This window comes from Photorhabdus heterorhabditis, from assembly GCF_018448905.1.
GTDB lineage: Bacteria > Pseudomonadota > Gammaproteobacteria > Enterobacterales > Enterobacteriaceae > Photorhabdus > Photorhabdus heterorhabditis.
This window is the reverse complement of record NZ_RCWA01000024.1, coordinates 1-54,623: the sequence shown is the minus strand read 5'-3', so window position 1 is coordinate 54,623 and position 54,623 is coordinate 1. Positions and strand designations below refer to the sequence as shown.

Sequence of the window (54,623 nt, the reverse complement as noted above, 5' to 3'; positions counted from 1 at the left end):
TATCATTTCCTGTAAGGCTTAATTGTGGCAAATAATATCACCTATACGTGATCAAAGAAAAATCTGTCAGCGTATAATGCAATAAATACTCATTAATCGGCAAATATGCTGCGGGAAAAGATTTCTTTCATCAAAGCATTCAGTATAATGCACACACTATGACAAAGAAAAAAGCACACAAACCCGGTTCGGCAACCATTGCCATGAATAGACGAGCCCGTCACGAATACTTCATTGAAGAAGAATTTGAGGCTGGTCTCTCGTTACAAGGATGGGAAGTCAAATCACTGCGCGCTGGTAAAGCTAATATCAGCGACAGTTACGTTTTACTCAAAGATGGCGACGCTTATCTTTTTGGTGCCACCATCACTCCGTTAAATGTAGCTTCTTCCCATGTCGTCTGTGATCCAATGCGTTCACGCAAACTCTTACTCAATCAGCGCGAACTTGATTCATTATACGGTCGAGTCAATCGCGAAGGTTATACCGTTGTTGCCTTATCTCTCTATTGGAAAAATGCCTGGTGCAAAATCAAAATTGGCGTAGCAAAAGGCAAAAAGGCACACGACAAACGTTCAGACATTAAAGAACGCGAATGGAAATTAGACAAAGCACGTATTATGAAGAATGCTGGGCGATAAATTCTGGCATTATAGTTTAGTATTCTGATATACTTGCTTTTAAGACACTTGGGGCTGATTCTGGATTCGACGGGATTCGCGAAACCCAAGGTGCATGCCGAGGGGCGGTTGGCCTCGTAAAAAGCCGCAAAAAAATAGTCGCAAACGACGAAAAATACGAACTAGCAGCTTAATAACCTGCGTAGCTCCCTCTCTCCCTAGCCTCCGCTCTTAGGACGGGGATCAAGAGAGGTCAAACCCAAAAGAGATCGCGTGGATGCCTTGCCTGGGGTTGAAGCGTTAAATCTAATCAGGCTAGTTTGTTAGTGGCGTGTCTGTCCGCAGCTGGCAAGTGAATGTAAAGATTAGACTAAGCATGTAGTACCGAGGATGTAGGAATTTCGGACGCGGGTTCAACTCCCGCCAGCTCCACCAATTTAGTAGGGACAGTGATAGGACAATAGCTTTAAAAACAGTGAGTTAGCAAAGTTGATTGGACACTGACCGGACAATGAAGGGACACAAAAGGATACGCAAAGGAGCCGCGGAGCTTTTGGAAAAACCAACCATAATTAGGTTGGTTTTTTTATGTCTGTAGCACAGCAACTACCTCTATTTTATAATTCATAGTGCAAAATAAAATGCCTCACCAGATCTCTGCCTCATAGGGCATTATTCATAAATCCAGCACTTGATACCGTCAGTTTTTGACGCATGCATGTAACCCAACTTCATATAACAATCACCTTAGTGATAGGTATTTCTGGTGTGGCATATCCTATGCTCATGGAGTTCGGCTTGTGCCACTTAAGCGGTCATTTTATTTACCAATGTCACCCTATCGGCGAAATGGCTATACTATGATGTGTCGATAAACAGTTTATATTTGTGGAGTAATTTTGAAACGTATACCGCCAGAATTGTTTAAGTCTGAAATGAAACGAAAAGGCTGGACGCGCCGCGAGCTGGCTATACGGTGGGGCAAATCAGAAACATGGATCAGCAAAATAGTGAATAATATAGAACGGGATCAACACTGGAATGACGCCCTCAATGGACTGCCTGACAACGAAAAGCCCAGGTAAACTATAGGTCACATTTTTATTGCAGAAAAATGACCTATAGTTCATAATTCAACATTGAGAAACTATTTCCACTGACGCAGAGCTACCGGGCGGGCACCCGATAACCCTGCTTACCACAACTAACTATATAAGGTAGTTAATTATGGCTAAACGCGATAATAAAACAATTCGCCGAATTTCCCAAGCTGAACGTTTTGGCAAGGTAGCTAAAAACGGCATTTCTTTAAAAGGAAAATGGTTACAGGAGGCAGGATTTACCTTCGGAATGCCACTAAAAATCCGGGTGATGCCGGACTGTATTGTTATTACAGCCCAGAACACCCAGGAACTCTGGCAATGCCTGGAAGGACTGAGCATTGAGCCATTTAACCCCAGTGCTGCTATTGATTGGATTAAGTATTATCCTGGTGGGTTGATGATTACCTAATAGACTAAAACATAAATGGACTACACCTTTAAATGTTGGATGGTTATCCAACATTTTGAGGACGATTCAGTCAGAGTAGTGCAAAAAAGCCATATTTGATTAGACTTATCTAAACGTTCAATTGGCCCTGATTCCATTATTCTAAGGGTTTTTCGGGCCAGTTAATATCTGACGTTGAATTAACATCAATGCGGTTCAATAATACTCTATATTTTTTTAACTCTGCTAACAGCGATTTTTCCTCATCTCTCGACATCCCCAAATCTACAGCATCTTGTAACGGAGCGATCTGTTTACTTACAGTGAACATAAGTTGCTGTTTCTTATGTTCTGCTTGTTGTTGCTGTTCCCGTCTAAGCTTTATTTTATCACTTTCTGATATTATCCACTTTTCACTATCCCATTTGTGATAAACAGACGGTGCTTGCTTTGTAAGAATTGGATAACCCTCTTTATCACTGACGATAGCAAACCCGCGTGATTGACCGTCAAGCAATTCATTGTGTTTTTCTACTGTTATTTCAACACACTCTTCATGAGCTTCATTATAAAAAACACATTCTTTTCTGGAGAAATAGACCATTTATACCCCCCAAAATAATATATGTACAACTTTGCCTGGATTCTCATCATTGTTGGGAGTACCTGCTTGATATTCAAATGTCGATAGTGTTGCATTACGTACTAATGTGTGGCCAGTTGATGTATTGATACTCGACATACTTGCAGCATAGCCAAAAAGCTTATTTTTAAAAGAAATTGGATAATTTACCTTTATCCATGATTGTTGAGCTGATAGGACTTTAACCCATTGAATAATTACCCCCGTATCTCCACATTGCCACCAACCATTTTCGGATTTCATAGCTGTATTTTGTAATGCAAGAGTACCACTTCTCTCAGGCGTTAATATATTATAACGCCGCTGATTCTTGGGATCGTCAGAATAGATATGCAACAATTTCCCTTCAGAACCGTTAATTCCCAATATATATCCATCTTTCGATTTGAAACGCAATTTAGGAAAAGGAGTTTTACTGTCAATCAGTAAATTACCAACGGTTGCGGTTTTATTGCTAGAAATGCGTAAGAAAGTATTATCGCTCTCAGATTTAGCATAACTTCCCACATCCCCAGCATTCAGACTAATATCCCCGGTCAACGGCTTCCCGTTAATTTTCCGGCTATTCGGCACCGCCCCTTTAGCCAACACCACCATTTCCGATAAACCGATATTTTTTACAAATTCAGTTTTATTGAAGATGTCTGCCCCATTTTGATTTTTAGCGAGCTTATTATTGGCATTATCATTCACATCAGAAACAAGTTTCTGAGTTGCTGCAAGGGTATTACTGTTACCTGTCTTGTCTGTAAGTTGGGTGATGCCTTTTTCTATAAGTGTGGCGTCAGGAATAAAATCTTGAGTTGCAATCTCTCCCAGTCCTAAATTATTACGCGCTGTCGCTTTGTTATTAATATCAGATAAGTTATTAGCTTTCTGTAGAAATAACCCATTAGGATCTGCTAGTAGATTTTTCCAACCGGAAACTGATGTACTATCCGGATCTGTATTGTTATCTTCTACCCCATTCCACCAAATTTTACTTCCATCAGAACTGGCAACAATGGCCCCTTTAGGATAACCATCAATGGCAGCACTAAAATCAGCATTATATGAATACAAACCACCAGACATTGAATAACGTATTGCGGTAGTAATATCATTCAATATCCCGTTCATATCCTTGCCAGATGGAGGAATTCCACCAGCAGATATTGCTGTCATCGTTAACGGGGGAAAACCGCTCGGATACGTAGCTACTCCTTTTGCCAAGCTGCTTTCAGTTGATTTTGTTGCAATCTCGTTATAGTCTCCGGCGCTCGCAAACGGAACAGCAATAAGATTAGGTTTTTCAGTTGATTTCATTTGTTGGTATCCTTTGAACGATTGCGACACTGACACCAACCGGGTAAGGCAGTACTCCCGATGTTTGAACAATTGCTAATTCTGCTGTTGATAGCTGAAATTCAAATACATAACTCATCTTCATATTTCCATCGTCAGTGATATATGCACGTCCTCTATCACTAAACATATAAACAAGCATTCTGTTGATGTTTGGTATAGTGCAGTCAGATATATTTGACATGGCTTTCATCATAATTAGCTTTCGGTACATCTGATCTGATAGCTCAATAGTTTTTGTTTTTGACTCCCCGGAATAAAATGGTGCTTGGTCAAATGGATTTGGATCTGTCGTTGTCGGAACATTCAGTAAAGCTTCACCAAAACCTATATATTTTACATTTTCATTAACAGTAAGCCGCCTGCTGACATTCACTATTTTTCCCCACACATCCAGTCCGTAAGTATTTGCTGTGTCAATGTTCCAAATCAGATCGTAAAATGTATTAATAAATTCAGCAGAGGAAACAGCAGCATTGAAGCTTAGAATAAGTGAGTTGAGTTTTGGACTAGCGGCATACTGAGCAAGAATAGTTGCTCCCACATTTTCCATTTATGAACCTACTAATTTCACAGATATATTATCAACGTCAAGCGTTGGGATTTCATCAATACCAAAACTAATTGATGTTGAATAAGTAATACCGTCACGGCTAAGCGTAATATTGTAAATATCAACACTCGATGTATCTATGTTATAAATGCCTGAATAATATCTACCAGCAAATAATGTAGATGCTATTCTTGCTCGCGTTCCACCGTCTTCTCCGTTAAATGCTTGCGCTATAGCTGACTTAACCTGTGTTTCAATATCAGCAGGAAGGTAATCGCTATTCGCAAGTGAGACGTCAACATAGACACGAATGGGCGCGGGTATCACATATTTAATTTCATATTCGGGGTAAGGCTGAACATAGTTTTCATCATCCACAATTGTGTGAGTTGTATTTCCGTTCGTAGGAATACCTGGAGGCTTTTTCTTCCAGATTGCTCTAGCGACATCCTCAGTTTTTCCTCCATACACAGCACTATAAATAGAGTTCGGCGCTATTCTGTATTTTGATACCCCGACCGTTTTTACTACCGAAGTATCATTTGAAATAACGTATGCGTCTGCCACGCCATTTACTTCTAATACTGCGGCATAAATGGCATGTAATGAGTTTGTCGCATTTTTAGCAACAGATTGTTTACGACGATACTCAAAATTAGCGCGGGTTTCCTCATCTGCGCCAGGTACGCCAGCATTCGCATTACTGATACCAGACCAGCCGGGTGCCGAGCTATAAATCGTGTTCAAGTCATCAATTTTGCATGCTAACGGCCCTGTTGTTGAGTTTTGGAAAACAACATCAACAGAGCCACTGTCAGGGATCTTAGCCTCTGTTATTGAATGATAAAGATACCCTTTTTTATCTTGAGCAATACTACCAATTGGAATAACTGTATTAACTAACCCAGTGCATGTTGCTGTTACCGTTGTTCCCGATGCTGGAATTCGATCTAAAAAATAAATTCGTCCGATAGCATCTTGAAAACGTCCGGTTGCATAATCCGGGTTAATTTGATTGACAATAGCAAGTAACTGATCGTTCTTGTCAGCAATGATAGCCGCATCACTCATTGCTATTTGACCTTGCGGTGTTGTTAAGCTCGTACTCATTGCACCACCCATTGCTGTAGCCAAATCATTTAACCGCCCATTTAAAATATCAACCTCGTCGGGCACAGTTAGACCCGTCTTTGTAAAGGTTACACCTGGAACACTTGTAGTCAGTACTGCAGAGTTAGTCATCAGAAATTTACCACCGTTGATTGATTGTTCGAGTCCGTTATTGTCATCATGCCCGCAATAGTTCTCTCCTTCCCATTTATAGCTTTACAAGTGGCAGACTGAACATAAGGTAACTTCATTGCTTCTTGTTGCATTTTGCTGTTGATTAGCTGAGTTCCCGGCCAATGTCCCAAAATTCGCTGGTAATAAGGAATACCCAATGCTGTGTCATACCAGCACTCCCCCAAATATGTACTACAGGCACAAGCGACATCCTGCGCTACAGAATAGGGATTATCAGTAATGGCGATATTTCCAGAATCATCTAACGTTAAATCCCATGACTCGGTATCAAGCAGAAGTGAACGAGTTTGCATTTTCGAACCCTATAGAAATAAAAAAACCGCAATTAAGCAGCCAAATATGAAAAAACCCGTACTGGACGGGTTTAGTTATTATCTCTGAAATCCTGAGCTATTCTTGCCAGATAACTCATTATCTTGGGATTTCTAGCTTTTCCATGAGCATCAGGATGCATTATCGCCAATAAGGAATATTTGTTTTCTTCCAAGAGACCTTGAACATATACTAGACAAGCATCATTTTCTGGGCTATTTGATTTACACGTTCTATAATACTGAACCCTATTTGTAGGGAATGAATCAGGCGGAAAGCAAAGATGAATATGCATCATACATGATTTATATGCTGCTTCTGGCTGAGTGTAAGCAACATCCCTACCAAAATAATCAGGGACTTCTCCGGTTTCTTTATAGTGTTTAAAATCTTGCAGAATAGCCTGTTCAAGATCTGGATGCTTTAGGAAGACGTCATCAAAAAAATCTTTCCTCGTATACTCGTTTATTGATACATCCACTTGTTCCATTTATCACCCAGTAAATGAAAAATTCCCAGACTCAATCTTTTTGGTTGTATAAGCAGCCAATTCTGATAGAGCAGCTTTATTTATATCGCTTTTATAAATCTTAGGCAAAGTAAATAATTGACGAGAAAAATCATTAAGACGAGTTATCTCAAATCTGGCCTTTGCTATAGATTTCAGATACATCCTCATTTCTTGTTTTTCTTCATCGGATCGATCTTGCTTCAACATAGCTTTGAGCCCCTGCTCAAATCCTCTCATTGTGGTTTCGCAAGCCTTATTAATTTCTATATCGTTTTGAAGCAAAATACCACGAATTTGACTTTCATCAAGGCTTAGGAGATTTAAATAATATTGGCTAATTTCATTAGCTAATGAATCAACAATCTCTCTTCTTTCTTGATATTGAGTTTTCAAATCATCCAGACTACAGATAGTTTCACCTACTTTAAAGCTAAGCATACTACAACCGTCCCTCGAATCCACATAACCAGCAGAGAATGAAGGAACCGACAGCACTCCTCCGAATAAAACTACTGCTAAACAATTCCTTAGTGATAGATTCATGACGTTCTACCTTATCAAATAGTTTGTTATAGTGAGTCACAAACAGTCATAATGTGTCACTATGTATCATATTAAACCACTATTCTGAACCTTACAACCATGCAGTAAATGACAATTAGCCACCTATGTAAGCCTTATTCCAGAAGAAGATAACGAACGTTAAAAGCAAGATTTAGAAAAATAGCATCACATTGACATCATTTTGTCATGAGTGTCATACGTCTGATGAAAATACTCAACAATATTGTACTGTAAGCCGAAGATGACTTTATCCACCAACACGACTGGGGTTTATAGGTTCTTGAACCGTTCGATTCTATATTTTTCCCGCTGCTTTTAACGCGTTGTAGCTAGGAAGATAACGTTTTGGATTAACGATACATAGCTGCTGAAAAACGGATGAAACCCCTTCCCCCCGCGACAACATTGCTTCATCACGATTCTCATAGTAATACCGGATAATATTCATTACTTGTTTCTCTTTTAGCATCAATTTTTTTCCTTGATTTACAGCATCTTCCTTTTGAGCTTTATATACCGGGCTTTCAGTCGAGTAACTTCCTGTTTGTAACAGGACCTCTTCTGCGAGGGTGGACGGATCTATATAGTTAAGCCCTGCACTCGCGGCATACTGCTGTAATATAGACTGGGACATACACATAGCGGATATCTTTTCTTGCCGAGAAGTGTCACTGTTTTTTGCTCCGGCGCTAAACACGCAGGCAAACAAAGCTCCTGCGACAATAATATTTGATGTTAGATTTCTATACATATTTTTACTCTGGACTGTTGGTTTTCGAACCACCAGATTCAACACCACCATGCACATGTGATGAAAGTTTAACCCCATTTCCTGTAATTTCGCCCTTCGCTGTTACGGTACTGCCGAATATTGCATTTCCACCGTTACCGCCACCACCTTGAATAACCGCACCATTTAATATAATAGATGGTGAGTTCATTGTGATTGAATTTGATGAAGTCATTTCAGTTGTCGGAGCGACTACGTTAATTTTATTCGGTGAAACAATATTTACCTGATTATCTACGAATTCAACATATTGTTGTGGTTCTGCATTTAAAACGCCCCCCAGGTAAATTGCATCTGAATAATTGTGCGTTCTTTTTGAGCCCGGCAACGCCGGCGCTTTTGTTGCTCTGACGCTGCTAATGTCACGATCACAGATAGCAATTAAACCAATATCACCAACCACTGGATTCATAATGACAGCACTGTTACCACGCTGAAGGCGAAATACTGGAACATTATAGATTATTCCATTCTCGATTTTTCTCCCTGTTCCCGTCATATTATGCACCATCGGCTTTACATCTACGGTTTTCCCGTTCGATTTAATAATAAGACCCAAAGTGATAAAAACATGCTGACTAAGAAACCGCCTCATGACAAAATCAAAAGCATTCGTTTCACTGTTTATGTCCGTTGGTTTTGTTGTCAGCTTCCCCATTGTTTTTATCCTCTGTTTTCACTGGAATGCCACTAAAAAATGTATGCCACTGACCACCATCAAGCCAGGAGGTAAGATAGTGTTCCGCCCCTGTTATCAGATAAGTGCCGCTAGCGTTCGGCAAAGAGGTTTCTATTTGTATCTTACGACCTAAAATAATCTCATTACTGAAAAGAGTAGTTGCTGTTATTCCCACGCCAGTAAATATGGGATAACCAATTAGCCCATATTCTGGAGACGTAAACAGCAGTTTTTCAACTTTCGGTTGACCATGAGGCCAAATAGTCACTTTATCAATCCCGAAGTCAGTGTCTATATCTAGCGCATTTGCCGCCTGTTGGATTTGATTAACAACATTTCCTGTATAATGAGGATTGGAGATAACACCTGTGGCGCCATAATTTTCAACCGTCAGATCCGCTTTTTTAGCCATTCCAGTAATAATATCGACAATATCCACATCTCCCGATGCAGTGAACGGTTCAACGTCCTTTGCTCTTAGGCCAAACATCACACTAGCTGTTATCGTCAGGGGAGTATCGGGTAACTGATTAAAATCTGCATAAGCATCACTGATAAAACCCTCAAATATAGCATGACCATCCGCCCATACTCGCATTAAGTTGAATTTCGCACTACCAATCCAGATCCCGCGATAACTCAACGTTGCCATTTGGCTGGTTGTTAAGCCCCAGATTTGTAATGTTATTTGTGTCCCTGATATGCCGCCCCACGCCACCATGTTGACATAAACACGTGCATTGTCGATAGTCAGTATATTGTTACCGCTATCATCAAATGTCTTGCCGTCAACTAGCTGAAATTCAACTTTGATATTGTGTTGTTTGTACGTCACTGAGTCACCTCGCCTGGAAAAAGGTAATATAATTTGTAGCGTTGCCCTAACCCTTCCCAGTGAGGATCAGATGAGCCGTTTAAATCAGCAAAAAACAATTCACCGGAAAATCGAAGATAGGAGTAACGGACAATTTTATTGCAGTTGAGGCACACAACTCCCTGTAACACAGGTTTATCATTGACGGTTAAATCCATATATAAACCTGTGCTACGTTGATTGAGACGTATCATGCATGACTGCTCATTCAAGGTCACAGTGAATTCCTGAGCTTTGACCGCTCTGAGTGCTATTTCAATCACGTTAATTTCCCTGATAATTCTTTTACTGCTTTACTGAGTTGATCCGCAGAACTCACCACGGCGCTATTTAGTGGCCCCGTCACTATCTCCATAGCTGACGTGAAACCGGACGAAACCGAATCGGCAACTTTCGCTGTCGCACTGAAAATCGACTCCTTCAATCCGGTCAGGGCTTTTTTAACATCAAATAATGTGGCGTGTTTTGTTGAGCCTGTTGATTGTTCGGTATTTTTACTTGGGCCTTTCGCCGTCTCATTCTTTGTTGTATTCGACTTGTTAGCAACATTGCTGCTCATTTTCACTTCGGCAATGTCTTGTACAGCCTGGAAAACTGCGGTCACAATCAGTAAGGTAACACCGTTATCCTGCCTTATTCGAAAATCGTACTTAATCAAATCATAACTTGTGTACGTAGTATCAGGTGTTTCAATGTCGTAAATTTCAGCACTGGATACCATCTTATCTAACGCTTCAAGAACATCGGAACGGGACGTCAGGGTGAGGTTTGTTAAGTTAGGCACGGAACCAGAAAAACCGGTCCACCCCTCAAACGAAAATGTCACATGGACTTCACCGGGCCGCTGCACTTTGTTATATGATGTATAGCCGCCTTTCTCTATCGGCGCAGTGGTGATTGACGCCTCTCGTGTGACTTCTACTGCAATGAATGACGTGGGCGTAAACGGCTTATCACCCACTCTCTGCCCGGATGCATAATAAATACCATATCCAGGAGATATCATACTGTTAACGGCAGATAACAGGTTGCCGCTACGGAACGCGCTAAGTACCGTGGTCTGATTGAGAGAAAACTCCATTATCCAGTCACCCCCGTTGAATAGTTTGTTGCCAGCGTTGATCCGCCTATTTTTTGGCGTGCATCGTCAACCACGCCTTTTACGTTGTTAGCGTTAGAGCTGATTTGAATAGTTCCTATGTGATAACTCTCAGAAACAGAGGAGGTACGGTTGTTATTTACCGTATTCGAATAACGCTGAGCGGCCACATGAGCCCCCGGTTGTGGCATATTCGCCAATACCTTTGGGATATAATCGCGGGTTTCTTTTGGCGCAGCGCCCAATCCTTTCCGCATGACATTTCCCTGTCCCCAGTTATAAGCCGCCAGAGCTTTACTCAAATCTCCGTCAAACATTCTCATTAGCTGAGATAAATATTTTGCCGCGGCTTCCGAAGATTTTACCGGATCAAAAACATCATCATCCATTAACCCAAAATGTTTGGCTGTACTTGGCATAAACTGGAATAAGCCCTTGGCACCTGCTTTAGACACAGCATACTGATTGCCTCCTGATTCCGTCATGGCAACACTACGTAACAACCCCACAGGTAACCCGAACTGCTGCTCAAGTTGTGCTAATTTTGGTGATAGCCAACCCAGTAATTTCATGCCGGTAGTGTTCGGTGACATTTCAGCGGCTGCAACTTGAGGAACAAGCGAATCAATCAGTTTATTAATTAAATCGGTCAGCTTATCTAACGCAGTTTTTAACCAATTATTGCTGTATTCCAGCCGCTGCTGTCGTTCATCCTCAACCCAAATGATATGGTCGTTTTCGCGGCGCTTTTCTTCCTCTTTGATTACGGCCGTATCTGGCTTAGAAGCTTTACCATCTAGTTTTGCCTGATAGGCTTCATACTCTTTTTTACTAAAAAAAGGTATCCAGTCGCTTGCCAGATACAATCCATATGAATCCAGTATATTTTTTGTCTCTTGCCCAACAATCGAAGTCGCGACTGACTCCACAGGATCATATAACGCATACCCGATAGCGCCGTATATCCCGGCTTTCCCTATAGCCCCTTTGCCTGACAATCCGCCGCTACCTTTCCCCATTTTCAGCATGGACGAAGCCACGCGATAAATTCCCCATAACCACCCCGCAAACTTCAACCCGATCAGACCAATGATGACATTACCCCAACCGCCTACCGCATCCGCGGCCTGATTAGCGACTGAAATAATAAAACTCATCTTATCGAGAAAACCACTGACCGCTTTTTTAATCTCTTCTGGGTGCTTATTCATCCAATCAGCTAAGTTTTTTAGCCAGATATTGAAATCATTGATATATGGTAAAAGGGCATTAAACAGAATGTAGCCTGTTTTCTCAAAACTCTGGCTTATCTCTGTCCACTGTTCACGAAAACGACGCGCGGCGGCAACAGATTTATCATCCACACCCGAACTGGCTGTAAATTTATCCACATCTTTGAGTGCGTGACCGGATGAGAACCACTGTTGCGCGGCGTACCCGAACCCAAGTTCACCACCGTAAGCTTGCTGTTGATCTTTATTAAGCCTGGGAAAAACACCAGTCAGCTTACGCATGATGGATTCGGTGCTTTCTGAGGCAATATCAATATCCACACCCGCTTGTGATGCCGTTTTTAACAGCGTCTCAAGAGCCGGATCAAGCGCAACACCTGATTTTAGTCGGGCTTTAGCATCATTAATGCGTGAAAATGCCCCCACAATCTCATTTGCGCTGACACCAAATGCTTGACCTGCTTTTGTCCAACCATCAAGCGCTTTGGCCGACATGCCGAACGCATCAGCGGCAGTACTTAACTGATTGAGATTGCCAGTAAAACTAGTCACAAAACTTTTCAGTCCACCGAGTGAGACCGTGACACCCGCCAAAGCCAAGATCTGGCTTTTTATGCTGGAAAAGAAAGAGGAAGCTTTCTTTCCTGCCGCCTCCATTTCTTTTGCCACTTTTTCGGTTTTCTTACCGGTTTTGTCTAATGATTTGCTGGTTTTCTTTTCACCATCATTAAACGAGTCAACCAGTTTTTGCATAACCTGAGCCAACCCACCGATCCCGGCAATCACTGCGGTTTCACCTGCGCTAAATTCAGCCGCATCAAGCCCCAGCGTTATAACAAGTTCATCTATAATGTTTGCCATCAGTTTTTACCCTGCTGTAAAACGTAAGCATTGTGATTATCGACCTGAATAATCTCTATTAACTGCCAAAGGTCCTCCACGCCATAAACTGTATCCAGCTCATGGAGAGTTGCTTTTCCTGATGAGATAACGGTCGCTATTGTGCCTGGGACATTTGTATAACCGACGATACCGAATGGTCTTGAGATGCTGGAATAGCGCGGCGGGATTACGATTGGTTGGCGGTTTTGAAAAAATCCACGTGTAACTTAAGCACCTCTGCACGTAATTTCAGCCGGGTAACAATTTCTTCAATGTCACTGTCGATCAGTTCGCGTTTGATTTTTTTATCTGCCTGATTCGGAACCATCTGCACACAACCCATCAGTTCATCAAGTAGTGGCCTGGCTTCATCAGGAGCAATGCGAGAAATTGCTTTCAATCCAACCACCGCTAATGCAGCCATGCCCAAATCCCGAAAATTATCGGGGATATCCAACCCCTCTCTCCCCATTGCCATCAATGCACGAATAGCCCACCATTCAGCCTGCGAAGCGGGCATTTCCTGAATGTAAAAAAGCTTTCCTTTGTCGCGATTATCATCATTCATAGTGATGAAGGTTTCTTTACGTGCCATTAGCTATATGCCTCACCTGTTATTGATTCCCACTCAATGACGGCCTGCGCCGCTTGTAAAACCTTTCCTGCGTCCGGCATGGTTTTCCATTGCTTCAGAACGCCGTTCACCAATGTGTATTTACGCCCGATGGCCGGAAGAATAACCGTCGCATTACATCTGAACACCGAGACGCTAGTACGTGATGTCGTTGCCCAAGTATCAAAAATGGTGCGACTTTCTGAATCAGGCATAATATGAATCGTCTGATTGATATTGCCGTAGATAAAACCCGCTGACAGTTTACCGTCCGCCCCACGTACCGTTTCAGCCAAATCCAACGCCTCAGTTTCGAAAATGTTGTCGGCGGCAAATCCCTGTAATTGCACACCAGACGGGTATAAATTGGTCACAGTCAGGGTAATTACCGCATCAGCAGAAGTGATTGTGTCTGACATTATTGAACCTCCGTAGATGCCATTTCGAATTTCTGAATACTGCCACCGTCGCAATACCACAGTGTACAGCTTGGGCTGGTGCGATTTGCACGCATAGAGGCAGACATTTCCCCAATATACAAGTAATAACCCTTCGCGATTATTGACGTTGAAACATCAGATCCCACAGCGTTAATAATTTCCAGTTTTTGTACAGCCGATAATGTTACGCCCGATCGGATACCGCCCCACAACTTAAACCGCTGGATAACATCACTCATCGAGGCTTCCACCAGCGCACGGCCAGCCGTGTTATAAGGAACAGTCTTGTTGGATTTGAACAAGGCAATAACAGCCCCCTGTAAGTTCGCATTCAGCCAGATTTGACCACAGAAGGAATCTAACCACTTAAAATCACCGGTTATTGTACCATCAGCCCAATAATTTTCGGTGATGTTATTAGCGGCATAATTGCCATAGAAGTTATATCCATTAGCAATCAATGCATCATAAACATCAGAATCGATCACATCAGGACTGAGGCCGTTCAATTCTCTGAATTTAAACGGAACACGTCCCTCCGTTCGCTCAAAATCCAGTACCGCCGCATAACCCAATACTGCTGCCGGTTTCATATTATCAGAGCAGAAAACAGGAACGACACTCCCGTAGCTGTGAATGCCAATAATTTTATGGGCGATAGTTTCCTGACTGCCTTTCACTTTTGCCGTGCCGCTTGTTGTCCAGGCAACATAGAAATAGCGATATACCTGACTACTAGCCCATGCGGATAATGCAAGATGCTGTTCATCTGTACATTCAAATACCGTCGTAAAACCTGCCCATTGCTGAGACTGCGTTTTAATCACAGCGAATAGATCAGGAACCGCCGACACTGTAGCCCCCTGAGAAACCGTTGCCCCTAGTGCGCCAGTGAACTTAAGAGCCTCGGCCCCATCACCAGTACCATAGGTGATATTTGTATCTTCCAGTTTAATGCTGCCAGAGACAACATTGATGATGAAAGCTTTACGGGTGGTATCGAACACAACCGTTACTGCCTTACCAATCGCTGTTTCAATGCTCTTTGCTGCATCCGCAAAGGATTTAACCCCATCAAGATTGATTGCGGCATTTATTGCTGCACCATTGATATTGAGTTTCAACGTACCGGACATTTTTTGCAGATCGGTAATGGCTACCCCATTAAAAGAACCTGAACGTAACCAGGCCGATACTGCCGCTCGATTAAATCGCGAAAACAGTAATTGGCCGGGTGTCTTTGTACAGTTGTTGTACCCTGAAAAATAAATAGCCGCCATGCTATATTCTTCGGATGCACCACCGAAATATGCCGCCACATCTTCTTTAGTCGAGAATGACAACACCGCGCCAACGGGTGCATATATATTATCTGTCAGTAATAATCCATTGAGATCAACAGCATTACCCGCTGCCGACAGCACCCCCGGATTAATTCTCACGTCTTTACTGATTGGAATTGCCATGAATAGACTCCGCTGTTTTAGTGTTCAGCGTAATACTGTCGAAAAATAGTTGCTCTGTTGTCACAACGGGGTTGATTTGAGCGGTAAATTCAAATGTCCAACGCGACTCATATTGCTGTTCACCATTAATCATCGTCGTCTGAATCGGATCGCTGGCATAGAGCGGTGTCATATCGATACCTGACCTCTTGAATAGCTCACTCGCATATTCAGTACGCACCGTCGTTGCAATAATGTGAGCATCCTCATGAGCGAACTGGCCGTAACAATCGATTTGACATGTCCAGCGTGTCGTCCGAGTGATTAGACTTTCCCCCATGCCTGCCACTGTTGGGGCGTTATAGTTCATTACACCTGTTGATAAACCAGTGCTGTTCAATGGCGTCATAACAATAAAATCACTATCCGGCATCGGTGAGCGATTTACCTGAGACAAAATAACGCTACGTTCAGGTATTAAGGCCATTAAAAAACCGCGTAATGCGGTTGTTATATCGTCTTGCGTTACACTTATCGTTGTCACTATTGTTCCCCACGCTGCAATGTAACAGCGAATTTGCACCAATCCGGCCACGCTTCCAAAATCTGCACTATCAACCACACTTCATCATTAATAATCAGCAGATCACCCCCTTGCTGCCTAGGGCGGTTGACGGCATTAAAATTGCCATTCACATAAGCCGCTTTGAGCATGCCCTGAATATTCAAGCCGTTCGTATGTTGTAGATCAGTAAAAGTCAGTGGCTGGATTTGTGCGGTAACGGGTGTTGTAATGTAGCGCGGGACTTGCTTACCACTGGGTGCAATATCATATCCCGCACTTACCCGTATCTCCCCAGGTGAGTGCGGATTAACAACCCCGACAGCACCAGATGCAATGCCATGCAAGTTCATTCATTCCCCTCATCAACCACATAATCAACACTGTTCAGCATATGTTTGGTGTGACGTAATGGCGCATCAAATCCCTTTTTAGCTATAGTGGATTTTTCATTAGCCGGTGAAGTGAAAGAACGAATGGATTGCTGAATTTGTCCCTTAATAACTTCCCCGGTCATTCGTAATGCCACATTTCCGTTCATATCATTATCCCTCAGACACTGTGCGACAGTATCACCCCATTCATTAGCATGTTCGTTGATAGTGTTACGAAAAAACGGACGGGGCCGCCTGTTTCGCCCCGGATCACCGATCTCGTTACTGATTGCCACCATTGCAACCGAAGTGCCATCGGGATAAGTCGCATCTTTGAGAAAACCAGCCCGCAATTTTTTGCCTTCACCCACTCTTTTAGCTAATTGCTTTAAATAGCGTTTTGCGGCATCACTCCCCTTGATACTGCTCGACATTAGCGCCTCCCTTGAGTCCGTGGGTAGTAATATGACGGATAGTGAGAGGGAGAGCTGCCGGGGATGTAACGCATAGTTCTGTATTGTGCTGTTGCCTGCCAGTACATAGCCCCGTATTTCGTCTGCAAGAACCAAGCAGCACGTTCACTCACAGCGCCCATATCAGCCGAAACGGAAACAGACCCCTCGCTTGCGCTGCTAACCCGCCCCACGAGCGGATTGGCCGCTGTTCCGCTAGCAGATAAACGATTAAGTTCAGCAATATGAGCAACAAGCATATTCAGTAACATTGCGCGTAGCTCAAGCTCACTAACTGGGCTTTGGGCCGTATTGTTAAGATAGGGTGTTGCTTCAATAAAATAGGCATCCAACAGAACATCACTGACAGAAGAAAACTCTGGGTAACGAATGCGAAACTTCACGACATCAAAAACAACAACAAAGCCCATTAGCTTAATCCTCTTCTTTTCGCTGCTCGATATTCTTACCCGGTTTTTTAAGGTCGATAGGCTCCAACCCGTTCTTTAACTCGGCTTTTTCCTCAGCTTCCGTCCGGGCCTCTTTGAGCTTTTCCTGAGCAAAAATAAGCCCATTCTTGACTAATTTCGTATCGGCATGGAGTTCCAGATATTTGTCAAAAAACGCTTTATCAACATCATATGTCAGTCCATAACCACCAATAATTGTTGATGAATTTATCCCGTTTAGCGTCACGCGATTCCCATCAACTTCAATCGTTAACCCGTGGGGCAATTTACACCCCACAATGACTGTCGCCATTTAAACCCCCAACATTTGTGCAATAGCGTGTGGATAACGAATAATCGCCCCCCACGTACCGGCTGATTTCTTTTGTTTAAAACTGGATGAACTCACAACAACCGCGTGTGCCCGCATTTTTTCAGTAAATGAGGCATAAGCCGTTTTTTCACCATCAAGCGTATCGGCAATCAATTGAACCAGCTCCCCTGCTTCTGTACTGTATTCAACCGCCGTTTCAATCGTCAGATTCGGAAAATTCTTTTTCAACTGATCGGTAACATTAACGTTGTATTGGTTGGTTTTTGTCAGATTGACTTCCGCTGTTGGCGACATACAAAGTTTCAACGGATCTGTTCGCTCCACCAGCCCTTCTGTCTGTTTTGTCAGCTGTTTAAATAAGCGTTGAGAAATATCGTCATAAATTGCCTGCCCGTCTTTGGTTTCCCATGTTGTACCATTGGATTTTCCGTTTGCCGCCGGTATTACCGGCGCGCTTAACCCCGGATCATTCAACAGTCCATAGTTTTTAAGTCCCGCAATACCATAGAAATAAGACTTATTCATAAACTTGTTTAGGGTTAATGCGCTTGCGGTATTAAGTTGCGCCGCTCGATTGATACGGGCCGTACCGTACATATCCAGCTCACGCTCCCCCCAGACAGTAAATGTTTGGAAATGATAGCTCTGGCGTTCCACCCAGTTCACGTTAGCGTCTGACATGCCATTATTGCTGTGATCACCGTATGAGCTCACTTCACCTGTTGATTCTTCAACTGGGAACTGGGTTGTCAGCGTTGTCCAGTCACCTTTTTTATTTTCACCGATAATTTCAGCCGCTCTCATCGGCGTGACCAACACACGAACCAACTCAGGATCGAGATAGTTAGTCAAATACGCAGGAACCCCGGCGTTACTCACGGTCACCATAGCAGGCTGTGCATCCATAGCTACTGTATAGTTATTAGCATATTGGGGATTTAAGTAATCGACGGCCTGTGGTACTACAATGCCGTATTCCCCTTCAATATATTGAAAATCTACGTGTCGTTTCATTAGCTCCAGCTCCCCATTTTGACTAATTCACCCGCACCAGCAGCGGTGCCAGCAACGAATTTGGTTTCGATAAAATCAGTGATAGTTTTTCCCGCTGCGGCGGTCTGTACCTCACCCGTTTTTAAGGATGCGTAAATCTTATCCCCAACTTTTGCGGGCGTACTTGTTCGTACCGTAAAATCACCCGCAGTAAATAAAGTGACTTCACGTCCGGGTTGGATCAGCATAGATGCTTCCCCCAGCCAAAGAGTGATAGATGCTTGTCCGTCACGCCCCACAAAACCAGACGGAGCACCCGCCCCCTTGTTCGAGACGACACCATCAATCACCCAAGCAAAACGCCCAACAGTTACCCCATCGTCACCCGCAATCAGCGTGCCGTCCCCTGCTAACAAAGTGGCGCTAGGGTTAGTACTGGCAAATGCTCCCTCAATGCCGGGGGCTGGATAGTGATTAATTTTGTTCGGAAAACCCATAGTTAAACCCTCACTAATTTAGATGCGGTGGGAAAACGTTTTTCAAAAGAATCTATAGCCGCAGAATCCATTGCCAGGCGGGCTTTAGGTTTTGCTGACTCGGCTATACTGATCTGCATTTTCACTAAAGAACGATAAGCGGACGGATGAACGCCGGTTGTATCAACACCCACCTCATCAAGCGCAACTCTATAAATTTCGTCAGCAGAATCCATTGCTACTACATCACCGATGAGGGGTTTAACCTCAACCTCAGCAATGCGAATAGCATTAATGCGATTCACTGTATCTTTCTCTATCTTCCGAGTAGCTGCACGAATAGCCGCATCCATTGCGGGCTTACTAACGCTATCCTCTTCCGGCTCTGGTTTATTATCGGGATCATCGTCCTGCGCAGGCGTGCCTGAAATTAACGCCCGGATTTTTTCCAAGTCTTCCTCTGGCAATTTACCCGCAAGCAGTTCAAGCACTTGCGCACAGATATCATCGTCCTGCGCGGGTAACTCCGCAGGCTCCTGTGTCTCCGCATCATCAGCAACAGCTTCAATGATTGAGGCAAGCTCCTCTGAGTCGATTTCCATATCCTGAGCCAGAAGGGTACCGAATTTATTTTTCGCCGCTTCCGCTATACTTTTCGCGCTATCACCCGCTTTCAGTAATGAGGCAATTTCTTTTGGTACAGCATCTTGTGCTAATTTCGGCTGCAAGTATGCCCCCAGCGCTGCACGTACAGCGACAGCCACCATTTTTTTATTTAACTTCATGTGTTTTAACTCCAGAGGGAGGGAATCGCAGACAACAACATCTGCACCGGCTCGCCCTTCTTCAACAAGAGCGACATGGTTCCCGACGATATCGCGCATAACACCATCATGATGAATGCCGTCATACGTGCCGGGGGTCATATCAGCTACGTAGTGATACGCCGCTGACAATTCTTTTTGTTCATCCGATTCAATACCCGCTATAGATTCAGCATCCCAAATTGCCAAGCTGTTTTTCAGGTATGTACCATCGAACATGGAATCTGATCCCGTTGTACCGACAATCAATTCTGTTGAAGGTTTGGCCGCCGTGACGGGAATGTGTTTTTTCAATAACGGCAGGTTATTGAAAGTTGCAGCCCCTTTCTCTAATTCATCAGGGGCACGCAACAGTTTGTAGATACAATTAGGATCAAGCCTTAACCCTTGCCAGTTCGGGATTTCTCTTCCGTAATACGATGATACCGTCGCCTTAGAGATAGGACTTTCAGCAACATGCAAACGCCCATCTCTGTCGTATGAGCGTACAGAAGCCCGATCTAACGCCAGACCGTGATTCATAATATTTCTCGGATTAATTAGTTGGTTAGTTTAGGAATGACGACCTGCCAACCACACCCGCAATTGATTTCTTCACCAGGCATGATCCATTTTCCGTCAATATAAAGCCCTTTTGATAAATCGAACTCTTTACCATCCGCTTTCAAGTGTGATTGACGAAATTTTTTTGCTGCATGACTGTGCCGCCAAATGCCCGTCTTAAAACCGATTGAGCGCTGCCGGGCAGATTGCATAACAGAAGTCGCTTTGTTGTTCTGGTCACGAGCAATCAGGGCTGCTCGGCGCTTAGTAATGTCGTAACGCTCTTGCAAGGCTTTTGTCAACGTTCCAAGATCACGCCCCCTTGCTACTGATTGCATCACTAGCGTTTCAACTTGGGATAAATATTGCCGTGGAATACTTTTAATCAACCCAACATTCTCACCAATGACCGTCTGTAGCGCGTTATTCATTTCTGTCGTCATCGTGAACGGTATCGAAATATGTGCCGCATCTAACGCATGATTTAACGAGGCATCCATGTTGTCCATTGATAAAGCCGCGAATTTTTTCGCCAGCTTGTCAGCTAAAGCATCAAACTGCTTTAACCAACGCCGGGTTAATTTTCGCATTGCTGAACGCATCAACATCTCCGGGCTAACATCCATTGCCATTGCTGCACCGCTGTTCTTATAGTTGGCGGATACCCAGTAAATCACCGAGTTATTCATCTCATCCACCAGCTTATATAACTGCTTGCTGTACCACACACGAACACCGGCATTAGGTTTAATTTGTCGGAGTGTTTGAAGGGGATCAGATGATGTTTTCCGTGTTGTCCTCTTCTTCGATGTCGTCTTCTTTGTCGATTTCATCATTGATTTCCAGAGAGTGATACGGGCTGTTTTCATCGTTGGCTAGACGTTCGCGGGCTTCATCTGTGCTAATCACATTTGCAGCAATTAATACTGAATCAGTATCTGCATCGGTCTTACGTATGCTGGCTTTTTGTTCATCATTCATTTGATACAACGGTTCGAATGTAAAGCTAATATCAGGATCAATTTCGCCAAATTCGGATAATTGAATAATATCAATCATTCGTGCCAGTCCATCTTTCACTAACATTTGCAAAGTAGCAATGAAGTCATAGAAAACACGGATTTCCCCATCAGATGACGCATTTAGCCCGCTCGGTGTGATACCTGTAAAAATCACTAACGGTATGCTACTGACTGAACTCATATGTTCCTGAGACTGGGCTTGCAGTGAATCAAGGCCACTTAGCGGTGTATTGAACTGGAAAAACTCCTCTTCGTTATCCAGCATCATTACCCCTCGGTTATCACGCATCTTGTTAAACAATTCTGCACGATAAATTAACTGATCGGGATTCTTCGTCTGTCCTTGCAACGTCGATTGAAGATTGGTTTTAAATCCAGACACAGAGAATGAATGGATCAAATCAGATACGCTATCACGTGTCCTATACCAGTTTTGTACATAAGACTCTGCAATCTGAGTCAGTGATAAGCCGCCGAAATTATACGCAGGTTTAAACATATCGGTTAATGGCCGGGTGATAAATGTAATCAAACGACTGTCATGTACAGTTTTTGCCATCACATACCAACTTGACGGCTTATAGAAATCATTGCTCAACGGGTTGCTAGCGTTATAAATCCCCGGATATGTCCATATTGGCTCAATGACGTTAAAGCCGATAAGACTCCCCTTTGTGATTTTTTTGGGTGATAGAAACAATCTAGACTCAAGTTCAACCGGATCGGTTGCAGCAAGCACGCCTTTTGACGTGCGAACATCAATGTAAATCTGACCTCGCCCAAAAAAACCATCATGTTCAATGGCTTTTTTTAACCGTTCATGAACGTGGAATTTTTCAATAGCCTCATTAAGCGCTTTGATTTTATCTGATTTGTCATCATCCCCCACTGACGTTAGCTTTATCCACTTACGAGTCATCTCCCCTGCAATAGTGCCGACCATTTTCCGATATTCGGGTAATTGTGACAGTTGGGCCAGATAAGGATAACCGGGGAAACCCACATCTCCCGATATACCACCTGTACCCGTCATATATTCATAAGGTGTAGAATCCATTGCCATTAATGCGGATAACTGTTCAGTAGGAACAACACCGGGAGGGGGCCTGTATGGTTCAACAGGCCGAGCTACTTTTCTCTCTGTTATCGATCCGACAGTATCCGAATGTATGTTCATTGGCTGAGGTGATGCTTGATCAATATCCTGTTCAACTGGCAAAGCCTCCGCTTTCTTTTTATGTCTGAATTTGAAAAACATTAAATTCGCCCCAACAGATTTTTAGATATACGAAGTGGGTTGTTTTTGCCTGTGATATAACCATCCAGCGAATAACGTACCGCATCCCATAAATGGTTATGTTTGTCGAGCACCACCGGCAGGATTTCACCGGTCAGTCGGTCAGTCTTGTATGAATAGAGTCTTGCCTCATCAATCATGTGTTTACAGCGTTCATGAATAATGATTTCTTCAAACCCTTTTAGGTAAGTGATCCCATCCTCAACGCTCCCCGGCCATTTTGTGGCACCATCGATAACGAACCCCTGGCGTGATAAGTAACTGATAGTTTCCGGTCGGCTACTGTCCCCATGAATGGGCCATTTACGAGAAAGCGGCACCGAATCATAGAACTGGGGCATTTCATCTAATTCAACGCCTACTCCATAGGCTTCATATTCGATATATAGTTTGGTACCAATAATGAAGCAGCGAACCAGTGTGGACGGGTCATTAGCGAAACCAAAGTCAGCTCCATAGAAAAGCCGGTCAGCTTCTAGCCATAGCTCATCAGAAAATGCTTCAACACGGTATTTCCCAGAGAAGATAACCGCTTCACTGAGTGCTTTTGGTAACCCAAGCCAAATATGCTCATACGCTTCATAATCGATGCGTTTGCAATATTCCATTTCCTGCCGGAGTACGTCAGGAAAAAAGGCGTTATCACAATAGTTAACTTTTCGAATAATAACGCCGCCGTCAGGGGGATCTTCCTGATGCCGGGTCATCAGTTTGTATGTCGGGTCCTCTTCCTCGCGAGGGTTGAAAGAAACCCAGACTTCGGATTTATTAGCACGTACAGTTGGCCCAAGAATATCCCAACTATCTTGCGAAACGGTCTGAGCCTCTTCAACCCAACAGATCTTAATGCCATGCATCGACTTGATGCTTTGAATATTGTTGCGAAGACCTTTAAACGTGAAACGAGTGCCGTTCCAACCTTCAATCTCGTTGTTTTTGACCTTATAGAAGTGGGACAGGCCAAGATCAATGATTTGTGCCTCAAGCAGGGCAAGAACAGAATCATTGATTGAGTTCTGGAATTCACGGGCACAAAGAATCGTCATTGGTTCTATAGCACCCAACAATACCAGCGCACGAGCAATCTCTACCGATTTACCGCCACCACGCCCGCCATATGTCCAACGCCAGCGAACAGAACCTAATGCTCGGTCATATAAAACTTCTGTCGCCCAGTCACTACTAAAAGCGTACAGAACACCATCTATGATGACTGGGCTACCTGTTTTCCCTCGCGCAATTTCTCCATGTGAGAAGCCCAGACATCAGCAGGACAATTGGCAGGAGTGACAATACAGACCTTGCCGTAACTCAAGCCAGCGAGATCAACATTAACTTCTGTCTTATTGCTGCTCATGTCGATACCGGTAAGTTGCGCAGCGTTCTTAATGTTCGGCGCAACCTGTCCGAACTTCTTATCTGCTAACGCTTCTTTCCCGGCACGAAACGACAATTCAGCCAAGTGTCCAGCATTGAATGAAACAAGCAACGCCGCTTCGTTTCTCAGTTCTCGAATGCGGGCTTTTATTTCCGGTCTGCGTATCAATATGGATGATTGAGAATCAGCACGGGCTGGAGAGTAACCCGCACAAATTGCCGCCTCTTTCATCGGCATACCCGCCGCTATGTTTTGAGCAAACTGTTCGTATTGCGGCTTTAGAATCCCTGCGGTTCCTTGCGAACTCTCTGCGAACTTTTCAGACTCCAAGATATTACTGGTGCTACTTGCTACCTGGCTTTCCGCTTGGTTCGCATCAGGTCCGCACTGCGTACTTTCAACAATAGTGCGAACCCATCCCTCAGTTTTCGTTCTCTTCCGAATCGCTGCATCACTAATACCGTGTTGTTTGGCAATCTCCCTGATTGAGAGAAAGCCGGAACGGTAATCACGCTCTATTCCCTCCCAGTCAGTATTTTTTGCCATTTCTTTCCCTTAAAATATAAAAACCACCGTGGAAGGTGGCTTATTTGTGCACTCAATATAAAAATCCATCACTAACTTACGTTTACCACCGAACTTCGTCATGTATCTCTAATAAGCAAATTTAAAATCATAATCTTTTTTTATAGGGTGTAATTTTTTGAGTTCCTCTAATTCATCTTCAAGCAGGTAATAGAACTTCTCATGCTTTTCTACCTTATCTACCAGATTTTTTGCACCTTTTTCTATTAACTGCCAATTGATATTTACAATTTTTATGGCTTTATTAAAAGCATCACCTAGAATTTTTCGGCAATGTAAATCTTTGTCATGATAAGTTTCGTCATCAGGATATTGTATACACCTAAGCATAATAGCCAATTCTGTCGCTTTTAATATATCTGCCAATCCTCTAAGTTTCGCATCTTCATCGTGACCTTTTGCATCAAAACCATCCACCTTCATATGTTGGGCAATCAATCCTGCCCTAGCTATAACAATCTGCCCAAATAAAGCATTTTTAACATCTTCAATATTTCTAAGCGGTTTATCTAAAAAATGATGAGCACTACCACATGCTTCATTGTTTTTAGTTAACTTAACTCTAACTCTCCTTGATTTATCCCCATAATACTCTGCTGTAATCCAGTGTCCCATTTCATGGATTGCAACCGGTAGAATGATGTTTTCCCTTATTTCTCTATTAACCATAACCACACCACTAAGTCATATTATCTCTTAGGTTATTCTACCTTATCCGATTGCCTCATGAATCCCTAGTTAGAATGTTTTGAAGTTCCGGTAAGCGGACATTATGGAGCAAAATCAAAATGGTCATTATCTCGCTGATACCCATACGCCCCTGACGATGCCCATTTTCGAGACAAATTTGTTCCCATTGAGGAATAAAAGCCCGATAAAAATCGTCGACATAGTAGAAAAGTTCAACTAATTTATCCACTGCCTGTTCCTTTTAAGATCGGTTTTTTATTGGTCTAAAACTCTGATCTGGGAACAGGCACTTAGTTCAATTTCTTACCAGAATTCGGGGTAATTTAGGTAAAAATCAATAATAGAAAGGAGCTGTTTATGTCTCAGAAAAAAATCCTTTAGAAACCGTTGTTAATACTACTAAGGACCTACTCGAAAAGGTTTCTAATCCATCATCCCGCGCTGGTTCAACCGTAGAAAGAGTAGGCAAAATGCTTCAAGCTGGTGTCCATCCTGATGTTATAGCTCTTCAAATGACCAAAAACAGTCCCAATAAAATCAAGTATACTACTAATGATGTTCAAGCCTGTGAAAAAATTTATCAGGACTCAAAAAGTAAGGTAGTAATAACTTCAGAACAAGCACGCTCCCTAATCAAAGATCAAAATAATGAAACTCCCGCCAAAGATAAAATCCTGATTTAACACATTGATATATAAAACAAGACCCTCTAGTTACGAAGGTCTTATTCTATATTATTCTTTCTTGTCTCACACTTTTTACTCATTCCTTTCACCTCACTGACACTGGTCCCTAACGTAATCCCTCAATCCAAGGAGCTGGACCTCAAGGGTTTCGAGCTCTCCGAGAAGACGTAGATAATCTTGTTCAGCGTCTTTCTCCAGTTTGGTGGATCTTGCAGCATCCACGCCGGAGGTGGAAGCGGTTTCACGCACTGGACACTCGGCTTTGACGTACACGCGCTTAGTATTAGTGTGAAGATCATCACTAAGCTGATCAACCTTAGATTTGGCATTAACAAGTTCCTGAGTGTGTTTCACATCGAGTTCACGCAGCATAGTGATGTGTGAGTTTTGATAATTAAGCGCATCCGTAAGCTGTTGGATTTCTGATTGCCGCTGTTTTGTAATACGCCGCTCTTTCTGTAACTCAAAGTGATAGTAATACGCTGTCAATGAAATAAGGATCAACGCTAGTATAGTGTAGTAATGAAAGCTAAATTTCATAGCAACAACACCCCAGAAACCAGCTCCATCCATCTCTACCTATCAAAGCAAGAAAGAAGCCAAACAGAAACAATATCCTGGCCAACGAATGTCTATTCATCCAGCCCCCAGCAAGTTAATTCCGATTCTTGGGCACGTCGCTCAACTTGACCATAACAGCCGTTTGCCTGCCCTTTGGTCTGTCGACAGTCTCGACCATTATCAAATACCCAACGTTTTATCTCAGCACAAGCGCCTTTCTTATCTCCGGCATTCAGCTTTCTATAGAATGTGGAAGAGAAGCATTTCGATGGGCCAATGTTATATGGGCAAAAGCTGGCAATACCTGCTATCTGAGGTTCAGTTAATGGCACCCGCACATTGCGTTTTACCCATGCAATAGCCTGCTTTGCTTCTTGTGCATTGAGGTCACGGCACTGATTCGGCATTAACCTCATCCCCTGACGAGCGGGAGTTCCATCAATCCGAGTAACACCTCGGCAGATTGTCCAGACTCCCCCCGCATCTTGATACGCTGATAGCCGGTTACCCTCTTTCTCGTCCAAGAACTGAGACAATATCGCCGTGGCACCTGCACCAGAAAGAACCAGACCGATAACCGCAGCACTTAACTTACTGGTCTTTGTCATTGCGGCTAAGCTCCCGATGCTTGTAGTACCAGTTGACCCCAAAGGTGCCAACAGTGCAGATAATGCCAATAATGATGGCCCAGTCGTTCAGCGACAGAGCACCAAGCATTGCTGTAAATGTGCCCCAAGTGTATGCAGTGGGGCTGGTGTATTTGTCCATACGCATAATTCCATCCCACTGATGGAGTGATCATTTAGTTAATTTAATTACTTGGGCTGATTTGCCCTGTATTGATTTAAAAGACTCAATAAGCATCAGACTTCACTGCATTAAGAGAAGAACGTATACTTGCAACAAATTTGAATTACCTGACATACACATTTTTATGAGCTTAATTTACATACGACTATATATTAATAAAATTGTTGTTCGCAACGTCAGCACTGGTAAAGAAGTCTCTGGTACCCCCGACACTCCCTTTACCACATCTCGTTTATTACTAGGGCAAATGATACCTGCAATGTTTTTGCTTAAAAAATTAATAAAGAAAGTGAGAAAAAATACTTGGTATAACTTTTTTTTGTCAAACCATCATGTGATTATTCAGCCGATGGAAATGAATGAAGGTGGACACAGCCAAGTTGAATTTAGAGCTTATATAGATCTCGCTAAGAGCATTACTTCAAGTCAAAAAGTTAATCTCTGTTCACCGAGATCACAACCACTTTCTGACAATGAAATCCGTCAAATACTATCCAGCAATTCACTATTTCGCCATAATAACTAATGAGAGAAACTCAAATAACCCCTCACCGCAGCGAGGTAGTTATTCATATCATCACCCCAATTTCCCGCTTAGTTTGGTTAAAGTACTCTTCTTCCAGTTCTACACCCAAGACCCTACGATTCAGCTTCAGTGCCGCTTTTAGTGTTGAGCCCGATCCCATAAAGAAGTCCGCCACCAAATCCCCTTCCCGACTACTGGATCGGATAATATGCGCCATCAAGTCTGCCGGCTTTTCGCAAGGATGTTTACCTGGGTAATACTGAACAGGTGGAAAAGACCAGACATCAGTATAAGGCACATCTACCGTCACCGAGAACGGACGGCGCAGCAGCCCATATTCCAGACTCAATTCCTCATATTGGCGTGACAAAGTAAGATGAGATTCTACTAACTCATGATATGGCCTGTTTAATTCTCCGTTCTGGTGTTTTTCTCTGGCTATTCGAGCGAACAATATCCTCAGTTTTTGGTAATCCACTTCATTGGGTAATTGCCACTGGCTATCACTGAACCAGTGACTGGCCATCTGTTTTCCTGTGGCAGCGTTAATTTCTTTTGCTGTGACACCCAACACCTTTCGTGCATTGCGAAAGTAGTCCACAAGCGGTTTAAAGACATATTGCTTAAGTTCGCGGCATTTGTGGAAATACCCATCACCTTTAGGTTGATAAGGCCCCTGATAATGTTCAGCAAATATGATCCGTTCAGTAGAAGGGAAATAAGCCCTTAAACTTTCTTTATTCTGCCTGCGCCACGGACCAGAAGGTTTTGCCCAGATAATGTGGTTAAGCACATTGAACCGTTCACGAACAAGGATTTCCGTATCAGACGCCAAACGCGAACCACAAAATATATACAAACTGCCGTTGGGTTTCAGCACACGCCAGAATTCAGTCAGTACTTCATCCAGCCACGCAAGATAAGCCGTTACATCCTCCCATTGTCTGTCCCAACCACACTCTTTTACCCGAAAATAGGGGGGATCGGTGGCGATTAAGTCTATGCAGTTGTCTGGTAACGTTTTGATAAATCGTAGAGAGTCGTCATTAATTAATGTGATACCACTTAAATTCACAATATTTTCCATAATCGATACTAGCTTACTCTCTGGTTAGCACAGAACAGGCGAATGGCTGGTGTCGTCAACTCCACCAGCCATCCATTTCACCGCTTAAGAAGTCACCCCATCAAAGGCAACGCTTGAAAAAGGTGTCGTTGTCCCGGCTTTCCATCAAGCCAGCCAGACAAAATTGAGTTAAAAGTAATTGGCAACGCGGTGTTGATAGCCCCGTCAGAGTTGAAACATCGGGAATAGAAACCCAGTCATACATTGGTACTGTTTCTAAAACACATGAGGCTGTTGTTGTCATATCTTCATGTTTTAGCATGATAATTTAAACCTTTGGTCAGTTATTGTGCATAGACACACATGTAACTCTGACCAATGACAACAGCAAGTCTTATCTGAATTTCAGGCAATAAAAAACCCCGCACTGGGCGAGGCTATCAGTCACGAATACTACTATCACAACATATACTGAAATAGTGGCTCATAAGTTCAAAGATGTCAACACGTTCGTGACAAAAGTCTTGATTTTCTTTCCTGTTCCCGTCTTATAAAGGCATCTTGCAATGGTTGATAAATCAAATATTCCGTTGCTCTTAATATTTCCTCAACCTCACGCCGACAAGTTGACATTGATGGCTTTCGCTTACGCAACATACCATTTCTGCGGATCATAATTCTTGGCTGAACCGTTGCATGATAATGTTTGGCAATTGCTCTATCAGATACACAATAAACATATCGACTAAGCAACATCCCAAATGCAACCCGATCAATGTGGTAAATATGGTCTACTACCCTAGCGATTAACATTCCGTCATCATCATTGCATATCGGACGTTCTGGATAACCTCTCAGCTCTACCGTCGCCATAAGCTCAGCAATCATACTGCTCTGACGTTTATCAAGCCTGCCAGAATACACCCATGCACCGAACTTGGATAACCAGTCCTGCAACCAAATTTCTTGTGCCTGAGTCAATTGCAGCCCATCCGTTGAAAATATCACACCCGACATAACCGTACCTCTTCAACTTCCCTTTTAACTTGGGGCAATAGTTCCGTTGCCATACTGTGGATTGCTTGCCATGTCTTCGGTGCCGCATGAAAGCCCGTGGGATGCAAACGCTCGATGATAGCGAGGATGCAGCAGAATGGAGAAATGAGCAGCCCTTTGGGCCATATCTTGTACCGCTCCCACATGATGAATTTCCGCAAGTATTACTCCCAACCCCATATTCCGACAACAGATACATCCCAGTAATGTCACATTAGAAAGCCACTGTTTTTCACTTTTAGCCATTGGCTCTGCCTCTCATTACATAAAATCGGACAACTGAGAAGCTGCATGTTCAGCGGCGTTTCGGGTCGGGAAATTGCGATACAAAATAAAGTTCCAAAGCACGTTTAATGTATCTTTATAAAGCTCCTGAAATTCCATCTCTTCCATTTTGGCGAAACTGACTGAACGAGGTTCACGGTACAGACTGCCGTTGGGCATTTCGTAAATGTCATAGTGTCCTGATTCCACTGTTGCCCAGCGCCGAAAGGCATCAAAGGATTTGGTGGCAGTAATATTCTGGGCTCGGTTTTTAGATATGCCAGCAAGATATTCATCCGCAGCGGATTGTAAGACATCTTCACTGCCCGCGAAGTGTGCAAGAAATTGTACGTAGCCACGCACAAGCGCTTTCTCTTCCGGGGAAATGGTACCCCCAGCAGGTTCCCAGTATTCATAGCCGAGATTCAGAAGGGCAAAATATTTACGATGGAAACGCGGGTTACGTGCTTTCTTAAAATCCGCATAGAGCACATCGCCCCACTTCACTTTGGAGTGCAGGTATTCCCTGGCTGCGGGAGTCGCAGGTCTCAGGGTGTCATTCGAAATTTTGATAAAACTATGCTGCGTCATTACTTATCCTCAAAGTTATGACACAGCAGCTTTTGTTTAGGTTATCAGATGTTCAGGCCGATACGAACAGAATAACAGGTGTTAGTATTAATTCCCAATTTTACTTTCTATTAAATAAATTGACGACGTTTGTATCTTGTTGTGTAGTAGATATATTAATACTATTCTTCAATTGTATTCTGGATTGGAAATCAAGTACCTGTGATTCTGACAAGAATCCCTTAGGAACTGAACATAAATCCTCTAAATCTCCTTTTGGGAAACCAAATTCCTCAAGAAGTGTTTTTTTACTAAAAGTTCTAGAATCCAATAATAGATTTAAGCACCTAGGTAACAAACGAACCGACTCTGGTTTTCTAAGATCATCAAGCGGCTCTCCTTTTCGCCAACCTCTAGCAGAAATATTTTTATATAACCTCTGATATTCCAGAGAAGATATTAATTCTAAATTTCTCGCTCTAAGGATCATAGATTGTGCCGACATCCCCCAGCGATTTTTTAGAGATATGAAATTCTGCAATGTAGGATATGGAGGAAGCTCTACAGAAAATGACTCTTCCGGCAGCATGAAACTCGACGCAAATTTATGTGCTTGCTCTTCTATTGGATTAAAATTGATATTATCAAATTTATTTATATATCGATGTAAGACTATATGACCTAATTCATGAGCAGCATCAAATCGACTACGATAATAGTTATCTTTATCACTAGCTAAAACCACATACGGTCTATTCTCTAAATCATTCCATTGAGAATAGCCATCCATTACAGAACTACCTTGTTCAAATCTGGAACAGACTATCCCCGCATTCTCCATTACCAGTAATAGATCATCTATCGGTGCAATACCTAATCCCCAAGCTTTCCTACACTCAAAAGCCATTCTTTCAATCAATTGATCATCTATCGCTCTGTAATCCTTTACGTTAAGATGAGGAATGTTAACCTCTGGATAATCAAGATATTCTTGCATCTTACATGATAACTCTTGAAACCACCCCATGTATCGCTCTGAGGCGATACATAAGTCTTTTGCCGTGGTTGAAAGTGTTCGGAAGAATACTGGTTTTTTTTCGTACTTAACAATAGGCTTTGTGAACCAACTTACCGGGCAATTAAGAATCTGACTTAAGCTATGCAATACTTCTGCATCGGGGGAATGATTACCGTTTTCCCATTTGGTAATAGTTGATGGCGAACGATCTACTAACCTACCAAGGTTAATTTTCGATAATCCCCTCGCTTCTCTTATCTGTGTCAACCTTTCAGATTGGAAACCAGAAATTCCCACTCTCATAATGTCTCACCTATTCTATTTTTCCTGATCCTTCAGGCGCTTCTTGAGCTTAGGTAAAACCATATCAGGAATGACTATCTTCTTCTCTCCAGTATAGAGGGCTAAAAGCTCCGTTACAGATTTATTATAGTGAAAACCTTTCATATTGGTAAAAGGAACCACAATCCTTAAATCCATCATGCTGGCCTGAGATTCATGATATGGTGGATTAATATTTATTAACAACACACCTAACGTATCAATGTCATTATGATGTTTACTATCTTCTTCTCTAAAAAGATCTGGAGTATAGCCTTCAAATTTTTCATTCAATTGGGCTATCAATGAACGATGTTTAGCACCTCTTATATGGCGCTCATCGTGATTTAACCCAATACGGCTAATTTTAACACCTTCTGAATCGATAATAATGTAATGCTCCCCTTTCGGGGATGTATCAGCATCGTAACAAAGGATAACCAGAGCGACTTGCGGCCTCCCTCAATGCTGAATTAAGGCCATAGTGCCTAGCCTGAGGCCTAAATCTACGTTGCTCCGGTTCACCAAGTTTTAATATATTGCCTACAGTTACTTCCTGTGCTGCAGCATACTTAGCATATAATGCATCTTGTACGTTAAGCCAAAAATCACGCCTGAAAGCGTTTATTATCAAATCGGTAATATCACTTTGTGTGTCGTTAATGCTCATTTAGATACCCTGATTGCGTTAAGCAGATTTTATGGTATTTTTTTTTCGTTTTGAACGCAAGCAATATACTTGATATGTAATTTGTACGTTACAAATACAACTTCAACTCTTATACCATCCCAGTGTGTTCCATCAGGCCACTTCACTAGAAAAACAATATTCAGCTACAGAAAGGCTTTCTCCCGCCTTCGAAGAGTACAATTGCGCTTCAGCATCTCCAGCTCCTAGTTATCCACCAGCAATTTTGGTAAAGCCAGCATCCTGCTGGCGTTTACGTTGAATCGACTAGCTTTTAAGTCTAAATTTGTAAGATAACGATGCTTTCAGCACTGCACCCAAAACGGGATAATTCATAACTACCCAAATTATCTAATAAAATCAGTTTACTGTTTATGGTCATTTTGATCTGCCTCTTTTGGTCTTTAGTTAAAATGCTTTGTCTGCGTATCGGCGCTCTTTTTGTTTAGCCTGTTGCTGTGTACGACATATTTCAGCAGCAACAATTTGATCAGTTGGTAAGTAATGCCCGTTTTTAAATTCCTGGAATATCGTTCCGGTTTCACCGTGACGATTCTTATCCAAAATAATCTCGGCATAATTTCTGGCTGGACTTAGTGGGTTATAAACAACATCACGATAAGTAAAAATAATTCGATCTGCATCTTGCTCTAGGCTACCTGAGTCTCGTAAATCCGCTGCAACAGGGCGACGCTGATGTATAGGCCGTTTATCAACGTCTCTTGATAACTGACTCAATGCTGTAACAGGTGTATGCAATCGCTTAGCTAGTCCCTTGAGGGCCCTGGATATTTGAGCGATAGCAAGGTCATTACGCTCGGCTTTGGGCCTTTCTATCAACCCAAGATAATCAACAAAAATACCTTTCAGATTCGGGTACCTGCGCTTATGCGTTTCACTGATAGCACATATCTGTTCAGCGCTTAATTCACTAGCATCAAGAATATGAATATCGCGATCTATTAACTCGCTTATTGCGTTAGATATACGAGCCCAATCTTCATCATAAAATTCACCACGTCTCAATTTCGAAACTGACAACTGGGCAGAACCAGCAACTATACGTTCTGTAATTTGTTGTGCTGCCATTTCCATTGAAAACAGCAATACCGCCCCTCCATTCCTAGTCATACCCTCAATCATGCAAAGTGCCAGTTCTGTTTTGCCCATGCCGGGACGACCACCGATGAGAATTAAATCAGTTGGGTTAAATCCCCCTGTCAACGAGTCAAATGGCTCAATACCTGTCATAATCATCCCGCGACTATCCTCACCTAAGTTACGCCTCCCCAGTATGTCAATGTACCCTTCAATCAATGTCTTGATGTGCACGGGAGCCAGGTTGCCAGTATCTCGTATTAGCTCCCCCATAGTGGACATAAAGCCCGTTATGACATGCTGTGCTTGAGTATGATTTTTAGTTTCCAGTAACGCCTGTTGGCCAGCGTTGATCACTGCTGTAACCCGCCGAACATACCAATATTCACTAACTTTATTGGCATAGCCTTTCAGGTTTGCATTCCAAACAGGACTCTTACTCAACTCCAGGATATTAGCTAATGTATTACCATCTTCACTCATAGCCTCAGCGATGAATATCGGATCAATCAGGGAACTACTGAACGCTTGTTTTTTGATTTCAACGTAGACACGACGCAAAAAACTTGAACTAAACGCCTCTTCTGACAACGTTGCAAAAACATCATAAGCATCCTGCGTTGCACCACCTGACAACAATCCGCTTATAACCGCAGACTCTAGATTGAGCTCATTCATACTACTGCCCCCTCCGGTAACTATCCCAGTCAAAAGCCAACACTACCCCACCCTGTAACACACGATCTAATACTCGGTCCCCTAAAAACACCGGCAGGTCATTCATTGGCAAATTACTGATCAGGATCGTTGGTAATAAATCTTCATATCGGTTATTAATCACCTCAAACAAGATATTTCGCTCTGATTCAGTGCCGTATTGAACGCCAATCTCATCGATGATCAGCAAATCCAACTCACTGTAAAACCTCAGTGTCTCGAACTCGTTGGTGTCAGCATCATTACTCCATGAACGACGAAATGCCCTGATAATACGTGATGCGGTTGTAATAAACGCACTGATACCGTTCTGAGTGACTATTTCACGGCATGTCGCAACAGCCAGATGAGTTTTCCCGGTACCAAGACGGCCACACATGATGATCCCCTCACCCGCAACTTTGCGTTCTTTCCAAGTCTGAACATAACTTTGGCAGATCTTCAGATTATGTTGAGCAGCTTTGTTTATAGGCTGATAATTTTCAAAGCTGGCATGTTCAAAACGTGGGGCAATGTTGATACTGTCAAGTAAGCTATTAGAGTTCATTTCTCCCCCTAATCAATATTTTCTGACCAATAAGAATCCTGTGGTTCGTAGGTTATACCCTCATAGCCTGTATGCGTATTTTGAGTAAATTTAGGTTTGATGTTTTGAGACTTTTCAGGAAACAACCCTTGCCACCCATTCGCAATTGACGTGCAAATCACTGAATCAGGATTCGTGCAATCTGCTAGTTTTTTCTCTTGCTGCTTACACATGGTTTCTGTCAGCGGCTTTTTAATTTCTAGCCGAAAAGTGACCCAATCAGCCCATACTTCATCGCTAACGTTTTTAGGCTTTGCCGTGATGGGATCGAATTTTAATTTCTCCCGTTTCCCCTTACGGGGGGTAAGGGGGGTTTTAGGTTCCGTGACTGGTTCAAAAGGGTGACTGGTTCTGGGTGCATCTCCTGCACCACTAACCCCCGCAGAATTTGCACCACTGGGTGCAAGAGATGCACCATATGGTGCAACATTTTCACTATAACCATGACTGGATTTATCCAGATTCAGGAAATAGACATTTGATTGATTCAGTCCATTTTGTGTCTTCCGTTCTGCAACACAGACAATGCCATCTTTTACCAATTGCTTAATGTGATTTTGAACAGAACGTTCTGATATTTCGCATTGTTCAGCAATGTAAGCAACTGACGGCCAGCACTCTCCCTGGTCATTAGCGTTATCAGCCAACTTAATCAGTACCAATTTACGAAGAGGATTACCAACTTTGATACTCATAGCTTTTACCATCAATGACATACTCATAATCAAGCTCCAAGTATTTTAGCAATCTGACGGCAAACTGACTTACACCGTTCAAAGGTAAGAGACTCCTCCAGCAATTTGGCCTTTTGCCGTTCATACTGTTCCCAGATATTTAACTCAGCTTCTCTACATCCTTCATAAATTTCTGAGATTTGTTCTATAGTTACAAGCTCACCATTCAGACGAAACTTATTACAATAGGTGATCTTTTCTATGGTTTTAAGCATTGGTCTTGCCTCTTTTAAACGTTTGTCAAAGCATTCAGTGCTGATATCGCAACGGTTATTTGTTGTGATACGTCACTACCTCCTAAACCTCCCAATAGGATTGCAATTATCACCGCCGTAAATTCACGAATCGCAACAGATATCAAATAATTAGTTGTTTCACCGTTAACTCTGGCTTTGCGTTCAAGTGGAAGGGCTGATTGGATAGCGGGTAACAACTCTGATACTTTTCTTCGTGCAGCCCTTGAATCACTGCGCAACCACCTGAAAATTTGCTGCCTGTTGTTATTGATAGCTTTCCAATTAGCATTCCCATTTATTTCAATGGGATGCAACTTGGCTGATACCGTTCTTTCACAAAGCAAGAAGTACATTCGGCTTATTTCGATTGCTACATACTCCTGCCCCTTCTCTGCCGCCCACGCCTCAACTTCGGCTTTCAGGGCGTTGATGTTTTGTTCCACTGTTTACGTCTCCTGTCGCAATATTGATTATTGAGAATCAGTTTTTATACTGACTGCTCAGTTAGCATTTATTTCAGGCCATATTTTCTGCCAGTCATGGGGACGAAGATCTTGTCTTGTCACTTTTCCATTGGTTGCATTTTCTATATCAAAACATCTGGCGGGAGGAACTGGAGCATAACCATGTGCCATTTGCGATAAATAGGAACTGGATACCCCAAGCTTCTCAGCAAGAAGTTTGGCTTCACCTCGCTTTAAATTAGAAATGTAATCATTTAGTTTCATAACTACCCCTTTTAGAAATACAGAAAGTTTAATAAATACTAAACATTTGTCAAGCATTTGCTTATTTAGTGAATACTAATCACAATTTAACTGGTAGAAAAATAGTGAAATCCCTAGATATATAGGTTCTTATAAATAAAATGAGCATGAAGAACATCAGGCAACAACGCCTAAGAGATTGGTTTTCCGATAAAACTCTTCCTGAAAAAGAGAAGAGTTATTTGTCACAGCTTATGAATGGTAAAGCATCTTTCGGCGAAAAAGCCGCGAGACGTTTAGAACAAGACTATCGAATGCCAGATGGTTATTTAGACGCCGATACAAACACCCACCAATTAGGAAATCCACTACAAGTAACATTGACTCCTAAGCAAAAAGTTCTTCTAGAGCTATTCGACGAACTGCCAGATAGTGATGCCGATGATCTAATAAAAAATCTTGAAGATAAAAAACGGCATTATGATAATTTACTAGAAGAATTATTACATAAAAAGAGGCAAAAGAAAGCATAGAAAAAAGTCGCCAATCGACTTTTTTCTTATTTATCAATAAGATTTTCATCTTACCCTGAACCCTACGGAATAAACCGTTAACCTCAATCACCCAATCCAAAAATTAATTAACCTTCAGCCAACACCCAAAAACTATCATGCTATATGCATAGCAAATCTCTAAAACTATCTTAGCCATCCTATTTCACAGTGCTATCACCAAGGGAAAATTCATTCAGTTCACACCTTGAAATAAATATAAAAATTAAAATAAATCAAATGGTTAAACTTAACACTTTGATAAGCCCTTCTTATTATTTAATTTTTACTTTACTTTTCGTTTATCAATTACTAAACTCAATTTCAACAGCAAACAGGCAGGACGCCCACGCAGTAGTCGCTACCGACATACGAAGAGGTAGATGATTTGCTAATCAGTAGCACGGCACAGCGGCCGTTTAGGTTAAGTGTTCAAAACCGAATTTACAGTTTCAATTGTCATGAGGGAGGAGAAGAGCAGGGTTCAATGTGACCTGCCATGATTACCACATATAACAACTGTATTTACCAGAAAGTGGAACAGGAAAGATCAACCAACACCAGGATTCCCCAGCCAGCGGTGGGAATGGTACAAAAACACTGGCAGTTGATGCGTTACGGTTCTTCTTGCCGGGTTTCTTAGAAACTGCGTGAATCAACGGACGGCGGGGAAAGACCCGCACATTAACCAATCGAACAACAGTTCTTATGTGTAATGATATGCAGAATATCAAATTAGGCCAATTCATCGGTCTGTTTGAAACATTTATTAAAACCATAACCTCTGAATGGTATTTATCGTTGATCAATCCGTACCAACTAATACCAATATGGGGAAAAACTAAGAATCAACAGATGTAAAAAAACCCACCGAAGTGGCGGGTTCTTTTACCCCGGATCGCCGACCAAAGCTAACCGGGAGTTTCTACTAACGAGGACCAACTCGTTAGAAGAGGCAAGACCAATGATTTCCATCATTGATCGCTAACAATATATCAGGAGTTGCTATGAAAGCACAACAAGAAACAATACAAGTAAAGCTCTATGTTCACGCTATCGAAAATAATATTTCACGAAAAATGAACATCACAGTCTTACCACATGACGCAAGTAAACACGGAAATGCATCGATCTTTGGTACAGTTGTCACTATTCATGATATAGAAATCCCATATCCAAATATTAGTCGTCCAGACTTTATAAACTCACAAATTGATACTCTAAAGAAAGAACAAAATAAAGTTCTTGCGGAAGCTCATGCTAAAGCCTCTGAACTTGAGGGCCATATTCAATCATTGTTATGCATTGAAGAAAAACCAATGTCTAAATCTGATGAAAAAATACCTGATTAAGGCTCAGGTGTATTTATGAAAAACATAAATGATGTAATTAATTTAATCCTAGATAATGGTTTAATTGCTATTGAGCATGAAAATAATAGCGATACAACAAACGCAACTATGCATATATCTATTATCGGTGGCAAAAGGCGAGTTGAATATTACCCAACGACAGGAATGGTTTATTCAAATGCTGTCAAGGGATTATATCCAAAAGTCAAAATGCCAAAAGCCGGGATTAAGGCAGCAATAAGATTGGCAAAAAAAGCAATTTATTAAAGAGGCAAGACCAATGTTCACATATATCTGTGTCTTTGAGCCGACAAAAAAAGCTCAAAAAAATGGAGCCGTACCACTTGCAATTGCACTCGAAGCCAATTCCGAAAAAATGGCTAAAGCTATGGCCATTGTTTACCTTGGGGAAGAGTACGCGGACGATATGAGCAACTTCAACACATCAAAACCGATTATTTGTAAAGATATACAAGGCTTCCCTCGCCCACCAATTGGTAAATTTGATGAAAAATTTGCTACTGAATACGAGTTCAACGGCACCACATGGCAGGCTAGAACGCTCGAACCAAAGAAAAACCCATCTATTACTACACGTGATTTTAATCACACTTACGCCACGTTAGATCTGGAAATTGCACTGGCATTACTAGACGGTGACTTTCATTGCTGGGCGATTATGTCACACAGTATGAAAGAAGCTAAGCAACTGATAACAAATAACAATGAAGCATGGCGGCAGTGGTCTACCGCATTTCGTATCAGAACCGACGCTCTGTCCATTCCACGGGAAACGCTTTTCAGAGTCGTACGTGAAGGTAAACACCACCCTGAATTTCTGACCGATGCCGTCGCTATTAAGGAATTCTTAAACTGTACTTTAAGTGATACCGACATACCCGTTGAATTACCAGAAGAGAAACCCAAGGTTTCCAATTATTCGGTGTCAACATCAGAAGCGTCAATAACAGATGTCACTCCAGATGAAGTTGAAACCCAACAGGCAGCGCTACAGGTTAAGGAGAAAAAAAGCGAAGCCAAGTCTCTCAAGACCAGAAAAACCAAGCAAACCAAAGAGGACAAAGCAGTAGAAGAGACTGCACAAGACAACACTACGGCGGATGATGAAGTCACCTCATTGCCTCCTGTCGCCACCCTGAGCACCAATGATGATAACTTCCAACATCGGGCCAATTTGCTGGAAGAAACTATCAAGGCACAAGGCAATGAACAGCAAACTAATCTCCGTATCTGGAAGGCTGTCCAACGTACCGATCCCCACTTTACAAAACCATTGGAGGGAATGGGGTTCAATGGTACAAGCATAAACAGTAACTATATGTTTATGCGGGCAACAGAACTATTCGGACCATTCGGTTATGGATGGGGCTGTAATGTCACAGAAGAAAAACTGATCAATGGTGCACCCATGTCAGAACCTATCTATGACGACAAAAATAAACAAATTGGGAGCCGATTCTTACGTGATTCTGACGGCACATTAATATGTGAACAAAATCACTCTATCAAAATTCTCTTTTGGTATCTGGTTGAATGTGACATTTGTGCTGAAATTGAAAGTTATGGTGCGACACCATACATGTACAGAACCAAATATGGAATTAAAACAGATGGAGAGGCCATCAAGAAATCACTCACCGATGCTATAAAGAAAGCGTTATCGATGCTTGGATTTTCTGCTGATGTATTTATGGGTATGCATGACAACCCTGAATATCTGGCTGACAATAATATTGAATTTGAAATCAAGGCCGCCAGTGATAAGGCCGAGGATCTAGTCAGATTACGCAAGGAACTAGACGATAAGTTCACCCGTAATACAGAAACTATGCGCACCGCTGTCAGCAAAAATGAAATTCGCGGTATAGCATCTACCCTTATCCGTGAATTAAGCATTCATTTAGGCAATTCCAAGGCCAAAGGAGACAAGGATTATGAAAAGTACTTATCCGGTCGTCTGCGTCGCTTGAATGAAATAGAGAAAGAATGTTTAACTCAATTAAAAGAGGCAAACCAATGACCACAACCGCAATTGCATTAGCAGCAGATTATGAAAAATTACAACAGTTGGTAGAAACCGGCGAGTTCTCGCCAGAAGATATCGCCGATACACTTGAAAGTATCGAATGTACTATCGGTGATAAACTTGACGCTATCATGATCCATGTTCGCAATATAGAAGGCCAAGCCAAGATTCTTGCGGATGAGTCTAAGCGACTCACTGACCGTAAAAAATCATTCGAAAGGCAAGTAAAAAACCTAAAAAAGTATGCGCTGGACTGTTTACTGAAAGCCGGCATGGATTCACTACGAACTACCAGAAACACGTTCACAGCCAGAAAAGGTATTATGAATGTCATCATTGATGATGAGTCAAAATTACCTGATGAGTTAGTTGATGTGCAGACAATTACCGCCCCGGACAAAAAAGCCATCAAAGAAGCTATTGAAAACGGTATCAATATACCGGGAGCTCATATTGAAATCGGCCAGAGAAGCCTGCAAGTACGTTAATATTCATTACATCCCACAAATACTGGGGCAATAAATAATATGGAGTGATTTATGGCTGCACGATTAGAAATCATTATCTCATTTGATGAAAACCTAAATAAATACCAAGTAGAATGGATAACAGGAGAAAGTCAAGATATTACAGATGAAGAAAAGAAAATCATTGCTCAATTAAAAAATAAATTACTGGCCTCAATGGAAAATGAATTAACTGGAAATAACCAATATTACCTCCATTAGATATTTAGCATTACCTTAAATTAACACAAGTGGGTAATGTCAAAAAATAAATCCGACAAGCATGTAGAATTTACGTTTGTATTTCTCGTCATGTGTCTATTAGATAAAAAACATGCAGCAGAATGCGAAATTGAAGGTAAATTAAAAGAGACAGACCAATGTTAAGACATTCACACAGCAAAAATGAAATTGTTAAATTAACGCTACCTGATGGTCGCAATGGGATCATCATTATCGATAGGAGTTGTAATGTACTCTATGATTTCCCATTTGACGTTAAAATAGTTCCAGTATCCAATTCTCAAGCTATCGAGAAAATGAGGGACCGAAAATGATATACGGTCTGTTTCTACTTGTATGTTCTTCGATAAACTGCCAGTACATTCCTTACGGCCATATTTACCAGGATGAAAAAAATTGCATAGCAGATATGGGGATGCAAGGCCCTGGAATTTTTGAGTGTTTACCCATTGAGGCCATAATTCACACTCAAAACTGATTAAGCTTAATCAGAAATCAGGTAACACAATGAATAGCATGATGGTAAATCCATTGACCGGAGAACCATCATGCAACCCTGGCAACCAGGACAACAGTTATTAACCAACTTCGATATCAAATTGGGAAGATTAGCAGCCAGTGTCAAAAATACATCTTGCAATCAAGGTGATATTACCCGTGTTTGTGCTGCCGTTGATCTGATCATTATATCAATGATGAGGCAAAACCATGTGAGGTAAATAAATGGTAAATATTGAATGTGTTCCCATATCCACTTATTGCTATGCAACAGGGGAAACAGTTGATGCAATTAATAAACGCATTCAGCGCGGTGTTTGGCTTGATGGCGTACATGTACTGAAAGTTGAAGGTGTTAAGGAACGCTGGATTGATTTAAATGAGGTAGCTAAGTGGGCCAGGAAAAACAGTATAGCAAATTGCCCAGAGGCATTACAGTAAGGAAACATCGTTCTGGTGAAACTATAAATATCTCTTTTACATATAAGGGGGTTAAATGCCGAGAACCCCTCTCAAATCTGGAAGTGACGCCCAAAAATATTAAATATGCCGAGCGTAAACTCGGCGAAATATACAATAAAATTGAACGGGATATTTTTATTTATGCTGAATTTTTCCCTAATTCATCACGTCTAAAAATATTCGGAAATGTCAATAAAGGTAGAACAATAAAAGATTATTTAGATGAGTATTTAAAAATCTGTGAAACCCGAAATTTATCACCATCCACAATTAATGGATATAAAAAATGTAAAACTGCTCTATCTGAATTACATAAAATTCCCGTTATAGAGTTAACACCAGCAATATTAAAAACTTGGATTCAAAAACGATCAACTGCTCTGAAAACAATCAGGAACAATCTGTCATTTTTACGAAGCGCCATAGATGAAGCAGTTACTGATTGCCTGATTAGTATGAATCCTGTGAATTTAGTCACAGCATCACGGTATCAAACTGAACGAATAGAAAATGATAGCGAATATATTGTTGACCCCCTATCTCCTAACGAGGTTACTGCATTACTGTCAGCAGCAGGCAATAAACAAAAGCAATGGGAAAATTTATTCCTTTTTGCGATACATACAGGACTTAGAAGCTCCGAGTTATGTGCGCTTCGGTGGCAAGATATCGACTTTATTGGCAAAACCGCACATGTCCAGTCGGCAAAAGTTGTGGGAATAATAAAAGGAACGAAGACAAAAGCCGGTACCAGAAAAGTCGAACTGAACACTGACGCTATGTCGGCCCTATTAAATCAGAAGGCATTCACTTTCATGAAAGGCAACGTGATATTTGAAGATCCTAAAACAGGCGAGGCTTGGGCAGGTGCAGATGCAATTCGTAAAAAAGCCTGGGTGCCTACACTGAGAAAGGCTGGAATTCGGTATCGCAACCCATATCAGACAAGGCACACATTTGCAACAAAACACATTAGCCAGGGAGTTAATCTTTTCTGGCTTGCCGCTCAAATGGGACATAAAGGCCCAGAGATGCTTTTCAGACATTATGGATCATATCTGAAAGACTATGACGGCAGCACATACAAACCCAAACAGGTCAGTGGTGGGACATGAAAGGAGCTGCAAAGGATACGCAGCGAAGATATTTCATAAAAATATTATTTATAACAATAAGATGCAAAACAATTAACGCGGGTTCAACTCCCGCCAGCTCCACCACTTTTTAGTTGTTTGAAGTTCAATGAAGTCTACTAAGCCCGCACAGCACAAGCTCTGCGGGCTTTTTTACGTCTATTGTCGTCCAGTGAGAATTGCTGAGAACTACGAGTTATGGCACCCTGAATGGGACCCACTAAGAAGGGTCCAAAAACCGAGGGTCCCAAAAATGGCAAAAATCGCTAAGAAGCTTACTGACACTGAAATCAAAAGCACCAAGCCTGCCGACAAAGAAATCAACCTGTTTGACGGAGATGGTTTGATACTGCGGATCGCTCCCTTGTCGAAGGGAGGCAAGAAAAATTGGTATTTCAGGTATGCAGTACCAGTGAGCAAGAAAAGAACCAAAATGAGCCTTGGGACATATCCTCACCTTACCCTTGCAAGAGCCAGAGCCTTACGTGATGAATATCTTTCCTTTCTGGCAAATGGTGTTGATCCCCAAGTCCATAACAACGATAAGGCGAAGGCATTAAAGAGTGCTACTGAGCACACCCTCCAAGCCGTAGCGCGGAAATGGTTAGATGAGAAGGTAAAGAACTCAGGTATCTCACAAGACCATGCAGCAGACATCTGGCGCAGCTTAGAGAGAAATGTCTTTCCTGGCTTGGGTAATGTTCCTATCAATGAGATCCGACCCAAACTCTTAAAGCAACATCTTGACCCTATTGAGCAACGAGGAGTCCTAGAAACCTTACGGCGAATCATTTCCCGATTAAATGAAATTTTCCGTTATGCAGCAACTGAGGAACTTATCGAGTTCAATCCGGCTGACAACCTTGGGCAACGGTTCAGTAAGCCTAAAAAACAGAATATGCCAGCATTACCCCCCTCCGAGTTACCCCGCTTCCTAATGGTGTTAAACACTGCCTCCATCCGTTTGGAGACAAGATTGCTGATTGAATGGCAATTGCTAACCTGGGTTCGTCCAGGGGAAGCTGTTCGTGCGAGATGGTCAGATATTGATATGGAAACCTGCATGTGGAACATTCCTGCTGAATTTATGAAAATGAAGAAACCCCATAAAGTTCCACTAAGCAAAGAAGCTTTGCGAGTCCTGGATTCAATGAAAGCCATAAGTGGACATCGTGAATGGGTATTTCCAAGCATAAAGGCTCCCCTTAGCCATATGCATGAACAAACAGCTAATGCAGCAATAATCCGTATGGGCTTTGGGGGAGAGCTTGTGGCTCACGGAATGAGATCTATTGCGCGAACGGCCGCAGAGGAGTCTGGTAAGTTCAGAACAGATGTCTTAGAAGCGGCTCTTGCCCACTCGAAGAAAGATGAAATAATTGCAGCTTACAATCGTGCTGAGTATCTCGCAGAACGAGCCATTCTCATGCAGTGGTGGAGTGATTATATCCAAACTCAAAGATTTAAAGCTATTGCGGCCTAAGTCGCCCCACCAATTATGTCATAATGGAGATAAATAAATATAGAAACAATATTTAAGATTTTCGAAAAATTCAGTTCCAGGCCACTTTATTATATATTTTTTGGCCTATCAGCATGTGAGTTTTTCCAAGACAAATCAGCTTTAAAAAATCCAAACATAGAAAACATATTATATCTTTTATCTGCAATGATAATGGTTGTCTTTTTAACATGGGGATTTGAATGGCTTATATTTAGGTTCAATGTCACACTGGAACCTCATGATCAAGGCGATATAGGCCCTACAATTGGAACGGCAGCATTAGCCGTTTATTTAGTATATGCATTTCATTTTTTAAGTGAGCAACCCGATGCCTTAAATCTCAGGTTACTAACTAACTCAGGATTTATTTATAGCACAACCTTATTGTTATTTTCTCTTGAATCAATGAAACTAAGAAGGCTACGGCAAAGATAGACCTTAGATTTAATAATTAGTAGAGAGCAAGTATACAACTCTCTACTAAAAAATCATTCAAAAATCATTTTTCTTCATTTTGAAGAAGACCTAACTGCTCATTAGTTAGTTTCTTACCGTCATCTTTCATTCTTACACTTTCTACTGTCCATAATCCCCGTTTTTCTCTTTCTCGTTTTATAGTCGAAGGAAACAGAGAATTAAGTTTACCACGGACATCAACTAAATGCTCTTTATCTTCAGAAAGATTGCTAAATCTATCTTTAATTATTTCGCAGTCATCAATTTCAGAGCCAATCCATCTACGATTTTTAATCTCAGCTATAACATAAGTTGTTCCAGAGCCTCCAAATGGATCAAAAATCAGGTCGCCTTCTTTTGTAGCCATTTCGATCACCCTATCTAAAACTTTTATACTTAATTCATTAGCACCATTCCTTTTCTTATATTTTTTATGTCTTACAGGAGGAATGTCATACCAGACATCGGTGAGATTAATTCCAAGGGGATTCATTTTGCTTTTGTATCCACCATAATCTTTCAGATCACCAAAACATTTTGGGCAAGTCTGTACAGCTAATCTGTCAGGTTCAAAGACATTAGCCTTTTCTCCTTTGATAAAATAAAGGAGAGAATAATGGGAAGGATATAACCTCCCCTGGATAGGCATATTATTTTTCATATCGACAGCTATCCAGTGTTTGAAATTAAGCCTACCATGTAAAAAATTAGCTATCTTACTGTTCCATACAGGTAGATTCCATAGGAACAATGAACCACCGGGTTTTAAAATGCGGATACATTCATTTAACCAGTCATGAGTCCACTTAATATATTCCTCTTCCTTTAAATTATCATTCATTTTTGATGGATAAAGTTTATCTAAATTAAATGGAGGATCTGCAAAAATCATGTCCACAGAATCAGCATCAATATTTTTCGAAACATTTAAGCAATCCCCATTATAAAGTTTACCATTTTGGGTTTGCAATACCAGTTCAACATCTTTTTCAGAGGAGCTTTCACCAGTAAAGGTTATATTTGGTGATTGTATTTTTCCATATATAATAGAAGCATTTTCTTGGATAAGTTCCAATGTATGCATATCCAGATGACCCATCATCAATTGGAAATACACAGGTGATATACTAAATTCTTCGCAAAGAATACTCAGATCCTTTCCGCTTGGCATAATATTTCTTTGATTATAATATTTAAGTCTGTCAGTCGGTATTTTTGTACGTTTGCTAATTTCATTATAAGACTTAGCCGAAACATCGACTACTCCTAAAGCTTTAAGAAACTGATCCGAATAACTCATTTAAAATAACCACTCTATTATAGCATTCACTTAGACATAGCATCTCATAGTCGTGAGAATCTGTCACTCCCTAACTAACCATAGCCTGTTACCATCTTACCTAAAATCACTTACAGGGCTGATAGGCAGATGAAAATAAAAAGAAAATCTTTCGCAACTATGATTGGTAGCAGATTGCTTGTAGCAAGAGTACAGAAGGGACTCAGTCAAAACGATATCCAAAATGCTACTGGTATTGATAGAGCAACCTTATCACGGATAGAGAACGGTAAACAACACATAGCCCTCTATCAATTGCTTCAGATCTTATCAGTTCTAGATATGGATATAGCGGAGTTCCTTAAAGATATAGAGGTAGATAATGATAACTAAAATTGAATTAGACGATGGGTTTTTACCAGCCACTATATCAGAAGTAGTAAAGAGAAATGTAATTCACTCTCTAAATGAAATAAAAACCATTAATGATAAATTCATTATCAATGATAGCTCATTCATGAGAAAGCAGAGTAACAATCGGATAACACCTTGTGTAATGAACTCTGCATCATTTATTTCCAGTAAATTTCAACATAACTTAAGCTTATTCCCTAATTGTTTGGGTGAGAATAGTATAAACCAACAGAGAATCGATGGCTTGATCAAAATTGAATATAATGGATTCGCATATAGAATAAAAGATAAAAATAAAATACTTGAAGTAGCCTTCAAATATATAGAGTCCAAAAAACTCCCCAACAATGTAATATATACATTATTCCCTATGTTTTACGGGATGTATGTAGATAGATTATGCTTCAGCATACCAGAACTTAATGACATAGAACATTTATTTGATATTGAGAAGGTAAATTATCACTATAAAATTGGTGTAGAATTTGAGACAGGAAATGTTGCCAGTTCTTTTAGAGCCATTAACAAGTTAAACAATCTCTTCCATGATGGTCATATTGACGGTGGTTGTTTCATTACAAGTATTGATAAGAAAAACTCAGCCACTAGAATTTGGCCCGTATCAAATAGAAATGGTTCATTCCAAGAATTAAAAAATAGAGCCTACATATCTCAAATATCATTACCATTAATTTGCATTGGTTTTGCACCTGATGATTTTTCACAAACAGCTCCCTTTTTAGGGGCAAATGGTGAACTTTATGAGTTAGAGAATACATCTCGAAGAGATCTTGAGACTAATTTTGAAATATTCACTAAAAATGATGGATTAGAATTTCTAAAGGCACCATTCAAGTAAATTCACGACTTACAACCAAATAAGACCTATTGAAAATTTAGCACTGAACAAGGGCTTATTAATGAGAATAAAAAGAGAAACAGTCTTAATTGCGAATGATAATTTTACAAATTCATCGGCCATTATACATCTAAAAAATGATATAGATAATGCTATTGAAAAAGCTGTATGGCCTCAAGGTAATGATCGTTTCTCAATTAACCCTACATACAAAGGAAATGGAGTAAAACCTATAAAACAAGAATGTATGGCTCACTTGTATAGCAAGGGTTGGTTTTTAGAAAAAAGACTAAAGATTTCCTCTGAAAGTAATGCGGGTCCAATTGATGCTGTATATCCCATTACAGATCATCTTTATTTTGCTGTGGAATGGGAGACTGGAAACATATCTTCATCACACAGAGCATTAAATAAAATTTGTTTAGGAATATTAAATGGTTCACTACTCGGTGGAACATTAATTTTACCTTCTCGTGAAATGTATCCTTTTCTGACTGATCGGATAGGAAATTATCAAGAACTATCACCTTATTTTAATGTTTGGAGAAATTTTAATATAGCCAATGGCTACTTATCAGTCATAGAAGTAGAACATGACGAGGTAGATGTCAATGCTCCTTTAATACCTAAGGGCACAGATGGACGAGCAAAATTTTAGGAAAGATTATAAGCAAGGGCTAACTCATCGAAGCTCCGCTTCTCTGAGTAGCCTTGCTTTTCCTCCATTCTGTCTGAAAAGAACCCCAAATCGTAGACATAAAAATCCTCTTAATTCTTTTTTCCTTTTCAAAAAAAGGCTAGAATGTTTTCAGCCGTTCTTTTCTTATCAAAATGAAGGTAATTTTAATGAGCGAAAAAAATCAAGGTTCACAAAATGATGACAGTAAAAAAACAGGAGATGTAAATATTAAAGGTATCATTGATGAAATAGAGATACAATGTGATGTCGATATTCCCTGTAAAAAAAAACACAAAACAAACCCCTCTAAATAATAAAGAACCAAGAGATAAGCTAACAACAAAAATATTTTTATTATACTTTATCTTACCCATTTTGATTATAGTAATCTCCTTAACTATAGACATCTCCATTGATAAATACTTTCATCTTACATTATTTACACTTCCACTCGCTATTGGATTTTTATTATATCAAATGTTAAGATTTAGCCCTACTTCTAATATCGATTATTGGAAAAAATTGATTGATACATCTGCATTATTGTTTTCTACCTTAAGCGTTAGTATTTTCATATTTAAAACAATGAATGTCGAAAATCCTTACCTTAACTACATAGTAAGTTTAAACAATGAAAGCTCAGAAATGATAGAGCACATTGCTTTTTATTTCATTATGATGTTAGTCTACTCCATCGTTAGTATATTCGCGGTATCCGTAACAATCAAAACTCTTTTTACATATGATGAACTAAAAGCAATGAAAAAATAATAAATAAAAAGATAAAAGTAGGCGGAGGTGAAATTCGTCTACTTTTTAAATAGTGGGTATAATAAAAATGCATAAACAAACCATATTGCAATGATACCACCACATATCTTAGAAAATATCACCCCCGTATTTCCATTGCAAATGAAATAGATTGCAGACATGACACACACCGTAAAAATCACTAATAAACCCAAAACAATTAGTATTACCTTTGGATAGTTTCTCTTTTCCATTTTAACTCCCTCGAAAACCAAACACTTTTATAATCTATCATTTACCATCTGAAATAATCATTGTCAAATAAACTACTTTTATTTTGCGCCTGTATTGACACTCCAAAAAAAATATGAATATTAATTACATTTAGCATAAGGATTATGCAGAATCATATTCTGAGATACATAAAAGGAATTTACATGGAAAAAGAACTTTCAATGCCAAGCATTGGCAAAAGCATTACATCTAAAACAAAGAACTTATTAAGCTTGGCAAACCTTGTTCCTGATTCACTGAGAACCCACTGTGTCAGGCTAAATAATGCTGAACTACAACTTCTCAATACGAAACGAGGCTCGGTAAGCAAAGGTGAATGGCTTCGCATGGCCTCTCTACAAAAATTTCCTCCTGTTATACCAGCCATTAATATCGAAGCATGGAAAGCTTTATCTGACATATCGCAAAAGCTAAATCGAATTGCGATCCATATCGATGGTAAGAGCAAAGATAGCCAGCTTACTAATACAGAGCTTTTCGCTGTGAAGCGACAACTCGAAGAGCTTCGTAAGAAGCTTCTAAGTGACGGTATATGGAGCCTCCCGAATGAAGGGTATGCGGAAGATCAAGAGAGGTAAGAGCTTCGCTGGTGTTGTTCGTTATGCATTGAAACCGGGAACACATCATAAAAACGATCCAGTCGTAATTGGCGGGAACATGTTAAGTGGCTCTGTTCTTGAACTAATTTCCGAATTTGATGGCACAAAACAGCTTCGGTCCGATGTCAAGAAACCGGTGTGGCACAACTCTCTTCGATTACCTACGGGTGAATCATTGTCGAATGACCAGTGGGTAAACATAGCCGACTGTTATATGGAGAGGATGGGATTCAGTGATACTCATCTTCGTTGCTATGTGCTTCATAACGACGAAGGCCAGCACATACACATCATCGCAAGTAGAATCGACCTCAATGCTGGCAAGCTATACCTTGGCAGGAACGAGAACCTCATAAGCACACGGGTCATTAGTGAGTTAGAAATTCTTCATGACCTGACAGTGACCAAGACAGCCCCATCACTATCCAATGCACCACCGAAGCGAAAGAGAGTGTCCCGTAATGAGAAAATGCTATCGGAACGAACCGGGGTGCTTTCACCAAGAGAAGCTCTGCAGCAGATACTTGATAAAAGTTTGTCTGATAAGCCTGACCTTCTAACTTTCACAAAACGACTAGAAGAAGCGGAAGTCGGCTGGACAGCGAATGTCGCCTCTACCGGGAAAATGAACGGGTTCTCATTCTCCTACCACGATATAGCTTTCAAAGCTTCGCAATTGGGTAAGAGCTACTCCTGGGCAAATCTCAGTAATCGGCTTAACTACAACCAAGCTCATATAGAAGCTCTGCAAACCGACATACCGGCAAAAGCCCCCCCTGCTGCTCCTGCTCCTGCTCCTGCTCCTGCAAAAAATATTGCAGCAACGGATATACCAAGGGAAAGCATAAGTGAAAAAATTGCCGAAATCGAACTACGGCTCAGAGAAAACAAACGAAACGAAATCGTAGAAAAGATTCTTCAGAAAAATGCAGTACAACAGCAAAAGCATCTCAGGCTCAGTAGCTGGTTTCCCTTTTTACAACGGCTCATAGAGCTTCTCCGAAGCTATGGTAAGAGCATTCTTCATAAACCCCCAACAAGCTTTTCAGAAATCTATTCAACAGATCATTTAAAATCTGCAAGAAAAATTCGTTTATAGACAAGAAATTACAAATACCTTTGTAACCGCACTCTATTCCTTAGTAATAAATTTGTGTTTAGTCAAGAAAATATTAATCGTTATTACAGATCGATAATCTTTTTATGATAGGCAATATCTATCAAGTGACAATCATCGATCGGTACAAGCAATTTTACTAAAGCCAGCGAGTCATTGAGAATCGCTACAAATACAGCAGATAATCTTCCAGATTGGGATAGCTATGAAAAACGAAACAATAAAGTGCCCATTTTGTTTTAAAGAGAGCCAGTTCGGAGTTCGTGTCTGCACTGGCTGTCACGCAACAGTAAATTATGGCGAAGTCTCACCCTGGTTTGCTTTAGCATTGGGAGTTTTACTAACAGTTATTGCTTTCTTCATATTTTCGATTAGTCACAGTTTTTTAGTAACTGTCGTTATTTTTTTGCATTGGCAATTTCTATAAGACTTTACTTATGTAAGAAATTTGCACACAGAGCCGTTTTCACACATAAACATTAATCACCTGCTCTAATAAAAAACAAACAGGATTAAATAATGAATAAATTAATGGCTGCTACATTTATCACAACAACACTCTTTATAACCGGCTGCTCAACATCAGGGAACCAAAAAATCAAAAATGAAACTGCTCAAAGTCTACAATCAAAAATAATTAAAAATAAGACGACTAAAGCAGAAATTGTCTCAAAGCTGGGAGAACCTGACACAAAGACCACTTTGGACGATGGTAACGAACAATGGAGATACTTTATGTATAACAATCAGTTTAATGCAACGACTTTCATTCCAGTTGTAAGGCTGTTCACTGGCGGTTCACAGACTCAGTCTAAAACTCTTGAAATCGACTTCAAAGGCGAAACCGTAAGCAAATGGACTTTCGTCACTGACAACAACAATACCAAAACTGGTGTTCCTAATTAATTATCCTTGGATAAACAAAATGAAAATATACTCAATTCTTACCGTTATCCTTACTACATTTCTTCTAACCGCATGTAACAGCGAACCGTCACAAGATGACATTTTTAAAGCATTGAGCAAATGGATGGGAAGCCATCTTACCTCAGTGAAAAAAGTAGATTGCACAAAAGAATCTGTTAAAAGTTATAAGTGCAATGTAATAACCGTGATTGATGGTGATTTAAAACAAGCATCAACAGTTAAATTATTAAACGCAGATGATGGCTGGCAGTTTGTAGGTAATTGAAAAATTGATTAGTGAAATGAAGCTCCCTAACGGGGACTGTAATTTAAATTGTGTATTTGCCTGCTTTTGATATGTTAAATCTAACAACAAAGTAGGCATATTATGGACGAGAAAAAACTTAAAGCCCTCGCGGCTGAATTTGCAAAAGGCATTAAAACTGAAGCTGATCTCAATCAGTTCACGAGAATGCTGACGAAATTGACCGTTGAAACCGCACTGAATGCTGAACTCACCGAGCATCTTGGGCATGAGAAAAATACCTCTAAATCCGGCTCCAATACCCGCAATGGCTATTCATCTAAAATGCTACTGACCGATGAGGGGGAATTTGAGCTGAGTACGCCACGGGAGCGGGAAGGGACCTTTGAACCTCAGCTCATCAAGAAAAATCAAACACGCATCACTCAGATGGATAGCCAGATTTTATCCCTCTATGCAAAAGGCATGACAACGCGAGAAATCGTCGCAACCTTCAAAGAGATGTACGATGCTGATGTCTCCCCGACGTTAATCTCAAAAGTCACCGATGCCGTTAAAGAGCAAGTTCAAGCGTGGCAAAATCGGCCCTTAGAATCACTCTATCCTATTGTTTACCTTGACTGTATTGTTGTCAAAGTGCGTCATGATGGCCATGTAATCAATAAGTCTGTTTTTCTCGCGCTGGCGATTAATACGGAAGGGCATAAAGAACTTCTCGGCATGTGGATAGCCGAAAACGAAGGGGCTAAATTTTGGTTAGCCGTTTTAACTGAGCTGAAAAATCGTGGCGTCCAAGACATTCTGATAGCGTGTGTTGATGGTTTGAAAGGATTTCCAGACGCGATAAATAGCGTGTATCCACAAACACAGATTCAGCTATGCATTACCCACATGGTACGTAACAGCCTAAAATACGTCTCCTGGAAAGATTACAAAGCGGTGACTGCTGGACTTAAAACAGTCTATCGCGCAGCAACCGAAGCTTCTGCTTTGATGGCCCTTGAGAAATTTGCTCAAACATGGGATGACAAATATCCCCAAATCAGTAAAAGCTGGCATGCCCATTGGGAAAATCTGAATACTTTCTTTGCTTACCCTGAGGATATTCGCAAAGCCATTTACACCACGAATGCCATTGAATCGTTGAACAGTGTGATTCGCCATGCCATTAAGAAACGTAAAATCTTTCCCACGGAGGACGCCGTTCGAAAAGTCGTTTATTTAGCCATCGAATCTGCTTCTAGAAAGTGGAGTATGCCAATCCACAATTGGAAACAGGCAATGAGTCGTTTTATTATTGAGTTCGGTGATCGTTTAAACGACCACCTTTAATTAAAGGGCAAATACACAGAATTATTTACAGGGTCGTTTTTCGGGCCAGTTAATATCTGACGCTGAATTAACATCAATGCGGTTCAATAATACTCGGTAGATTCACATAATAAGTGCAACATCGTTAATCTGGAAGTAAACATGTTCGTATTCCTTTAAATAATTCATTCGGTGTTTTCCCACCCCGTGTTTTTCGAGGGCGATTATTTAATCGGTTTACCACAAAATTTATTTCCTGATCAGAGATTTCATTAAAATTGGTTCCCTTTGGAAAGTATTGTCTGATTAACCCATTGATATTCTCATTGCTCCCTCTTTCCCAAGGCGAATAAGGGTGAGCAAAGTAAATTTGGGTTT

Annotated in this window: 75 protein-coding genes, 1 tRNA gene, 1 other RNA gene and 1 pseudogene (1 of these 78 running past the window's edge); 28 read left to right on the top strand and 50 right to left on the bottom strand. The window is 41.2% G+C overall.

All coding sequences use genetic code 11. The annotated features are described in order from the left end of the window. Position 1: a 1-nt sliver of a type II toxin-antitoxin system RatA family toxin gene (locus EAE89_RS15125; RefSeq protein WP_054480109.1), read on the bottom strand. Its footprint begins 434 nt before the window's first position; only 1 of the gene's 435 nt is visible here; the start codon is cut by the window's left edge — 1 of its three bases falls inside, at position 1; its stop codon lies beyond the left edge, outside the window. Between the two features lie 157 nt (positions 2-158). On the opposite strand from EAE89_RS15125, the gene smpB reads away from it, so the two are divergent. The 4 genes from smpB (at position 159) to EAE89_RS15105 (ending at position 2,132) form a co-directional block, all read left to right on the top strand. Next, positions 159-641, top strand: a complete 483-nt coding sequence (gene smpB, locus EAE89_RS15120) for an SsrA-binding protein SmpB (RefSeq protein WP_054480108.1) — start codon at positions 159-161, stop codon at positions 639-641. 50 nt (positions 642-691) lie between these two features. After that, positions 692-1,055: a transfer-messenger RNA gene (ssrA, locus tag EAE89_RS15115) on the top strand. Positions 1,056-1,519: 464 nt separating this feature from the next. Next, the gene (locus tag EAE89_RS15110) at positions 1,520-1,705 is read left to right on the top strand and encodes a helix-turn-helix domain-containing protein (RefSeq protein WP_011147563.1); all 186 of its coding nucleotides are present in this window, start codon (positions 1,520-1,522) and stop codon (positions 1,703-1,705) included. A 142-nt stretch (positions 1,706-1,847) separates the two neighbouring features. After that, entirely contained in the window at positions 1,848-2,132 is a 285-nt protein-coding gene (locus EAE89_RS15105; RefSeq protein WP_011147564.1) for a SymE family type I addiction module toxin, read from the top strand. 136 nt (positions 2,133-2,268) lie between these two features. Here EAE89_RS15105 and EAE89_RS15100 read toward each other — a convergent pair whose 3' ends face one another. The 30 genes and pseudogenes from EAE89_RS15100 to EAE89_RS14955 all read right to left on the bottom strand — a co-directional run. Then, positions 2,269-2,715, bottom strand: coding sequence for a tail fiber assembly protein (locus EAE89_RS15100; RefSeq protein WP_054480107.1), 447 nt, complete (start codon positions 2,713-2,715; stop codon positions 2,269-2,271). Then, positions 2,716-4,059 carry a phage tail protein gene (locus EAE89_RS15095; RefSeq protein WP_244866477.1) on the bottom strand — a complete coding sequence of 448 codons (1,344 nt, stop codon included), beginning with the start codon at positions 4,057-4,059 and terminating at the stop codon, positions 2,716-2,718. Continuing rightward, entirely contained in the window at positions 4,046-4,651 is a 606-nt protein-coding gene (locus EAE89_RS15090) for a DUF2612 domain-containing protein (protein ID WP_054480105.1), read from the bottom strand. The genes EAE89_RS15095 and EAE89_RS15090 overlap by 14 nt, the downstream gene beginning before the upstream one ends. Further along, positions 4,652-5,893, bottom strand: coding sequence for a baseplate J/gp47 family protein (locus tag EAE89_RS15085; RefSeq protein ID WP_054480104.1), 1,242 nt, complete (start codon positions 5,891-5,893; stop codon positions 4,652-4,654). It abuts the gene before it with no gap. Then, a complete protein-coding gene (locus tag EAE89_RS15080; RefSeq protein ID WP_214086160.1) occupies positions 5,893-6,249 on the bottom strand; it encodes a contractile injection system sheath initiator in 357 nt (118 codons plus the stop codon). The genes EAE89_RS15085 and EAE89_RS15080 overlap by 1 nt, the downstream gene beginning before the upstream one ends. A gap of 71 nt (positions 6,250-6,320) precedes the next feature. After that, on the bottom strand, positions 6,321-6,758 hold the full coding sequence (locus tag EAE89_RS15075; RefSeq protein ID WP_036777850.1) for a type II toxin-antitoxin system YafO family toxin: 438 nt from the start codon (positions 6,756-6,758) through the stop codon (positions 6,321-6,323). Between the two features lie 3 nt (positions 6,759-6,761). Next, a complete protein-coding gene (locus EAE89_RS15070) occupies positions 6,762-7,322 on the bottom strand; it encodes a hypothetical protein (protein WP_214067741.1) in 561 nt (186 codons plus the stop codon). Between the two features lie 316 nt (positions 7,323-7,638). Next, the gene (locus EAE89_RS15065; RefSeq protein WP_054480101.1) at positions 7,639-8,094 is read right to left on the bottom strand and encodes a hypothetical protein; all 456 of its coding nucleotides are present in this window, start codon (positions 8,092-8,094) and stop codon (positions 7,639-7,641) included. A gap of 4 nt (positions 8,095-8,098) precedes the next feature. Further along, positions 8,099-8,791 (bottom strand): Gp138 family membrane-puncturing spike protein, encoded by a 693-nt coding sequence (locus EAE89_RS15060; RefSeq protein ID WP_054480100.1) that lies wholly within the window; start codon positions 8,789-8,791, stop codon positions 8,099-8,101. Then, positions 8,751-9,647 carry a baseplate hub protein gene (locus tag EAE89_RS15055; RefSeq protein WP_054480099.1) on the bottom strand — a complete coding sequence of 299 codons (897 nt, stop codon included), beginning with the start codon at positions 9,645-9,647 and terminating at the stop codon, positions 8,751-8,753. The genes EAE89_RS15060 and EAE89_RS15055 overlap by 41 nt, the downstream gene beginning before the upstream one ends. Further along, a complete protein-coding gene (locus tag EAE89_RS15050; protein WP_054480098.1) occupies positions 9,644-9,949 on the bottom strand; it encodes a phage baseplate plug family protein in 306 nt (101 codons plus the stop codon). The genes EAE89_RS15055 and EAE89_RS15050 overlap by 4 nt, the downstream gene beginning before the upstream one ends. Then, on the bottom strand, positions 9,946-10,767 hold the full coding sequence (locus tag EAE89_RS15045; protein ID WP_214086159.1) for a phage baseplate protein: 822 nt from the start codon (positions 10,765-10,767) through the stop codon (positions 9,946-9,948). Before EAE89_RS15045 ends, EAE89_RS15050 begins: the two co-directional genes overlap by 4 nt. Then, complete coding sequence (locus EAE89_RS15040; RefSeq protein WP_214086158.1) at positions 10,767-12,878, bottom strand: transglycosylase SLT domain-containing protein; 2,112 nt, start codon at positions 12,876-12,878, stop codon at positions 10,767-10,769. Before EAE89_RS15040 ends, EAE89_RS15045 begins: the two co-directional genes overlap by 1 nt. Before the next feature lie 208 nt (positions 12,879-13,086). After that, complete coding sequence (locus tag EAE89_RS15035) at positions 13,087-13,494, bottom strand: hypothetical protein (RefSeq protein ID WP_054480095.1); 408 nt, start codon at positions 13,492-13,494, stop codon at positions 13,087-13,089. After that, positions 13,494-13,931 carry a phage tail fiber protein gene (locus tag EAE89_RS15030; protein ID WP_011147578.1) on the bottom strand — a complete coding sequence of 146 codons (438 nt, stop codon included), beginning with the start codon at positions 13,929-13,931 and terminating at the stop codon, positions 13,494-13,496. The genes EAE89_RS15035 and EAE89_RS15030 overlap by 1 nt, the downstream gene beginning before the upstream one ends. Then, positions 13,931-15,418: a DUF3383 domain-containing protein gene (locus EAE89_RS15025; RefSeq protein ID WP_214086157.1), complete on the bottom strand. Its 1,488-nt coding sequence runs from the start codon at positions 15,416-15,418 to the stop codon at positions 13,931-13,933. The genes EAE89_RS15030 and EAE89_RS15025 overlap by 1 nt, the downstream gene beginning before the upstream one ends. Continuing rightward, positions 15,399-15,941, bottom strand: coding sequence for a phage neck terminator protein (locus tag EAE89_RS15020; RefSeq protein ID WP_214086156.1), 543 nt, complete (start codon positions 15,939-15,941; stop codon positions 15,399-15,401). The genes EAE89_RS15025 and EAE89_RS15020 overlap by 20 nt, the downstream gene beginning before the upstream one ends. Beyond that, positions 15,941-16,312: a hypothetical protein gene (locus EAE89_RS15015; RefSeq protein WP_214086155.1), complete on the bottom strand. Its 372-nt coding sequence runs from the start codon at positions 16,310-16,312 to the stop codon at positions 15,941-15,943. The genes EAE89_RS15020 and EAE89_RS15015 overlap by 1 nt, the downstream gene beginning before the upstream one ends. Beyond that, positions 16,309-16,767, bottom strand: coding sequence for a hypothetical protein (locus EAE89_RS15010; protein WP_214086154.1), 459 nt, complete (start codon positions 16,765-16,767; stop codon positions 16,309-16,311). The genes EAE89_RS15015 and EAE89_RS15010 overlap by 4 nt, the downstream gene beginning before the upstream one ends. Beyond that, a complete protein-coding gene (locus EAE89_RS15005; RefSeq protein ID WP_214086153.1) occupies positions 16,767-17,216 on the bottom strand; it encodes a DUF4054 domain-containing protein in 450 nt (149 codons plus the stop codon). Before EAE89_RS15005 ends, EAE89_RS15010 begins: the two co-directional genes overlap by 1 nt. A 4-nt stretch (positions 17,217-17,220) precedes the next feature. Beyond that, positions 17,221-17,547 carry a hypothetical protein gene (locus tag EAE89_RS15000; RefSeq protein WP_214086152.1) on the bottom strand — a complete coding sequence of 109 codons (327 nt, stop codon included), beginning with the start codon at positions 17,545-17,547 and terminating at the stop codon, positions 17,221-17,223. Further along, positions 17,548-18,582, bottom strand: coding sequence for a major capsid family protein (locus tag EAE89_RS14995; RefSeq protein WP_214086151.1), 1,035 nt, complete (start codon positions 18,580-18,582; stop codon positions 17,548-17,550). Beyond that, positions 18,582-19,058 carry a structural cement protein Gp24 gene (locus tag EAE89_RS14990; RefSeq protein WP_214086150.1) on the bottom strand — a complete coding sequence of 159 codons (477 nt, stop codon included), beginning with the start codon at positions 19,056-19,058 and terminating at the stop codon, positions 18,582-18,584. Before EAE89_RS14990 ends, EAE89_RS14995 begins: the two co-directional genes overlap by 1 nt. A gap of 2 nt (positions 19,059-19,060) precedes the next feature. Next, the gene (locus tag EAE89_RS14985; RefSeq protein WP_214086149.1) at positions 19,061-20,383 is read right to left on the bottom strand and encodes a DUF2213 domain-containing protein; all 1,323 of its coding nucleotides are present in this window, start codon (positions 20,381-20,383) and stop codon (positions 19,061-19,063) included. Between the two features lie 17 nt (positions 20,384-20,400). Further along, positions 20,401-21,093, bottom strand: a complete 693-nt coding sequence (locus EAE89_RS14980) for a phage head morphogenesis protein (protein WP_214086171.1) — start codon at positions 21,091-21,093, stop codon at positions 20,401-20,403. Positions 21,094-21,178: 85 nt separating this feature from the next. Next, entirely contained in the window at positions 21,179-22,684 is a 1,506-nt protein-coding gene (locus EAE89_RS14975) for a DUF1073 domain-containing protein (RefSeq protein ID WP_214086148.1), read from the bottom strand. Next, a complete protein-coding gene (locus EAE89_RS14970) occupies positions 22,684-23,919 on the bottom strand; it encodes a PBSX family phage terminase large subunit (protein WP_214086170.1) in 1,236 nt (411 codons plus the stop codon). Before EAE89_RS14970 ends, EAE89_RS14975 begins: the two co-directional genes overlap by 1 nt. A gap of 8 nt (positions 23,920-23,927) precedes the next feature. Next, a complete protein-coding gene (locus tag EAE89_RS14965) occupies positions 23,928-24,647 on the bottom strand; it encodes a terminase small subunit (RefSeq protein WP_214086147.1) in 720 nt (239 codons plus the stop codon). Positions 24,648-24,755: 108 nt separating this feature from the next. Then, entirely contained in the window at positions 24,756-25,355 is a 600-nt protein-coding gene (locus EAE89_RS14960) for a hypothetical protein (RefSeq protein WP_214086146.1), read from the bottom strand. 72 nt (positions 25,356-25,427) lie between these two features. After that, positions 25,428-25,605, bottom strand: a pseudogene (locus EAE89_RS14955) (IS982 family transposase); the annotation flags it as partial. Between the two features lie 241 nt (positions 25,606-25,846). On the opposite strand from EAE89_RS14955, the gene EAE89_RS14950 reads away from it, so the two are divergent. Further along, the gene (locus EAE89_RS14950) at positions 25,847-26,059 is read left to right on the top strand and encodes a hypothetical protein (RefSeq protein ID WP_214086145.1); all 213 of its coding nucleotides are present in this window, start codon (positions 25,847-25,849) and stop codon (positions 26,057-26,059) included. 93 nt (positions 26,060-26,152) lie between these two features. On the opposite strand, the gene EAE89_RS14945 is transcribed toward EAE89_RS14950, so the two are convergent. The 3 genes from EAE89_RS14945 to EAE89_RS14935 all read right to left on the bottom strand — a co-directional run bounded on the left by EAE89_RS14945 (position 26,153) and on the right by EAE89_RS14935 (position 27,397). Further along, a complete protein-coding gene (locus tag EAE89_RS14945; protein WP_214086144.1) occupies positions 26,153-26,602 on the bottom strand; it encodes a lysis protein in 450 nt (149 codons plus the stop codon). Positions 26,603-26,694: 92 nt separating this feature from the next. Then, positions 26,695-27,231: a lysozyme gene (locus EAE89_RS14940; RefSeq protein ID WP_011147596.1), complete on the bottom strand. Its 537-nt coding sequence runs from the start codon at positions 27,229-27,231 to the stop codon at positions 26,695-26,697. Continuing rightward, entirely contained in the window at positions 27,215-27,397 is a 183-nt protein-coding gene (locus tag EAE89_RS14935) for a phage holin family protein (protein ID WP_011147597.1), read from the bottom strand. The genes EAE89_RS14940 and EAE89_RS14935 overlap by 17 nt, the downstream gene beginning before the upstream one ends. Positions 27,398-27,557: 160 nt before the next feature. Between EAE89_RS14935 and EAE89_RS14930 the strand changes: the two genes are divergently transcribed. Next, positions 27,558-27,959, top strand: a complete 402-nt coding sequence (locus tag EAE89_RS14930) for a YjaA family stress response protein (RefSeq protein ID WP_011147598.1) — start codon at positions 27,558-27,560, stop codon at positions 27,957-27,959. A gap of 43 nt (positions 27,960-28,002) precedes the next feature. On the opposite strand, the gene EAE89_RS14925 is transcribed toward EAE89_RS14930, so the two are convergent. The 13 genes from EAE89_RS14925 to EAE89_RS14865 all read right to left on the bottom strand — a co-directional run bounded on the left by EAE89_RS14925 (position 28,003) and on the right by EAE89_RS14865 (position 37,041). Further along, positions 28,003-29,046, bottom strand: coding sequence for a DNA-methyltransferase (locus EAE89_RS14925; RefSeq protein ID WP_214086143.1), 1,044 nt, complete (start codon positions 29,044-29,046; stop codon positions 28,003-28,005). Positions 29,047-29,146: 100 nt separating this feature from the next. Beyond that, a complete protein-coding gene (locus tag EAE89_RS14920; protein ID WP_011147645.1) occupies positions 29,147-29,347 on the bottom strand; it encodes a hypothetical protein in 201 nt (66 codons plus the stop codon). 179 nt (positions 29,348-29,526) lie between these two features. Next, positions 29,527-30,042, bottom strand: a complete 516-nt coding sequence (locus tag EAE89_RS14915) for an antiterminator Q family protein (RefSeq protein WP_165578994.1) — start codon at positions 30,040-30,042, stop codon at positions 29,527-29,529. Positions 30,043-30,066: 24 nt separating this feature from the next. Further along, a complete protein-coding gene (locus tag EAE89_RS14910; RefSeq protein ID WP_011147648.1) occupies positions 30,067-30,327 on the bottom strand; it encodes a hypothetical protein in 261 nt (86 codons plus the stop codon). Positions 30,328-30,342: 15 nt separating this feature from the next. Beyond that, complete coding sequence (locus EAE89_RS14905) at positions 30,343-30,936, bottom strand: DUF1367 family protein (protein WP_011147649.1); 594 nt, start codon at positions 30,934-30,936, stop codon at positions 30,343-30,345. A 100-nt stretch (positions 30,937-31,036) separates the two neighbouring features. After that, positions 31,037-32,236, bottom strand: a complete 1,200-nt coding sequence (locus EAE89_RS14900) for a helix-turn-helix domain-containing protein (protein ID WP_046975053.1) — start codon at positions 32,234-32,236, stop codon at positions 31,037-31,039. A gap of 15 nt (positions 32,237-32,251) precedes the next feature. Continuing rightward, positions 32,252-32,548 carry a hypothetical protein gene (locus tag EAE89_RS23670; RefSeq protein WP_244866475.1) on the bottom strand — a complete coding sequence of 99 codons (297 nt, stop codon included), beginning with the start codon at positions 32,546-32,548 and terminating at the stop codon, positions 32,252-32,254. Positions 32,549-33,350: 802 nt separating this feature from the next. Continuing rightward, complete coding sequence (locus tag EAE89_RS14890) at positions 33,351-34,718, bottom strand: replicative DNA helicase (RefSeq protein WP_011147652.1); 1,368 nt, start codon at positions 34,716-34,718, stop codon at positions 33,351-33,353. Between the two features lies 1 nt (position 34,719). Next, complete coding sequence (locus EAE89_RS14885) at positions 34,720-35,304, bottom strand: ATP-binding protein (RefSeq protein ID WP_011147653.1); 585 nt, start codon at positions 35,302-35,304, stop codon at positions 34,720-34,722. 8 nt (positions 35,305-35,312) lie between these two features. Beyond that, positions 35,313-36,065: a helix-turn-helix domain-containing protein gene (locus EAE89_RS14880; RefSeq protein ID WP_214086142.1), complete on the bottom strand. Its 753-nt coding sequence runs from the start codon at positions 36,063-36,065 to the stop codon at positions 35,313-35,315. A 2-nt stretch (positions 36,066-36,067) separates the two neighbouring features. Continuing rightward, entirely contained in the window at positions 36,068-36,292 is a 225-nt protein-coding gene (locus EAE89_RS14875; protein ID WP_011147655.1) for a hypothetical protein, read from the bottom strand. 14 nt (positions 36,293-36,306) lie between these two features. Beyond that, complete coding sequence (locus tag EAE89_RS14870; RefSeq protein WP_046975051.1) at positions 36,307-36,756, bottom strand: toxin YdaT family protein; 450 nt, start codon at positions 36,754-36,756, stop codon at positions 36,307-36,309. A gap of 57 nt (positions 36,757-36,813) precedes the next feature. Continuing rightward, positions 36,814-37,041 (bottom strand): transcriptional regulator, encoded by a 228-nt coding sequence (locus EAE89_RS14865; protein ID WP_041380257.1) that lies wholly within the window; start codon positions 37,039-37,041, stop codon positions 36,814-36,816. Between the two features lie 140 nt (positions 37,042-37,181). Between EAE89_RS14865 and EAE89_RS23665 the strand changes: the two genes are divergently transcribed. From EAE89_RS23665 to EAE89_RS14800, 13 genes are all read left to right on the top strand, one after another. Further along, a complete protein-coding gene (locus tag EAE89_RS23665) occupies positions 37,182-37,553 on the top strand; it encodes a hypothetical protein (protein WP_011147658.1) in 372 nt (123 codons plus the stop codon). 517 nt (positions 37,554-38,070) lie between these two features. Next, positions 38,071-38,214 carry a hypothetical protein gene (locus EAE89_RS14855; RefSeq protein ID WP_161804243.1) on the top strand — a complete coding sequence of 48 codons (144 nt, stop codon included), beginning with the start codon at positions 38,071-38,073 and terminating at the stop codon, positions 38,212-38,214. Between the two features lie 364 nt (positions 38,215-38,578). After that, positions 38,579-38,923, top strand: a complete 345-nt coding sequence (locus tag EAE89_RS14850) for a hypothetical protein (protein WP_046975050.1) — start codon at positions 38,579-38,581, stop codon at positions 38,921-38,923. A 15-nt stretch (positions 38,924-38,938) separates the two neighbouring features. Then, positions 38,939-39,190 carry a hypothetical protein gene (locus EAE89_RS14845; protein ID WP_105399809.1) on the top strand — a complete coding sequence of 84 codons (252 nt, stop codon included), beginning with the start codon at positions 38,939-38,941 and terminating at the stop codon, positions 39,188-39,190. Between the two features lie 13 nt (positions 39,191-39,203). Beyond that, complete coding sequence (locus tag EAE89_RS14840) at positions 39,204-40,964, top strand: hypothetical protein (protein WP_054480586.1); 1,761 nt, start codon at positions 39,204-39,206, stop codon at positions 40,962-40,964. Further along, a complete protein-coding gene (locus EAE89_RS14835) occupies positions 40,961-41,458 on the top strand; it encodes a siphovirus Gp157 family protein (RefSeq protein ID WP_054480588.1) in 498 nt (165 codons plus the stop codon). The genes EAE89_RS14840 and EAE89_RS14835 overlap by 4 nt, the downstream gene beginning before the upstream one ends. Positions 41,459-41,509: 51 nt before the next feature. Next, positions 41,510-41,698 (top strand): hypothetical protein, encoded by a 189-nt coding sequence (locus EAE89_RS14830; RefSeq protein WP_040149348.1) that lies wholly within the window; start codon positions 41,510-41,512, stop codon positions 41,696-41,698. Between the two features lie 158 nt (positions 41,699-41,856). Further along, complete coding sequence (locus EAE89_RS14825; protein WP_167338265.1) at positions 41,857-42,033, top strand: hypothetical protein; 177 nt, start codon at positions 41,857-41,859, stop codon at positions 42,031-42,033. A gap of 234 nt (positions 42,034-42,267) precedes the next feature. After that, positions 42,268-42,438 carry a hypothetical protein gene (locus EAE89_RS14820; protein ID WP_011147665.1) on the top strand — a complete coding sequence of 57 codons (171 nt, stop codon included), beginning with the start codon at positions 42,268-42,270 and terminating at the stop codon, positions 42,436-42,438. A 4-nt stretch (positions 42,439-42,442) separates the two neighbouring features. Further along, a complete protein-coding gene (locus tag EAE89_RS14815) occupies positions 42,443-42,658 on the top strand; it encodes a hypothetical protein (protein WP_046975048.1) in 216 nt (71 codons plus the stop codon). Then, on the top strand, positions 42,610-43,794 hold the full coding sequence (locus EAE89_RS14810; protein ID WP_054480590.1) for a site-specific integrase: 1,185 nt from the start codon (positions 42,610-42,612) through the stop codon (positions 43,792-43,794). The genes EAE89_RS14815 and EAE89_RS14810 overlap by 49 nt, the downstream gene beginning before the upstream one ends. A gap of 2 nt (positions 43,795-43,796) precedes the next feature. After that, positions 43,797-43,899, top strand: a tRNA-OTHER gene (locus EAE89_RS14805). 166 nt (positions 43,900-44,065) lie between these two features. Next, on the top strand, positions 44,066-45,295 hold the full coding sequence (locus tag EAE89_RS14800) for an integrase domain-containing protein (RefSeq protein WP_149617493.1): 1,230 nt from the start codon (positions 44,066-44,068) through the stop codon (positions 45,293-45,295). A 520-nt stretch (positions 45,296-45,815) separates the two neighbouring features. Here EAE89_RS14800 and EAE89_RS14795 read toward each other — a convergent pair. Beyond that, positions 45,816-47,072 carry a DNA-methyltransferase gene (locus EAE89_RS14795; protein WP_214086141.1) on the bottom strand — a complete coding sequence of 419 codons (1,257 nt, stop codon included), beginning with the start codon at positions 47,070-47,072 and terminating at the stop codon, positions 45,816-45,818. 129 nt (positions 47,073-47,201) lie between these two features. On the opposite strand from EAE89_RS14795, the gene EAE89_RS14790 reads away from it, so the two are divergent. The 9 genes from EAE89_RS14790 (at position 47,202) to EAE89_RS14750 (ending at position 54,266) form a co-directional block, all read left to right on the top strand. Beyond that, a complete protein-coding gene (locus EAE89_RS14790; RefSeq protein ID WP_149617496.1) occupies positions 47,202-47,444 on the top strand; it encodes a helix-turn-helix domain-containing protein in 243 nt (80 codons plus the stop codon). Beyond that, positions 47,434-48,324 carry a hypothetical protein gene (locus EAE89_RS14785; RefSeq protein ID WP_149617497.1) on the top strand — a complete coding sequence of 297 codons (891 nt, stop codon included), beginning with the start codon at positions 47,434-47,436 and terminating at the stop codon, positions 48,322-48,324. Before EAE89_RS14790 ends, EAE89_RS14785 begins: the two co-directional genes overlap by 11 nt. A gap of 61 nt (positions 48,325-48,385) precedes the next feature. Beyond that, positions 48,386-48,982, top strand: a complete 597-nt coding sequence (locus EAE89_RS14780) for a PDDEXK family nuclease (RefSeq protein ID WP_149617498.1) — start codon at positions 48,386-48,388, stop codon at positions 48,980-48,982. A 188-nt stretch (positions 48,983-49,170) separates the two neighbouring features. Beyond that, a complete protein-coding gene (locus tag EAE89_RS14775) occupies positions 49,171-49,317 on the top strand; it encodes a hypothetical protein (protein ID WP_188093407.1) in 147 nt (48 codons plus the stop codon). Positions 49,318-50,208: 891 nt separating this feature from the next. Continuing rightward, a complete protein-coding gene (locus EAE89_RS14770) occupies positions 50,209-50,625 on the top strand; it encodes a hypothetical protein (protein WP_149617502.1) in 417 nt (138 codons plus the stop codon). Beyond that, positions 50,594-51,745 (top strand): relaxase/mobilization nuclease domain-containing protein, encoded by a 1,152-nt coding sequence (locus EAE89_RS14765; RefSeq protein WP_214086140.1) that lies wholly within the window; start codon positions 50,594-50,596, stop codon positions 51,743-51,745. The genes EAE89_RS14770 and EAE89_RS14765 overlap by 32 nt, the downstream gene beginning before the upstream one ends. A 537-nt stretch (positions 51,746-52,282) precedes the next feature. Next, complete coding sequence (locus tag EAE89_RS14760) at positions 52,283-52,669, top strand: hypothetical protein (protein ID WP_149617499.1); 387 nt, start codon at positions 52,283-52,285, stop codon at positions 52,667-52,669. 19 nt (positions 52,670-52,688) lie between these two features. Then, positions 52,689-52,955, top strand: a complete 267-nt coding sequence (locus EAE89_RS14755; RefSeq protein WP_149617500.1) for a cell wall-binding protein — start codon at positions 52,689-52,691, stop codon at positions 52,953-52,955. Between the two features lie 102 nt (positions 52,956-53,057). Continuing rightward, positions 53,058-54,266 carry an IS256 family transposase gene (locus tag EAE89_RS14750; RefSeq protein WP_149617640.1) on the top strand — a complete coding sequence of 403 codons (1,209 nt, stop codon included), beginning with the start codon at positions 53,058-53,060 and terminating at the stop codon, positions 54,264-54,266. 21 nt (positions 54,267-54,287) lie between these two features. Here the strand turns inward: EAE89_RS14750 and EAE89_RS24410 are convergent, their stop codons facing one another. Together EAE89_RS24410 and EAE89_RS14740 are read right to left on the bottom strand one after the other, a co-directional pair. Continuing rightward, positions 54,288-54,368 carry a tail fiber assembly protein gene (locus EAE89_RS24410; RefSeq protein ID WP_214086169.1) on the bottom strand — a complete coding sequence of 27 codons (81 nt, stop codon included), beginning with the start codon at positions 54,366-54,368 and terminating at the stop codon, positions 54,288-54,290. 22 nt (positions 54,369-54,390) lie between these two features. Then, on the bottom strand, positions 54,391-54,623 hold a 233-nt coding region (locus EAE89_RS14740; protein WP_214086139.1), incomplete at its 5' end, for an IS30 family transposase.

What these genes read in the sequence shown, in the direction of transcription:
- EAE89_RS14755 (WP_149617500.1), top strand. Translation starts at nt 52,689, where the DNA reads ATGAAAATATACTCAATTCTTACCGTTATCCTTACTACATTTCTTCTA.
- EAE89_RS14780 (WP_149617498.1), top strand. Translation starts at nt 48,386, where the DNA reads ATGAGAATAAAAAGAGAAACAGTCTTAATTGCGAATGATAATTTTACA.
- EAE89_RS14775 (WP_188093407.1), top strand. Translation starts at nt 49,171, where the DNA reads ATGAGCGAAAAAAATCAAGGTTCACAAAATGATGACAGTAAAAAAACA.
- EAE89_RS15015 (WP_214086155.1), bottom strand. Translation starts at nt 16,312, where the DNA reads ATGAACTTGCATGGCATTGCATCTGGTGCTGTCGGGGTTGTTAATCCG.
- EAE89_RS14990 (WP_214086150.1), bottom strand. Translation starts at nt 19,058, where the DNA reads ATGGGTTTTCCGAACAAAATTAATCACTATCCAGCCCCCGGCATTGAG.
- EAE89_RS14865 (WP_041380257.1), bottom strand. Translation starts at nt 37,041, where the DNA reads ATGAAACTAAATGATTACATTTCTAATTTAAAGCGAGGTGAAGCCAAA.
- EAE89_RS14750 (WP_149617640.1), top strand. Translation starts at nt 53,058, where the DNA reads ATGGACGAGAAAAAACTTAAAGCCCTCGCGGCTGAATTTGCAAAAGGC.
- EAE89_RS14975 (WP_214086148.1), bottom strand. Translation starts at nt 22,684, where the DNA reads ATGTTTTTCAAATTCAGACATAAAAAGAAAGCGGAGGCTTTGCCAGTT.
- EAE89_RS14915 (WP_165578994.1), bottom strand. Translation starts at nt 30,042, where the DNA reads ATGTCGGGTGTGATATTTTCAACGGATGGGCTGCAATTGACTCAGGCA.
- EAE89_RS14940 (WP_011147596.1), bottom strand. Translation starts at nt 27,231, where the DNA reads ATGACAAAGACCAGTAAGTTAAGTGCTGCGGTTATCGGTCTGGTTCTT.
- EAE89_RS15010 (WP_214086154.1), bottom strand. Translation starts at nt 16,767, where the DNA reads ATGTCGAGCAGTATCAAGGGGAGTGATGCCGCAAAACGCTATTTAAAG.
- EAE89_RS14790 (WP_149617496.1), top strand. Translation starts at nt 47,202, where the DNA reads ATGAAAATAAAAAGAAAATCTTTCGCAACTATGATTGGTAGCAGATTG.
- EAE89_RS14835 (WP_054480588.1), top strand. Translation starts at nt 40,961, where the DNA reads ATGACCACAACCGCAATTGCATTAGCAGCAGATTATGAAAAATTACAA.
- EAE89_RS14960 (WP_214086146.1), bottom strand. Translation starts at nt 25,355, where the DNA reads ATGGTTAATAGAGAAATAAGGGAAAACATCATTCTACCGGTTGCAATC.
- EAE89_RS14905 (WP_011147649.1), bottom strand. Translation starts at nt 30,936, where the DNA reads ATGACGCAGCATAGTTTTATCAAAATTTCGAATGACACCCTGAGACCT.
- EAE89_RS14820 (WP_011147665.1), top strand. Translation starts at nt 42,268, where the DNA reads ATGCAACCCTGGCAACCAGGACAACAGTTATTAACCAACTTCGATATC.
- EAE89_RS14885 (WP_011147653.1), bottom strand. Translation starts at nt 35,304, where the DNA reads ATGAACTCTAATAGCTTACTTGACAGTATCAACATTGCCCCACGTTTT.
- EAE89_RS15035 (WP_054480095.1), bottom strand. Translation starts at nt 13,494, where the DNA reads ATGGCACGTAAAGAAACCTTCATCACTATGAATGATGATAATCGCGAC.
- EAE89_RS14935 (WP_011147597.1), bottom strand. Translation starts at nt 27,397, where the DNA reads ATGCGTATGGACAAATACACCAGCCCCACTGCATACACTTGGGGCACA.
- EAE89_RS15075 (WP_036777850.1), bottom strand. Translation starts at nt 6,758, where the DNA reads ATGGAACAAGTGGATGTATCAATAAACGAGTATACGAGGAAAGATTTT.
- EAE89_RS15005 (WP_214086153.1), bottom strand. Translation starts at nt 17,216, where the DNA reads ATGGGCTTTGTTGTTGTTTTTGATGTCGTGAAGTTTCGCATTCGTTAC.
- EAE89_RS15095 (WP_244866477.1), bottom strand. Translation starts at nt 4,059, where the DNA reads ATGAAATCAACTGAAAAACCTAATCTTATTGCTGTTCCGTTTGCGAGC.
- smpB (WP_054480108.1), top strand. Translation starts at nt 159, where the DNA reads ATGACAAAGAAAAAAGCACACAAACCCGGTTCGGCAACCATTGCCATG.
- EAE89_RS14890 (WP_011147652.1), bottom strand. Translation starts at nt 34,718, where the DNA reads ATGAATGAGCTCAATCTAGAGTCTGCGGTTATAAGCGGATTGTTGTCA.
- EAE89_RS14900 (WP_046975053.1), bottom strand. Translation starts at nt 32,236, where the DNA reads ATGAGAGTGGGAATTTCTGGTTTCCAATCTGAAAGGTTGACACAGATA.
- EAE89_RS14845 (WP_105399809.1), top strand. Translation starts at nt 38,939, where the DNA reads ATGAAAAACATAAATGATGTAATTAATTTAATCCTAGATAATGGTTTA.
- EAE89_RS14770 (WP_149617502.1), top strand. Translation starts at nt 50,209, where the DNA reads ATGCCAAGCATTGGCAAAAGCATTACATCTAAAACAAAGAACTTATTA.
- EAE89_RS14920 (WP_011147645.1), bottom strand. Translation starts at nt 29,347, where the DNA reads ATGCTAAAACATGAAGATATGACAACAACAGCCTCATGTGTTTTAGAA.
- EAE89_RS15070 (WP_214067741.1), bottom strand. Translation starts at nt 7,322, where the DNA reads ATGAATCTATCACTAAGGAATTGTTTAGCAGTAGTTTTATTCGGAGGA.
- EAE89_RS14965 (WP_214086147.1), bottom strand. Translation starts at nt 24,647, where the DNA reads ATGGCAAAAAATACTGACTGGGAGGGAATAGAGCGTGATTACCGTTCC.
- EAE89_RS14980 (WP_214086171.1), bottom strand. Translation starts at nt 21,093, where the DNA reads ATGAATAACTCGGTGATTTACTGGGTATCCGCCAACTATAAGAACAGC.
- EAE89_RS14880 (WP_214086142.1), bottom strand. Translation starts at nt 36,065, where the DNA reads ATGAGTATGTCATTGATGGTAAAAGCTATGAGTATCAAAGTTGGTAAT.
- EAE89_RS15105 (WP_011147564.1), top strand. Translation starts at nt 1,848, where the DNA reads ATGGCTAAACGCGATAATAAAACAATTCGCCGAATTTCCCAAGCTGAA.
- EAE89_RS14850 (WP_046975050.1), top strand. Translation starts at nt 38,579, where the DNA reads ATGAAAGCACAACAAGAAACAATACAAGTAAAGCTCTATGTTCACGCT.
- EAE89_RS15000 (WP_214086152.1), bottom strand. Translation starts at nt 17,547, where the DNA reads ATGGCGACAGTCATTGTGGGGTGTAAATTGCCCCACGGGTTAACGATT.
- EAE89_RS14830 (WP_040149348.1), top strand. Translation starts at nt 41,510, where the DNA reads ATGGCTGCACGATTAGAAATCATTATCTCATTTGATGAAAACCTAAAT.
- EAE89_RS15030 (WP_011147578.1), bottom strand. Translation starts at nt 13,931, where the DNA reads ATGTCAGACACAATCACTTCTGCTGATGCGGTAATTACCCTGACTGTG.
- EAE89_RS14795 (WP_214086141.1), bottom strand. Translation starts at nt 47,072, where the DNA reads ATGAGTTATTCGGATCAGTTTCTTAAAGCTTTAGGAGTAGTCGATGTT.
- EAE89_RS15045 (WP_214086159.1), bottom strand. Translation starts at nt 10,767, where the DNA reads ATGGAGTTTTCTCTCAATCAGACCACGGTACTTAGCGCGTTCCGTAGC.
- EAE89_RS14765 (WP_214086140.1), top strand. Translation starts at nt 50,594, where the DNA reads ATGAAGGGTATGCGGAAGATCAAGAGAGGTAAGAGCTTCGCTGGTGTT.
- EAE89_RS14945 (WP_214086144.1), bottom strand. Translation starts at nt 26,602, where the DNA reads ATGAAATTTAGCTTTCATTACTACACTATACTAGCGTTGATCCTTATT.
- EAE89_RS14875 (WP_011147655.1), bottom strand. Translation starts at nt 36,292, where the DNA reads ATGCTTAAAACCATAGAAAAGATCACCTATTGTAATAAGTTTCGTCTG.
- EAE89_RS23665 (WP_011147658.1), top strand. Translation starts at nt 37,182, where the DNA reads ATGAGCATGAAGAACATCAGGCAACAACGCCTAAGAGATTGGTTTTCC.
- EAE89_RS14910 (WP_011147648.1), bottom strand. Translation starts at nt 30,327, where the DNA reads ATGGCTAAAAGTGAAAAACAGTGGCTTTCTAATGTGACATTACTGGGA.
- EAE89_RS15025 (WP_214086157.1), bottom strand. Translation starts at nt 15,418, where the DNA reads ATGGCAATTCCAATCAGTAAAGACGTGAGAATTAATCCGGGGGTGCTG.
- EAE89_RS15065 (WP_054480101.1), bottom strand. Translation starts at nt 8,094, where the DNA reads ATGTATAGAAATCTAACATCAAATATTATTGTCGCAGGAGCTTTGTTT.
- EAE89_RS14815 (WP_046975048.1), top strand. Translation starts at nt 42,443, where the DNA reads ATGGTAAATATTGAATGTGTTCCCATATCCACTTATTGCTATGCAACA.
- EAE89_RS15085 (WP_054480104.1), bottom strand. Translation starts at nt 5,893, where the DNA reads ATGACTAACTCTGCAGTACTGACTACAAGTGTTCCAGGTGTAACCTTT.
- EAE89_RS15100 (WP_054480107.1), bottom strand. Translation starts at nt 2,715, where the DNA reads ATGGTCTATTTCTCCAGAAAAGAATGTGTTTTTTATAATGAAGCTCAT.
- EAE89_RS14800 (WP_149617493.1), top strand. Translation starts at nt 44,066, where the DNA reads ATGGCAAAAATCGCTAAGAAGCTTACTGACACTGAAATCAAAAGCACC.
- EAE89_RS14840 (WP_054480586.1), top strand. Translation starts at nt 39,204, where the DNA reads ATGTTCACATATATCTGTGTCTTTGAGCCGACAAAAAAAGCTCAAAAA.
- EAE89_RS14950 (WP_214086145.1), top strand. Translation starts at nt 25,847, where the DNA reads ATGCTTCAAGCTGGTGTCCATCCTGATGTTATAGCTCTTCAAATGACC.
- EAE89_RS15060 (WP_054480100.1), bottom strand. Translation starts at nt 8,791, where the DNA reads ATGGGGAAGCTGACAACAAAACCAACGGACATAAACAGTGAAACGAAT.
- EAE89_RS14985 (WP_214086149.1), bottom strand. Translation starts at nt 20,383, where the DNA reads ATGAATCACGGTCTGGCGTTAGATCGGGCTTCTGTACGCTCATACGAC.
- EAE89_RS14930 (WP_011147598.1), top strand. Translation starts at nt 27,558, where the DNA reads ATGAGCTTAATTTACATACGACTATATATTAATAAAATTGTTGTTCGC.
- EAE89_RS14825 (WP_167338265.1), top strand. Translation starts at nt 41,857, where the DNA reads ATGTTAAGACATTCACACAGCAAAAATGAAATTGTTAAATTAACGCTA.
- EAE89_RS14925 (WP_214086143.1), bottom strand. Translation starts at nt 29,046, where the DNA reads ATGGAAAATATTGTGAATTTAAGTGGTATCACATTAATTAATGACGAC.
- EAE89_RS14995 (WP_214086151.1), bottom strand. Translation starts at nt 18,582, where the DNA reads ATGAAACGACACGTAGATTTTCAATATATTGAAGGGGAATACGGCATT.
- EAE89_RS15080 (WP_214086160.1), bottom strand. Translation starts at nt 6,249, where the DNA reads ATGCAAACTCGTTCACTTCTGCTTGATACCGAGTCATGGGATTTAACG.
- EAE89_RS14855 (WP_161804243.1), top strand. Translation starts at nt 38,071, where the DNA reads ATGATTACCACATATAACAACTGTATTTACCAGAAAGTGGAACAGGAA.
- EAE89_RS14785 (WP_149617497.1), top strand. Translation starts at nt 47,434, where the DNA reads ATGATAACTAAAATTGAATTAGACGATGGGTTTTTACCAGCCACTATA.
- EAE89_RS15090 (WP_054480105.1), bottom strand. Translation starts at nt 4,651, where the DNA reads ATGGAAAATGTGGGAGCAACTATTCTTGCTCAGTATGCCGCTAGTCCA.
- EAE89_RS14760 (WP_149617499.1), top strand. Translation starts at nt 52,283, where the DNA reads ATGAATAAATTAATGGCTGCTACATTTATCACAACAACACTCTTTATA.
- EAE89_RS15040 (WP_214086158.1), bottom strand. Translation starts at nt 12,878, where the DNA reads ATGGCAAACATTATAGATGAACTTGTTATAACGCTGGGGCTTGATGCG.